General features: G+C 48.4%; 45 protein-coding genes and 3 tRNA genes (2 of these 48 only partly in view). 28 read left to right on the forward strand and 20 right to left on the reverse strand.

Annotated elements, in window-relative coordinates; genetic code table 11:
* The 6 genes from ACKU41_RS16020 to ACKU41_RS16045 form a co-directional block, all read right to left on the reverse strand.
* A protein-coding gene (locus ACKU41_RS16020; protein WP_321402211.1) for a S8 family serine peptidase crosses the window boundary here: on the reverse strand, window positions 1-341 show its start. The gene continues 2,839 nt to the left of window position 1, outside the view; the window shows 341 of its 3,180 coding nt (coding positions 1-341); the start codon lies at window positions 339-341; its stop codon lies off the left edge, out of view.
* A gap of 137 nt (window positions 342-478) precedes the next feature.
* Window positions 479-556 (reverse strand) — tRNA-Glu (locus tag ACKU41_RS16025).
* Window positions 557-652: 96 nt separating this feature from the next.
* Window positions 653-730, reverse strand: a tRNA-Glu gene (locus ACKU41_RS16030).
* A 21-nt stretch (window positions 731-751) separates the two neighbouring features.
* A tRNA-Gln gene (locus ACKU41_RS16035) sits at window positions 752-826 on the reverse strand.
* Between the two features lie 85 nt (window positions 827-911).
* Window positions 912-1,259, reverse strand: a complete 348-nt coding sequence (locus ACKU41_RS16040; protein WP_319778531.1) for a hypothetical protein — start codon at window positions 1,257-1,259, stop codon at window positions 912-914.
* Between the two features lie 36 nt (window positions 1,260-1,295).
* Window positions 1,296-1,799: a DUF721 domain-containing protein gene (locus tag ACKU41_RS16045; RefSeq protein ID WP_319778532.1), complete on the reverse strand. Its 504-nt coding sequence runs from the start codon at window positions 1,797-1,799 to the stop codon at window positions 1,296-1,298.
* Between the two features lie 250 nt (window positions 1,800-2,049).
* Between ACKU41_RS16045 and ACKU41_RS16050 the strand changes: the two genes are divergently transcribed.
* The 6 genes from ACKU41_RS16050 (at window position 2,050) to ACKU41_RS16075 (ending at window position 9,570) form a co-directional block, all read left to right on the forward strand.
* Window positions 2,050-2,961, forward strand: a complete 912-nt coding sequence (locus tag ACKU41_RS16050; RefSeq protein ID WP_321402213.1) for a metalloregulator ArsR/SmtB family transcription factor — start codon at window positions 2,050-2,052, stop codon at window positions 2,959-2,961.
* A 34-nt stretch (window positions 2,962-2,995) separates the two neighbouring features.
* Window positions 2,996-4,414, forward strand: coding sequence for an adenosylhomocysteinase (gene ahcY, locus ACKU41_RS16055; RefSeq protein WP_321402215.1), 1,419 nt, complete (start codon window positions 2,996-2,998; stop codon window positions 4,412-4,414).
* A gap of 165 nt (window positions 4,415-4,579) precedes the next feature.
* Window positions 4,580-6,166, forward strand: a complete 1,587-nt coding sequence (locus ACKU41_RS16060; protein ID WP_321402217.1) for a hypothetical protein — start codon at window positions 4,580-4,582, stop codon at window positions 6,164-6,166.
* Between the two features lie 290 nt (window positions 6,167-6,456).
* Entirely contained in the window at window positions 6,457-7,917 is a 1,461-nt protein-coding gene (locus ACKU41_RS16065; RefSeq protein ID WP_321402219.1) for a DEAD/DEAH box helicase, read from the forward strand.
* A 246-nt stretch (window positions 7,918-8,163) separates the two neighbouring features.
* The gene (locus tag ACKU41_RS16070) at window positions 8,164-8,427 is read left to right on the forward strand and encodes an RNA-binding protein (protein WP_319778537.1); all 264 of its coding nucleotides are present in this window, start codon (window positions 8,164-8,166) and stop codon (window positions 8,425-8,427) included.
* Between the two features lie 147 nt (window positions 8,428-8,574).
* The gene (locus tag ACKU41_RS16075; RefSeq protein ID WP_321402222.1) at window positions 8,575-9,570 is read left to right on the forward strand and encodes an NADase-type glycan-binding domain-containing protein; all 996 of its coding nucleotides are present in this window, start codon (window positions 8,575-8,577) and stop codon (window positions 9,568-9,570) included.
* Window positions 9,571-9,694: 124 nt separating this feature from the next.
* On the opposite strand, the gene ACKU41_RS16080 is transcribed toward ACKU41_RS16075, so the two are convergent.
* From ACKU41_RS16080 to ACKU41_RS16110, 7 genes are all read right to left on the reverse strand, one after another.
* Window positions 9,695-10,918, reverse strand: a complete 1,224-nt coding sequence (locus ACKU41_RS16080) for an aromatic amino acid transport family protein (RefSeq protein ID WP_321402224.1) — start codon at window positions 10,916-10,918, stop codon at window positions 9,695-9,697.
* Window positions 10,919-10,993: 75 nt separating this feature from the next.
* Window positions 10,994-12,412 (reverse strand): aspartate ammonia-lyase, encoded by a 1,419-nt coding sequence (gene aspA / locus ACKU41_RS16085; RefSeq protein WP_319778542.1) that lies wholly within the window; start codon window positions 12,410-12,412, stop codon window positions 10,994-10,996.
* A 185-nt stretch (window positions 12,413-12,597) separates the two neighbouring features.
* Complete coding sequence (locus ACKU41_RS16090; protein ID WP_321402226.1) at window positions 12,598-14,892, reverse strand: GGDEF domain-containing protein; 2,295 nt, start codon at window positions 14,890-14,892, stop codon at window positions 12,598-12,600.
* Between the two features lie 63 nt (window positions 14,893-14,955).
* Complete coding sequence (gene rarD / locus ACKU41_RS16095) at window positions 14,956-15,855, reverse strand: EamA family transporter RarD (RefSeq protein WP_321402228.1); 900 nt, start codon at window positions 15,853-15,855, stop codon at window positions 14,956-14,958.
* A gap of 96 nt (window positions 15,856-15,951) precedes the next feature.
* On the reverse strand, window positions 15,952-17,172 hold the full coding sequence (locus ACKU41_RS16100; RefSeq protein WP_319778546.1) for an EAL domain-containing protein: 1,221 nt from the start codon (window positions 17,170-17,172) through the stop codon (window positions 15,952-15,954).
* A gap of 178 nt (window positions 17,173-17,350) precedes the next feature.
* Window positions 17,351-17,680 carry a P-II family nitrogen regulator gene (locus tag ACKU41_RS16105; RefSeq protein ID WP_319778548.1) on the reverse strand — a complete coding sequence of 110 codons (330 nt, stop codon included), beginning with the start codon at window positions 17,678-17,680 and terminating at the stop codon, window positions 17,351-17,353.
* 30 nt (window positions 17,681-17,710) lie between these two features.
* Window positions 17,711-19,081, reverse strand: coding sequence for an ammonium transporter (locus ACKU41_RS16110; protein ID WP_319778549.1), 1,371 nt, complete (start codon window positions 19,079-19,081; stop codon window positions 17,711-17,713).
* Window positions 19,082-19,633: 552 nt separating this feature from the next.
* On the opposite strand from ACKU41_RS16110, the gene ACKU41_RS16115 reads away from it, so the two are divergent.
* From ACKU41_RS16115 to trpA, 12 genes are all read left to right on the forward strand, one after another.
* Window positions 19,634-20,431, forward strand: coding sequence for a 2-amino-3,7-dideoxy-D-threo-hept-6-ulosonate synthase (locus tag ACKU41_RS16115; RefSeq protein ID WP_321402231.1), 798 nt, complete (start codon window positions 19,634-19,636; stop codon window positions 20,429-20,431).
* 20 nt (window positions 20,432-20,451) lie between these two features.
* Window positions 20,452-21,435: a 3-dehydroquinate synthase II family protein gene (locus ACKU41_RS16120; protein WP_319778551.1), complete on the forward strand. Its 984-nt coding sequence runs from the start codon at window positions 20,452-20,454 to the stop codon at window positions 21,433-21,435.
* Window positions 21,436-21,442: 7 nt separating this feature from the next.
* Window positions 21,443-22,546: a prephenate dehydratase gene (gene pheA, locus ACKU41_RS16125; RefSeq protein WP_321402234.1), complete on the forward strand. Its 1,104-nt coding sequence runs from the start codon at window positions 21,443-21,445 to the stop codon at window positions 22,544-22,546.
* Between the two features lie 143 nt (window positions 22,547-22,689).
* On the forward strand, window positions 22,690-24,024 hold the full coding sequence (gene aroA / locus ACKU41_RS16130; RefSeq protein ID WP_319778553.1) for a 3-phosphoshikimate 1-carboxyvinyltransferase: 1,335 nt from the start codon (window positions 22,690-22,692) through the stop codon (window positions 24,022-24,024).
* 2 nt (window positions 24,025-24,026) lie between these two features.
* Window positions 24,027-24,803, forward strand: coding sequence for a prephenate dehydrogenase/arogenate dehydrogenase family protein (locus ACKU41_RS16135; RefSeq protein WP_319778554.1), 777 nt, complete (start codon window positions 24,027-24,029; stop codon window positions 24,801-24,803).
* Between the two features lie 158 nt (window positions 24,804-24,961).
* Complete coding sequence (locus ACKU41_RS16140; RefSeq protein ID WP_319778555.1) at window positions 24,962-26,377, forward strand: anthranilate synthase component I family protein; 1,416 nt, start codon at window positions 24,962-24,964, stop codon at window positions 26,375-26,377.
* Complete coding sequence (locus ACKU41_RS16145) at window positions 26,358-26,930, forward strand: aminodeoxychorismate/anthranilate synthase component II (protein ID WP_321402239.1); 573 nt, start codon at window positions 26,358-26,360, stop codon at window positions 26,928-26,930. Before ACKU41_RS16140 ends, ACKU41_RS16145 begins: the two co-directional genes overlap by 20 nt.
* 31 nt (window positions 26,931-26,961) lie before the next feature.
* Window positions 26,962-27,951, forward strand: coding sequence for an anthranilate phosphoribosyltransferase (trpD, locus tag ACKU41_RS16150; protein WP_321402241.1), 990 nt, complete (start codon window positions 26,962-26,964; stop codon window positions 27,949-27,951).
* A 3-nt stretch (window positions 27,952-27,954) separates the two neighbouring features.
* Complete coding sequence (locus tag ACKU41_RS16155) at window positions 27,955-28,734, forward strand: indole-3-glycerol-phosphate synthase (RefSeq protein ID WP_321402243.1); 780 nt, start codon at window positions 27,955-27,957, stop codon at window positions 28,732-28,734.
* Window positions 28,731-29,348, forward strand: coding sequence for a phosphoribosylanthranilate isomerase (locus tag ACKU41_RS16160; RefSeq protein ID WP_321402245.1), 618 nt, complete (start codon window positions 28,731-28,733; stop codon window positions 29,346-29,348). The genes ACKU41_RS16155 and ACKU41_RS16160 overlap by 4 nt, the downstream gene beginning before the upstream one ends.
* 164 nt (window positions 29,349-29,512) lie before the next feature.
* Complete coding sequence (gene trpB, locus ACKU41_RS16165) at window positions 29,513-30,691, forward strand: tryptophan synthase subunit beta (protein WP_319778560.1); 1,179 nt, start codon at window positions 29,513-29,515, stop codon at window positions 30,689-30,691.
* 163 nt (window positions 30,692-30,854) lie between these two features.
* On the forward strand, window positions 30,855-31,625 hold the full coding sequence (trpA, locus tag ACKU41_RS16170; protein WP_321402248.1) for a tryptophan synthase subunit alpha: 771 nt from the start codon (window positions 30,855-30,857) through the stop codon (window positions 31,623-31,625).
* A gap of 71 nt (window positions 31,626-31,696) precedes the next feature.
* Here the strand turns inward: trpA and ACKU41_RS16175 are convergent, their stop codons facing one another.
* The 6 genes from ACKU41_RS16175 to ACKU41_RS16200 form a co-directional block, all read right to left on the reverse strand.
* The gene (locus ACKU41_RS16175; RefSeq protein ID WP_319778562.1) at window positions 31,697-32,359 is read right to left on the reverse strand and encodes an RloB domain-containing protein; all 663 of its coding nucleotides are present in this window, start codon (window positions 32,357-32,359) and stop codon (window positions 31,697-31,699) included.
* The gene (locus ACKU41_RS16180; RefSeq protein ID WP_319778564.1) at window positions 32,359-33,645 is read right to left on the reverse strand and encodes an ATP-binding protein; all 1,287 of its coding nucleotides are present in this window, start codon (window positions 33,643-33,645) and stop codon (window positions 32,359-32,361) included. The genes ACKU41_RS16175 and ACKU41_RS16180 overlap by 1 nt, the downstream gene beginning before the upstream one ends.
* A 156-nt stretch (window positions 33,646-33,801) precedes the next feature.
* Window positions 33,802-34,227, reverse strand: a complete 426-nt coding sequence (locus ACKU41_RS16185) for a GNAT family N-acetyltransferase (protein ID WP_321402251.1) — start codon at window positions 34,225-34,227, stop codon at window positions 33,802-33,804.
* Entirely contained in the window at window positions 34,224-35,105 is an 882-nt protein-coding gene (locus ACKU41_RS16190) for a hypothetical protein (RefSeq protein ID WP_321402253.1), read from the reverse strand. Before ACKU41_RS16190 ends, ACKU41_RS16185 begins: the two co-directional genes overlap by 4 nt.
* A gap of 24 nt (window positions 35,106-35,129) precedes the next feature.
* Window positions 35,130-36,512, reverse strand: coding sequence for a HAMP domain-containing sensor histidine kinase (locus ACKU41_RS16195; RefSeq protein WP_321402255.1), 1,383 nt, complete (start codon window positions 36,510-36,512; stop codon window positions 35,130-35,132).
* A complete protein-coding gene (locus ACKU41_RS16200) occupies window positions 36,512-37,213 on the reverse strand; it encodes a response regulator transcription factor (protein ID WP_321402257.1) in 702 nt (233 codons plus the stop codon). The genes ACKU41_RS16195 and ACKU41_RS16200 overlap by 1 nt, the downstream gene beginning before the upstream one ends.
* 277 nt (window positions 37,214-37,490) lie before the next feature.
* Between ACKU41_RS16200 and ACKU41_RS16205 the strand changes: the two genes are divergently transcribed.
* The 3 genes from ACKU41_RS16205 to ACKU41_RS16215 are packed head-to-tail and all read left to right on the forward strand — an operon-like array spanning window position 37,491 to window position 43,400.
* Complete coding sequence (locus tag ACKU41_RS16205) at window positions 37,491-38,987, forward strand: efflux transporter outer membrane subunit (protein WP_321402259.1); 1,497 nt, start codon at window positions 37,491-37,493, stop codon at window positions 38,985-38,987.
* 2 nt (window positions 38,988-38,989) lie between these two features.
* A complete protein-coding gene (locus ACKU41_RS16210; protein WP_321402261.1) occupies window positions 38,990-40,213 on the forward strand; it encodes an efflux RND transporter periplasmic adaptor subunit in 1,224 nt (407 codons plus the stop codon).
* Window positions 40,206-43,400, forward strand: coding sequence for an efflux RND transporter permease subunit (locus tag ACKU41_RS16215; RefSeq protein WP_321402263.1), 3,195 nt, complete (start codon window positions 40,206-40,208; stop codon window positions 43,398-43,400). The genes ACKU41_RS16210 and ACKU41_RS16215 overlap by 8 nt, the downstream gene beginning before the upstream one ends.
* 43 nt (window positions 43,401-43,443) lie before the next feature.
* Here the strand turns inward: ACKU41_RS16215 and ACKU41_RS16220 are convergent, their stop codons facing one another.
* Window positions 43,444-44,436, reverse strand: a complete 993-nt coding sequence (locus ACKU41_RS16220) for an HD domain-containing phosphohydrolase (protein WP_319778572.1) — start codon at window positions 44,434-44,436, stop codon at window positions 43,444-43,446.
* Window positions 44,437-44,881: 445 nt separating this feature from the next.
* Between ACKU41_RS16220 and ACKU41_RS16225 the strand changes: the two genes are divergently transcribed.
* The 7 genes from ACKU41_RS16225 to ACKU41_RS16255 all read left to right on the forward strand — a co-directional run.
* Window positions 44,882-47,008, forward strand: a complete 2,127-nt coding sequence (locus ACKU41_RS16225) for an acetate--CoA ligase family protein (protein WP_321402265.1) — start codon at window positions 44,882-44,884, stop codon at window positions 47,006-47,008.
* Window positions 47,009-47,018: 10 nt separating this feature from the next.
* A complete protein-coding gene (locus ACKU41_RS16230; RefSeq protein WP_319778574.1) occupies window positions 47,019-48,083 on the forward strand; it encodes a DRTGG domain-containing protein in 1,065 nt (354 codons plus the stop codon).
* A gap of 418 nt (window positions 48,084-48,501) precedes the next feature.
* Window positions 48,502-49,755 (forward strand): electron transfer complex subunit TmcD, encoded by a 1,254-nt coding sequence (tmcD, locus tag ACKU41_RS16235; protein WP_321402266.1) that lies wholly within the window; start codon window positions 48,502-48,504, stop codon window positions 49,753-49,755.
* An 18-nt stretch (window positions 49,756-49,773) separates the two neighbouring features.
* Window positions 49,774-50,433, forward strand: coding sequence for a TmcC family electron transfer complex membrane anchor subunit (tmcC, locus tag ACKU41_RS16240; protein ID WP_321402268.1), 660 nt, complete (start codon window positions 49,774-49,776; stop codon window positions 50,431-50,433).
* A 26-nt stretch (window positions 50,434-50,459) separates the two neighbouring features.
* Window positions 50,460-51,773, forward strand: coding sequence for an electron transfer complex ferredoxin TmcB (gene tmcB / locus ACKU41_RS16245; RefSeq protein WP_319778578.1), 1,314 nt, complete (start codon window positions 50,460-50,462; stop codon window positions 51,771-51,773).
* Window positions 51,774-51,786: 13 nt separating this feature from the next.
* The gene (gene tmcA / locus ACKU41_RS16250) at window positions 51,787-52,191 is read left to right on the forward strand and encodes an acidic tetraheme cytochrome c3 TmcA (protein ID WP_321402270.1); all 405 of its coding nucleotides are present in this window, start codon (window positions 51,787-51,789) and stop codon (window positions 52,189-52,191) included.
* A 111-nt stretch (window positions 52,192-52,302) separates the two neighbouring features.
* Window positions 52,303-52,750, forward strand: partial view of an adenosine deaminase gene (locus ACKU41_RS16255; protein WP_321402271.1) — the 5' portion only. Its footprint extends 1,025 nt past the window's final position; only the first 448 of its 1,473 coding nucleotides appear in the window; its start codon is at window positions 52,303-52,305; the stop codon falls past the right edge of the window.

Raw genomic sequence — 52,750 nt, forward strand, 5'->3', positions numbered from 1 at the left:
GGTGATAGTGGTGTGATGCTGGAAACAAAAGGAAAGGAAAGAATAGTGCCGGTATTTTTGTTTTTGGTGCGGCAGATGAACGCAAAGTCCGGTACATAATCTAGAATGTCCACACCTATCCGGGTTAATTCTGATTTCCATTGTTCGTGAACTGGTCCAGTGAATTGAACGATACAGTATTCAATTTGGAGATCATTGTTGGTCGGAAGTATTTGTTCTGTGTCTGGAGTGATGTTCTGATTGTGTAGACGCAGTTTTTTTGCGTCTACATGTGGAGAAATGGTTAAAATTGCCATCGCGGTGAAAAGTATGGCGAATAGTAATGATCCTGCTTTGTGCACTCTCCAGTCTCCACTAAGCTAACGTTGGTTTTGTTCTGCAATTACAAGAAATATATTGATATGATATATGCGCTGGAGGCGTCAATGCTGTGAAAACGAAAAAGCCCGATTCTTGCGAATCGGGCTTTGAAATATCGTGGCGTCCCCAAGGGGATTTGAACCCCTGTCGCCTGCGTGAAAGGCAGGTGTCCTGGGCCAGGCTAGACGATGGGGACGCATCTTGAATATGTACCTGCTTCACTATGGCCTTTTAGCGTGAAGCCGGATTTTCGGGTGACTTGATTCTGGCTGGTCAAGTCGATTTTATTGAGTGGCGTCCCCAAGGGGATTTGAACCCCTGTCGCCTGCGTGAAAGGCAGGTGTCCTGGGCCAGGCTAGACGATGGGGACGCATCTCATAAAATTTGTTGTTGGCTGGGACACAAGGACTCGAACCTTGATTAACGGAACCAGAACCCGTCGTCCTGCCAATTGAACGATGTCCCAGCAACGAGAAGAGTGTTTATTTGGAAAGACTCTTCCTGTCAACAACTATTTTCGGTTTTTTGAATATATTCCGAAAATAAAATTATTACAGAGATCTAGAGAGTGCGCGAGTCTGCTTTTTCATTCTGTTGATTTTGCGACGGAGCTGGCAACGCTCTTTGCGGCCTTCAACAGCTTTTTTCTCAATGCGCATTCCTCTCATCTTTCTTTTGATGGAAAGAATCTGGTCTTTGTAAGGGGAGACAGCACCTTCTTCTTCTTCAATTCCCAGATATTCCTTGATGTTGGAAATCAGGGTTTCCTTGTCCATAGCGGAAGCACCGGCGATCAGGGGCATTTTGTTAATGCAGAGCTGACGCAGGTCTTTAGTTGTCATTTTTTCGAGGGGCTTGGTAAGTTCCAGACTCTCGAGGGTGGGGGTTTCTTCACTCATGTTATCCTCCTTAAGGTGGGCTTGGTGCCCTGAAATTTATGATTTTTCAAAAAGGCGGACGTATTTTAGATAACATCTTCCGACCGCCGATTCAGGATCAAATTTGTCTTTCAACCCGCCTAATTTGCCGGGTTTCTTGATCTTGGCGTCCCTGAACTCGGTACGTTGTAATTCGTACCCGTCCAATGGAACCCTGCCGTTTAACAGCTCAAACAGTACCTTGTCAAAGACTTCTTCACCAAAAAACGAATTTATTCTTTCCAGAATTTCCGGGGCAAAATATGAAAGCTCCTGTGCAGCCACAGAGTCATCCGATGCGAGGATGAGGGTCCGTTTGCGGTGGCCCAAGGGCTTGGCGAATTCTGCCAGCTCCCCCATGAGTTCGGGCCATGCCTTCCAAAGCCTCGGGATCATTAACTTGTAATCTCCGTCCATGGTCGAGACATAGTCGCCCATAGCTTCTCCGAGATGACGCACTTTTCGTTGCCGGGGGTGGAAGACACGTTTGCGCGGGCCGTTATATTTTTTTTTTGCTGCCATTTTATATGATATACCCGTAATGTTCTAGGTGAAGCTTCTTTATACATTAAATTTAACCTTGGCAAAAGTTTTCAGAGAGTTCACCGAGATTCATCTGATTTTTCGTCTTGAATATGGCCTTTTTTATGCCTTGCGGGGGATTTAATCGGTGCACATTATTTAGTGCTTGACGCTTTCTGATACTGCGGGTAGTGCTCATTGAGATTTTGTTATATAAAGATGTCGTTATGTTCTGCCGGTGGGGTATTTGATGGAAATTTTGAAATTCAGCAAGGCGTTGTCTGATGAAATCAGGATCAGGCTTTTGGCCATGTTGCGAGACAACGAACTCAATGTCGGTGAGGTTGTTCAGGTTCTGGGCATGTCCCAGCCGCGTGTTTCCCGTCATTTGAAAATCTTGCACGAGAGCGGTCTTCTTGAATCCAGAAGGGAAGGGCTCTGGAATTTCTATCGTCTGGCCCGTTCCGGCAGCGGAAACCGTTTTGCGGAGTCCATCAGTTGGCTCATTGAAAACGAGCCCGAGGTTGAGGAAGACCGTCTCCGGGTGGCCAAAGTGCTGGCTGAACGGAATATGGAGACGCGCAAATTTTTTGATGAAATCGCCGAGGATTGGGAACGCTTGCAGAGCGACGTTTTCGGAGATTTCAATCTGGACAGCGAATTGCTGACTCTTGTGGACCGCTGCAACGTGGGGGTTGATCTCGGTTGCGGAAACGGATCCCTGCTGGAGAGCCTGCTTTCCAAGTGTAAAACTGTCATTGGTGTAGACAGTTCTCCCAAAATGCTGGAACTGGCCGAAAAACGTCTGGGCAACCATCCTGACGTGAGCCTGCGTATCGGTGAACTGACTCACCTGCCCCTGCGCGACTGGGAGGCGGACCTGACCTTTATTTCTATGGTCCTGCATCACCTGCCGCGTCCTGATAAGGCTGTTGCGGAAGCGGCGCGAACCTTGTCCAGCGGCGGAAAACTGGTTATCGCTGACTTCCTCTCCCACTCCAATGAGCGGATGCGCAGTGAATTCGGCGACCGCAGGTTAGGTTTTACAGAAGAAGAACTCAGCGGCTGGATGAAAGATGCCGGACTCGGCTCTATGGATGCCCGCCGTTATCCCGTAAATGAAGGACTTACCGTCCTTGTATGCATATCCGAAAAAAAATAAAATTTGGGCCAAGTGTCCTTAAATGGAGGTTTCCATGTTTAAAGTAGATCCGAAACTTGATTACAAAGTTGCTGACATTTCCCTCGCCGATTGGGGTAACAAGGAAATGCAGCTTTCCGAGCGTGAAATGCCCGGTCTTATGGCTATCCGTGAAAAATACGGTAAAGAAAAGCCCCTCAAGGGCCTGAAAGTCATGGGTTCCCTGCACATGACCATCCAGACCGCAATGCTCATTGAGACCCTGCACGCTCTGGGTGCTGACATCCGCTGGGCTTCCTGCAACATTTTTTCCACTCAGGATCACGCTGCAGCAGCTATCGCAGCCAACGGCACTGCAAAAGTATTCGCATGGAAGGGTGAAACCCTTGAAGAATACTGGTGGTGCACCGAGCAGGCCCTGACCTGGCCCGACGGTTCCGGCCCTGACCTCATCGTTGATGACGGCGGCGACGCAACCCTCCTCATCCATCACGGTGTAAAGGCTGAAAAGGATGCTTCCGTTGCTGACGAGAAGACTGACAACAAAGAATTTCAGTGCGTTCTGGACCGCATCAAACTTTCTCTCGCAGAAACTCCCGGCAAGTGGACCGCCATTGCAGGAAAAGTACGCGGTGTTTCTGAAGAAACAACCACCGGTGTTCACCGCCTCTACCAGATGCAGGAAGCAGGCGAACTGCTCTTCCCTGCAATCAACGTTAACGACTCTGTTACCAAGTCCAAGTTCGATAACCTTTACGGTTGCCGTGAATCACTTGCTGACGGTATCAAACGCGCTACTGACGTAATGATCGCCGGTAAGGTCGTTGTTGTTGTCGGTTACGGCGATGTTGGTAAGGGCTGCGCGCAGTCCATGCGCGGTTTCGGCGCCCGTGTTCTTGTTACTGAGATCGACCCCATCTGCGCACTTCAGGCTGCAATGGAAGGTTTCGAAGTCTGCACCATGGACAAGGCTGTTGAACGCGGTGATGTTTTTGTTACCTGTACCGGTAACTACCACGTTATCAGGGGCGAGCACATTGCACGCATGAAAGATGAAGCAATTATCTGCAACATCGGTCACTTCGATAACGAAATCGAAATGGGTTACCTCGAAAACGACGCCAAGGCACAGAAAATCGAAATCAAGCCTCAGGTTGATAAATGGGTTATGGAATCCGGTAAGTCCGTCATCGTTCTTGCTGAAGGCCGTCTCGTAAACCTCGGTTGTGCTACCGGACACCCCAGTTTTGTAATGTCCAACAGCTTCACCAACCAGGCTCTTGCTCAGATTGATCTCGCTCAGAACGATTACGAGCCCAAAGTAATGATCCTCTCCAAGAAACTCGACGAAGAAGTTGCAAGACTTCACCTCGAGCGTCTTGGTGTAGAGCTTGATGTTCTTTCCGAAGAACAGGCTGCTTACATCAGCGTTGATGTTGAAGGTCCTTACAAGCCTGCTCACTACCGCTACTAATCAGATTCCTTCACGGGATGTTGATTTGAATATAAGATTCCGCAGTGCTTCGGTGCTGCGGAATTTTTTTATGGTTTGCTGGACTAAGGGGCAATAGTGAATATAAACAGAAGCGAGGTTTGTTTTTGGATATAGTTCTTGTGACCAACACCGAGGAGACTGGGAATGCTAAATGAAGGTGAAGTGTTAAAAGGTAAGCTGTTGGATATGGTGTTGGATTCTGAAATAACTAGGACACAAAATGAAATTGAAAGACATTTAGCGCAGTTTGATCCTGATTATGTTTTTGATTTGTCGCATTCTTTTTTTCGGTCTATGGAAGAGTTTATTAATATTTTCTTAGAAACTGAATTTTCTGAGTGTGTCCCAAATAGTATTTTAAACGTTAGATTGGGTAATAGTTATCTTCATAATGAGAGTAATCAGAGAGATGTCGCTGTTTTTTTGATCAATAAGTATGATAAGAGAATTTGCCGAAGAGTTTTGAATTTTTTGATAATGACTAGTGCGTTCAAAGGGGCGGCTGAAGCTAATCATGGAATGGGGTATTTCAAGTATCGTGGCGGACCATTTTCGGTAGGAGAGGCTGCTAAATATTATCAATCAAGACGGAAAACTATTGTTGATCTGTTGTTTTATTTGCCCGGAGTGTGTGTGGGTAATCGTAAGCCTTGCACGGAAGATTTTTTTTATGAATTGATGCATGTTGCTGAAACTGGACTAAGTTCTTTGCATTTAATGAGGACTAAGCAGGTTCTCGCTTTACTGCATAATGATTATGAGGTTACTGTTGTTGATAATGGTCTCTTGGGCAATATGAATTTAGAGGTGCTTGAGGATGGGTTTTATGAACCGCAGCGTATTTCTTTGGTTGATCAGCAGAAATATCGTGAGTCCGACAGCGTCCAGTCTGAATATGAAGATGTCCCTACTGGTGTTCTTTTTTCCGTGCAAGAATTTAGGAATTCAATGAGAATTATCCTGGATCAGGTGGATGATTTCAGGTCAAGAGATCAAGCGAAGCCAGAGACTTCTGCTTTCACTGCTTCTTATTCTTTGTTTATGAAAGTCTATGAAATATTATTGATTGTTTCATCTCATTGTAGTGATGGTTACAATATTGATATGGGATTTGATAAATTTCTTGAGATTGTGACATCTGTTGTTGGTGATAATGTCGATAGTATTTTCAATGTAATGTGTTGTGAGGGGCGTGGTTGGTTTGATCTTGTTGGTACAGAATATTGTTTTATTATTGCTGGTGGTAAGGTAAGGTCTAATGTAAATCTTATGATGCGTTTTTCGCAGTACTTAAGCAATAAAACTCTAGAAAAAAACAAAAAATTTCAAATCAATTCGGGGTTTCTTTTTGAAAAAAAACTTAGAGATATTTTAATAAATAAGGGCTTTAAGTCTGAAAATATTACACGAATAGAGAATAAAGAGTTTGATGTAATTGTTAGTCGTGACAACGTGGTGTATAATTTTCAGTGTAAAAATAATATCCTAAACGTTAGAGATGTTGATGTTAATGTTAAAAGGTTTGTTAGGCACAATAAAAGATTAGTAAATTCATTTAAAAATGCCTTAGAGAAAGAATGTCAACGAGAAGACCTATTGAAAAAAAAGCTAGGGGTAAACTCTGTTTGTCATTATGTTGTTAGCAGATTTCCTGTTTTTTCTGAAAATGATAGTATTATTTCATATAATAAGTTTGAAGAATTTGTAGATGAAATTTTGCTTCAAAATTAATTTTGCCGCTCGAGGTATTTTGGGGGGAAGCTGGTTTGTCGTAATCTCTATTTTATAGTTTCTCTCCCATTCCGCTTTACATTTACCCCATAATAAGTCACTTACACCCACCTCGGCGTGACTGGACGCATGCAAAGATCATATTCTTATTATCCGGAAATCAGCTTCGCTTTTCGAAGCCCTTATCCCCTACGTCCCAGAGATTATTAAGTATTCGGAAATTAATTCCGCAGCACGGTAGCCGTCACGCGCAGCCGTCAGACATAGTCCTTTCACCACTGGATATATTTGTGAGTTTTAAACAATTTTCTTTTGACCGGCGTATTCTGGCCGGAATCAATGCTTGCGGCTATGAAAAGCCGACCCCCATTCAGGAAAAAGCCATCCCCGAAGTGCTCAAAGGGCGCGATGTAATGGGGTTGGCCCAGACCGGAACCGGTAAAACAGCAGCCTTTGCACTGCCCATAATGCAGCGGTTGCTGGAGAACAAAATTTCCGGTCAGGGACCGATCCGAGTGCTCGTACTCGCACCGACCCGCGAGCTTGCCTTGCAGATTCATGAGAATTTTATGGAGCTTGGCGTAGAGGCTGGAATTAGAAGTTCCGCTGTTTTCGGCGGAGTGGGTGCCATGCCCCAGATTCAGGCGGCACGGCGCTCTTCCATTGTTGTTGCCTGTCCCGGACGTTTGCTGGACTTGATGAATCAGGATGTAATCAAACTTGATATGGTGGACACCCTTGTGCTGGACGAGGCCGACCGCATGCTGGATATGGGCTTCCTGCCGGATATCCGCAGGATCATGTCCAAATTGCCCAAACGTCGCCAGAATTTACTTTTTTCTGCGACCATGCCCAATGATATCCGCGACCTTGCGGATAAAATTCTTTATCGCCCGGCAACGGTGCAGGTGGCGAATACTGCTCCGGCCAAGACTGTGGAGCATGCATTTTATCCGGTCAGTCAGCATTTGAAGAACGGCCTGTTGTTCAAGGTACTTGCTGAAACTGATTATGACAGCCTGCTCATTTTTACCAGAACCAAGCACAAGGCTAAGAATCTTTCCCGCAGATTGGTTGCTCGTGGGCATAAGGCAACATTTCTGCAGGGGAATATGAGCCAGAACCAGCGGCAGCGTTCCTTGGACGGATTTCGGGACGGGACATTCAAAGTTATGGTGGCAACCGATATTGCCGCGCGCGGTATTGATTGCGACCGCATAACCCATGTTATCAACCTCGATATTCCCGATACCGCCGAGACTTATACCCATCGCATAGGCAGGACCGGACGGGCAGGGCGCAGCGGCAGTGCTTTTACTTTCGTTACCCGCGATGATCTGCGTCTGATGCGCGAGATTGAAAAAGCTGTTGGCTATCCCATTGAGCACCGCACTCTGGAAGATTTTGATTACGATAAACCCAACACCCATCCTGATACAGATAAAGGGTACAGCCGCAAACCCGCCGCAGCTCGCAAACCTGAGGGGGGCCGTAAGCCGGGGAGAGGCCGCAAACCTGCTGAAGCCGGCAGTGTTGATGATGCCCGTAATGCAGGGGAAGGCCGCAAGCAAGGCGGTAGACGCAAACCGGGGAGCGGACCTGCAAAACATTCAGATGAAAGGCGTGATTCCCGCCCCGTCAATAAGCGTAAACCCGGCAGCTCCAAGAACAGTGATGATGAAGGTGTAAAACGCAAAACAGGTCGGCCTTCAAGAAAACGCCGCCGTCCATCACGTTTTTCTAAAGTATAATCAGCAGTTTTTTTATCGACGCTGAGATTGTTTATATGGAAATAATTTATTTTTGAAATATTTCCCTTGACTTTTATAGGGAAGTAGTCAAACAGTGTATTCAGTCGCCAGCGGCCTCTGCGAAGGAAGTTGGTTTTAGTTCGAACAGGTATATCAAGGAGCAGTGTACGCATCTTGTGCGCTGCCCTTTTTTTGTACCTGACGCATTTGCGTGAAAGTTTTTTACATTTTTTAGGAGAATTTTTAATGTCCAAGAACATCTATGTCGGTAACCTGCCCTGGTCTGCAACTGAAGACGAAGTCCGCGCTGCTTTCGAAGCTTACGGTGAAGTTGTATCTGTTAAACTCATCGAAGACAGAGAAACCGGTCGTCCCCGTGGTTTCGGTTTTGTTGAAATGGAAGACGCTGGCGCAATGGATGCTATCGACAATCTGGATGGTAAAGACTTCGGCGGCCGTAACCTTAAGGTTAACGAAGCGAAGCCCCGCGCACCTCGCCCCCGCTGGTAGTCAATATATAGTTTGACTGTCTTTTCGGCCCGCTTTCATTTTGAAGGCGGGCCTTTTGTGTTTTCAGTTGGTTCTCATTTCGCTATAAAAGCAACGGTTTCTTAATTAGCTATCCCCAGCCGGCCTTTATTACCGGAGATTTATCTTATGTTGCGCAAGCTTGTTTTTCTTATTTGTTTATTGATTTCCCCTTCCATGGTTATGGCTCAGCCTTTTCATGTGCGGACTTCTTCTTTTGTTCCCATGGAGTCCGAGACTATTTTTGATGGTAAATATCTCACCGACGGTAATGCCACTACCGGTTGGATAGAAAATAGTGGAGGCAGCGGAACAGGAGAGTGGCTGCACTTTTTTTTCCCGGCACAGGTTATCGTGGATTCAGTGCAGATTGTGAACGGCGGGGAGGGCAGCAAAGTGGGTAAGGTCGCCCGTATCAAGGATGTTTCAGTTTCATTTTCCGGCGGGCAGCGGCAGGAGTTTACCCTTGTGGATTCAGACCAGAAACAGCAGCCCAGAATTCGTAAGTTTCCTACCAACAGTCTCGGTTTGAATATTAATTCTGTTTATAAGCAGAAGGATGTGAAACATGCCGGATTTGCCGAGGTATATATCAAGTACCATCGTATAACCCCGGAAGAGGTGGCAGCTGTTACGGCTTCAAAAAAGGCAAATGTAACAGGAGTTGCCAGCGGGGAGGCGGTAATTGTCAAACCTCGTAAAATGAGCGTGGAAGAGAAAAAAGTACTTTATGAGAAGATGAGTGCGCTTGAGAAGAAGCAGGCCGTGCTCGATGAAATGAAGGTCTTTTTCGATAAATTTTATACCAATTTTGTCACCATGAATGAAGAGTATCCGCGCATGTATACTCAGGATAAATTTTTGTTAGAAAGTTCCACCTTTGAAAATTTCCGGGCAATGCTTGAGAAACGAAAGGTGCTCGATAAATACAAGAGTGCGGTGGTATCCACTTCCGGATTGCGTTTCAGTATTCGTACCTTGACTCCTACACAAGTGGAGCTTTGGGTTAAAGGTGATTATACCGTCATTTACGATATGCAGTCGCACCAGATTACGGAAAATGCCCTGTTTCATTTGAAAAAAGAATACGGGGAATGGAAAGTGAACAGTAAGACCGAGTTTTAAAAAACGGGGGATGATCTCAGATCATCCCCCGCTTTTTTGTTGTATTTATAGAAGTCATGCAGGAGCATTCTGCTCTAGTCTTAAGTGTATGGTTGAACTGGATCTGTATAAGTCCCGAAGATATCTATCTGGTTTGATGGGTCCAGTATTCAACATCCGGGCTGATATGCAGCAGGCCGAATTCCTGCCCCAGTTCAATGAGCAGTACTGCGGCGAAACAGACAATGAGCACCATGCCTGAATATTTTCGTATGGAACCCTCTGGGGAATATTTCCAGACAATCAGTCCGGGAAGGATGCCGAAGATAATGCATTCGCCCACTCCGCCGACGAGGTTGATCGCAATAAGGAAAATATCGGGATAGACCAGTCCGACCAGCAGTGGGGGAATGAACGACAGGCTCCAGATAACGATTCTATTCTCAATGCCGAAATTGCTTGATGCAAGATCGCGCATAAAACTCATAAGCGCGGTTCCGTTAGCCATGAATGATGTGGAGATGGCTGCAACGGCGAAAATGAGAGCTGCATATGTAAATGCGGGGGTCTGGAGCAGTTGTTCCAGCGGAATTGTTGCCGGGTCGTTTTTGCCGAAGGCGGTAATCAGGTCGATATGGGTTTCAGGATTGGAAAGCGGCACTGCGCCGAGAACCACCAGAAGCCATGCCAGATTCATGACCAGTCCGATGGTGGTGCCGCCGATTATGGCGGTGCGGATTTTTGTACGGTCATGGCCCAGCGAACGACATATGCTGGGAATGATGTTATGGAAATGAAAGGCCATAAGCAGCACCGGCAGTCCAGCCGGAATATATGTCCAGTCAAATTTTTCGAGGTTGACTGCGCTTACGTCGGGAACGACCATGAAAACCAGAGCCCCGAAAGTAATCCACATTGCAATTACCATATAGAGGGTGCATTTTTCCATCAACTTCATGCCGAAAGAGGTCATTCCGGTCACCATCAAAAAATATAGGAACATGACTACCGGCTTGGAAAGTGTAGTCTGCAGGCTCATGATGATGGCGGAAATGCCGCAGAGATATGCAACGAGGACGCCGTAAAGAATGATCAGGTTGGCGACAATGGTTACCCATTTTCCGGCATTACCCAGTTCGTCATGGAAGAATGTCGGTAAATCGGCATTTTCACTGGTGGTCAGGCTTTTCTGCTCCGAGTAAATCAGGGCGGTGTAGGTCATGAGCACCCACATGAGCAGTGTGGCGGCGATGGAGGGATAAAATCCTGCTGCGCAGAGGTTTACAGGCAGGGCGAGAATGCCGGCACCGAGCATGTTCCCGACAACAACGAACATCATGGACAGGGTGGATGCTTGTTTTTCCTGCATTATTCGTATCTCCTGTTGAATATCAGTTGAAAAAAAAGCCCGCAGAGCAGAAGCTTTGCGGGCTTTATGGTATTTTTACTTGTTGGTTTCAATTAGGCTCAGGGGATGGGTGTGGACCATGGCCTCAGGTGAAAGTGCTTTATCCAGATCTTCTTTGGACATGTAGCCTTTCTCAATGACAATGTCATACACCGAGCGTCCAGACTTGAGGGCCTCGTTTGCGACTTCGGTTGATTTTTCGTAACCGATGTAAGGATTGAGTGCGGTAACCAGTCCGATGCTGTTTTCCACATAACCGCGGCAGACATCTTCATTGGCGGTTATTCCGGAGATGCAGCGGTCGGCCAGAGTGCGAAAACCCCGGCGCATAATTGTCAGGGAATTTAGCAGGCTGGCGGAGATTACCGGTTCCATGACGTTAAGCTCCAGCTGTCCTGCTTCGGCGGCCATGCTGACGGTTACATCGCTGCCGATGACCGTGAAGGCAATCTGGTTGACCACTTCCGGGATGATGGGGTTGACCTTGCCGGGCATGATTGAAGAACCCGGAGCCATGCGCGGCAGGTTGATTTCATTGAGCCCGCACCTCGGTCCTGAAGAGAGCAGACGCAGGTCATTGCATATTTTGGAAATTTTAACGGCCACGCGTTTGAGTACGCCGGAGAGTTGCACATAGGCTCCGGTATCCTGAGTGGCTTCTACAAGATCCGGGGCCAGCTCAAGATCGAATCCGCTGATTTCTTTAAGCTTCTCAGTGACAATCTGGGCATATTTGGGCGGTGCGTTTAATCCGGTGCCGATGGCTGTTCCGCCCATGTTGATTTCACATATCAGGGCCTTTGCTTCACGTACCCGTTCAATATCTTCCCCGACCATGACCCCGTAGGAAGTGAATTCCTGCCCAAGAGTCATGGGCACTGCATCCTGCAGCTGGGTGCGGCCCATTTTCAGGATATGGGAAAATTCCTTGCCCTTTGCTGCAAAACTTTCCTGCAGGTACTCCATGGATTCAATGAGCTGGTCCATCTTGGCAAGCAGGCTCAGCCTTAGGCAGGTGGGGTACACGTCATTGGTGGACTGGGCCATGTTGACGTGGATGTTGGGGTGCAGATTGTCGTATTCACCGCGTTTGAAGCCTAAATGTTCAAGCCCGATGTTGGCGATGACCTCGTTGGCGTTCATGTTGGTAGATGTTCCGGCTCCGCCCTGAATGATGTCTACAACAAATTGATCATGGTACTTGTCGGCCAGCAGCTCTTCGCAGGCAAAGACAATAGCTTTTGTCTTTTCATCATCAAGTTTACCCAGCTCATTGTTGGTCAGTGCTGCGGCTTTTTTGATCTGGGCCAGTGAATAAATGATATGCGGGTAATGGGAAATGGGTATCCCGGTGATGCGGAAATTTTCGGATGCCCGCATGGTTTGGGCTCCGTAGAGGGCGTCTTCCGGAACTTCCTTTGGGCCAATACAATCGTGCTCATTACGGAATTTCATTTCTTTCTCCAAAGAATTCTAATTTGTTTCTACGGGGGAGAAAGTACCGGATAAAAGGCGGCACAGTATCACCCCGTGTGTATGTTTTAACATATCGTCATAGGGGGTCAATATAACTATATGAAATCTTTGTTTACCCAGTCAGTAACAGGAAATATCCCTTTTTTGTGAAATCTGTATTCAGCTTAAAACGAGAATCCGTTTTTGCCCCGGCTTTTGGCCTTGTACATGGCTTCATCGGCAATGCGGATCAGTCGGTCCTTATCCTCACTGTGGTCCGGGAAGACACTGATGCCGATGCTGACTCCTATTCTGTAGACTTTTTCACCTAAATAAAAGGGCGCACGCATGGAATCGATGATGCGTTGGGCAACCACTTCGATTTCATTGTGTGTTCCCACGTCCTGCAGGATAAAGATGAATTCATCGCCGCCGATGCGCGAGAGGGTGTCGCTGGTACGCAGGCAGTCGCTGAATCTTCCGGAAATTTCTTTGAGTACGGAGTCTCCGGCCATGTGCCCCAATTCATCATTGACCTGTTTGAAATTATCAAGGTCGGCGTAGAGTATTGCAACTTTCAGACGGTTGCGGTTTGCGTGTGAAAGAGCCTGTCTGAGGCGGTCGTCAAAGAGAACCCGGTTCGGTAATCCGGTCAGGTTGTCGAACATAGCCAGACGGCGCATAGTTTCCTCATGCTCCTTGCGTTCGGAGATATCCATGAGAAATCCATCTATACGCATAATATTGCCGTCTTGATCCTTGATGGCCATGATGGATTCGCTGGCCCAGAAAGTGGTTCCGTCCCTGCGTTTGTGTCTGGACTCGAAGTTGTCTGTGTGACCGAATTTGTCAAGGATGGTTAAAAGCCGGTTCCTTTCTCCTGAGACAACGTAACAGTCTTTTGAAATGTTCGAGATGTCTTTAATGAATTTTTCAGGGGAATCGTATCCGTAATATGAAGCCATCTGGCTGTTGACACTGATAAATTTCCCCTGCGGGGTGCTTTGGAAGATTCCCAGCGGTGCAGCGGTTATCAGTGCGCTGTAGTCTTCTTCCGCCTGACGCAGAGCTTTCTCTTCGTTTTTGCGGTCCGTAATATCAAGTATGAATCCGACCAGACCTCCTTCTTCCGGAAGTTGGGTTCCTTTTTCATAAACCCAGCGTTCATTACCGTCACTGCAGATTATACGGTATTCGTATTCAAAAGAGCGGTTGCTGCCCAGAGCCGTGCTGATCTCATTTATCAGTCCTGTACGGTCATCCGGGTGGACGAGATCATAATACATGCTTTTGCCGCCTTTCATGAAGTCTGCTGCATCGTATCCAGTAACCTTGGAAACTTTGGAACTGATATAATGCATTTCATAGGGGTAGCTTACGTCGCATTTATAGATAATCCCCGGTGCATTACCGGCAATTGCTTCAAACAAATTATCCTTGTTTCGCAGTTCTCTGTTCCGGTGAATAAGGATTTGCTGGGCTCTGTGGTGGTAATAAAAGAAAACTATTGCGAAAAAAAGCAGTAGTATAAAGACCAGCATTGCGGCACGTATCGCCCGTGCTGATGCCATGGAACTCGTGGCATCTGTTTCCGGAGCTGAAATAGCAACAATAAGCCTCATTTCACCAAGTTTGGCTGTGTGCCAGGCAACCAGTTTGCGTTCAACATATTTGTCGCGGGTTACAGTAAACGAGTATTCCCCTGTCCCGTATAATTCGTGCAACATACGGGAGTCTATTTTGACCAGCTCCTGATAGCCTTTGTGAAGATCAAAGATGTTTTTGCCCAGTATCTGTGTTTCCTGGTCGAAAACAACAGTCCCGGAACCGTCAACAATGTACCCGGAGCCGAATTTACCAAGCTGCAGCGGTGCTATGTATTTATCGGTGAGCTTGTCCAGATCAATAACAACAGTTAACATTCCGGCAAATTGGTCGTTACTCAAGACCGGCATGACCAGCCCGGCCAGACGCACTTTCTCATTAATAACCGGTTTTGGGGTAATGAAACCGGTGCGCATGCCGGAAACAGCGGAGAAATATTTTTCAGCCCAGGCCTTTGCTAAGTACTGGGCCTGCATCAGTTTCGGTGAATTGATTTCAGAAGTCAGCGGCTCTTTGTGGGGAGAGGTATGAAAGCTCAGCAGAAAGAGTGAGGAGAGATTATTTTGTTTAATTTTGAACAGACGTTTAATGGATTCAGCTGAACGTTTTCCGGTAATGAAATCAACCAGAGAATATTTTGCCAGTGTAGCAGATTTGTCAATCAGACTGTCCAGCTTGTCTTCCAGAGCGGTAGCAACAAGTCTTGCCTGCATGGCTTGTTGCTCATTGAAGATCCTCTCCTGATCGTGGATGGACATGGTGTCCAGCCTGATGCAGAGGTAGCTGGCAACTCCCAGAATTGTGATCAGGGGAATAATCAGCTTGAGAGGAATCCATCTGCTGAAGAAGAATTTTGTCTTGTCTGAGAGATTCAAATTATGCTCCGGGCTGAATTTTCCAGCATATTATTTCTGTTTTTTCAGCTTAAATCATTACGGTTAATTGCTGAGGTTCGACACTGCTTTGAGATTTTTACTCAGCCCATCGGCAATATAGATTGCAATTCCGCTCCATATGAAGGCGAAGGTTACCAGTCTCGCGAAATTAAACGGTTCGCCGAATACGAAAACTCCGAGCATCAGAGCGAGGGTGGGGGCGATATACTGCATCATTCCCAGTGTAACCAGCCTCAGCCTGCGCGCTCCATGGGCGAAAAAGATGAGAGGCAGCGAAGTCGCTGCTCCTGCTCCAAGCAACAGGATGTTATCCAATAATCCTATTTTATGTATACTTATTTCGCCTGAAAAAGCCAGCCAGATAAGGTATCCTGCGGAGGCAGGTGCAAGTACAGCTGTCTCTACAAAAAGGCCCGGCAGGGATTCCACCTTCATAACTTTGCGGACCAGTCCGTAAAAAGCGAAAGATACAGCCAGAGTCAATGCTATATAAGGAACGTGTCCGTAATCAATTATAGAATAGATGACGCCGCATGTTGCAAGCGTGATGGCAGCAGCCTGCATCCTGCTCAGCCTTTCTTTCATGAAAATGAAGCCCAGCAGGGCATTCATAAGTGGAGTCATGTAGTATCCCATGCTGGTGTCCACCACATGGCTATGGTTGACTGCCCATATATAAACGAACCAGTTGATGCCGATGAGAATGCTGCTTGTGCTGAGCAGGATCTTGCCCTTTTTGTCTGCAAGTGCAGACCTGACTTCCGCCCAGCGTTTTTTGCAGGAAAGTAAAATCCCTACGAAAAAAAGCGACCAGACAATTCTGTTGCAGAGAAGCTCCAGAGCCGGAACCTCTTCAAGGGCTTTCCAATAGACGGGCAGGAGTCCCCACATAATGAAGGCGGCTGCAGCATATATTATTCCATCGTGAGTATCTTTATTCATTTTTCCTGTCCTTTTAATCTAATAAGGCAGGAAAGATATGCCAAACACCGCATGGTTGCAACTGACTTTACAGTTACAACCATGCGGTCCTTTTGATTATGTGCTGATATCAATGCAGAGGATAGGGGATTTGGGGGTGTCATACATTTTGTTGGAAACTGTGACACAGTTGTTGCCGGAAGCAAGTGATATGTATGGGGCGGTCGTGTGCCATTTGTTGCCGGTCTTGATGGTCAGGTAGTATTCCTTCAGGGAATGGTCTGCACCGATCGGGGCCGGCTGGTAGATGAGGCGTCTGCTTTCCTTGAGCTTGAATGGATTACAGATGGTTCCGGAAATCTGAATCCCGTTGGTGTCAAGGATATAGGCACATTCGATGTTGGTATTTTCCGTTATGAATGCCGAAAGCGCTGAGTCCGCATTAGCGGGGATTCCGTCCATGAGGGCTTCACGAAGTTTGTCAGCCATTCGCCTGTAGCTCTTTTCCATTATTTTCTTGTGGTTCAGTTTTTCAAGAACATGGGTTTTGAAACGTGAGGCTAAAAAGCTGACAGGGGTCATGTCCGGATTAACGGCCAAAGTTGCCGGAGCCGGTCTGCTGAAGAAAAAGCCCTGAAAAACATCGATGCCCATGCTCATCAGGGTCAGGGCTTCTTCTACTGTTTCAACTCCTTCCGCCAGCGGAAGGCAGCCGGTCCTTTCGGCAAGGTTGATCAGTGAACGGGTTACTTCCATATTATGAAATTTTTTATTTATATCGGTGATGAGGGAACGGTCGATTTTGATTATATCCGGCTTGAGTGAGGGAATCCGGTCTAGATTTGAATGTCCTGTCCCCACGTCATCAAGGGCAATAAGAAAACCGTGTTTACGGGATTTTTTTACAAATGCGGTAAGGGCGATTTCGCATCCTGCCTTGGATTCTATTATTTCAAGGATGATGTTTCCGGTGGGGATGGAGCATTCCTTAGCCATTTTCAGTGTCAGACCGTAGTTGAAAGTTTCTTCATTGATGATGGCAGCGTCAATATTTACGGACAAAAGCAGTGAACGGTCATTTTTCGAAATGGGAGCGAATGTTTCAAAGGCTTTTTTGCGGCAGGCCCGGTCCAGCTTGGCCAGAGTGCTTATGTCTTTACACATGCTGAACAGGGTTACCGGAGAAATATTCTCGCCAGTACGGGGATTGGTTGCACGGATCAGCGCTTCAAAACCAATCAATCCTTTACGGTTCATGGAAATGAGCGGCTGCAGAACTGTTGTCAGACAATCGTTATCGATAAGTTCGTGGATGGTAAAATCAAATGTAGTATTCATAACTGCAGTCGCTTTGTTCTGTTTTGCCAAATAAAAGCGGCCGAAAGGGTGGGAAGTCCCTTCCGGCCGTTGGGGTTCGATGGAGGTGGGCATCGAACCGGGACCGGGCTTAACTGCCGATGAAAAACCCGGCCTGCTGTACACTAATTGGGGTTAGAGTTGCTATGTGAGTGTTTCTTTAGAGTGATTCTTCGCCTGTTCTGATCCTGATGGTCTGGTTCAGGTCCTGAACAAAGATGACACCGTCACCTTCTTTGCCTGTCTGGGCGCCGGTTTTAATGGCTTCCAGCGCTCCTTCCAGTTTGGCTTCGTCCAGTCCGATTTCGATGCGGACTTTTTTGAGCAGGTTAACTTCCATTACAACACCGCGGTATGTTTCAGTGAATCCGGCTCCTCGGCCTGATCCGAGGATGTTAGTTACCGACATGGAGTAGATGCCTTTGGCGTAGAGGGCCTGCTTTACCGGAGTAAGGCATTCGGGCCTGATATATGTGATGATGAGTTTCATTATATTATTCCTCTCTTTGTGATAGTTGGATTATTCGTTGGAGAAGATCTGGAAACCGTTGTAGGACTCCATGCCGTGTTCGCTGATGTCGAGGCCTTTCATTTCTTCTTCCGCGGTAACCCTGACGCCCATTACAGCCTTGGCGATGCTGAAAGCAAGGTAGCCCATGCCGAATGCCCAGACAAAGCAGACTGCGATACCGATGATCTGAGGGATAAGCAGTGCGAACCCGCCGCCGTAGAAGAGGCCGCCTGCGCCATCGTTAAGTGCGGGAGAGGTGAACAGTCCGCAAGCCAGAGTTCCCCAGGCACCGCATACACCGTGTACGGAGACAGCACCGACCGGGTCGTCGATTTTGAGTATTTTATCAATGAATTCGATAGAGAGAACTACCAGTATACCTGCAATGAGACCGATGATGATGGAAGCTGCAGGGGTTACAGTTGCACAGGGAGCGGTGATACCTACCAGGCCTGCCAGCGCGCCGTTACAGGTCATGGAGATATCAGGCTTGCCGTATTTGAACCATGAGGTGAACATTGCGCCGAGGGTACCTGCACATGCAGAGAGGCTTGTGGTCACAGCGATGAGACCGATGGAGCCGTCAGCAGTGGTGGTGGAGCCGGGGTTAAAACCGAACCAGCCGAACCAGAGGATGAAAACACCGAGGGATGCCAGCGGAATGTTGTGACCGGGGATAGCTTTTGCTTTGCCGTCAGCAGTGTATTTGCCGATACGGGGGCCGAGGATCATGGCACCGGCCAGTGCAATCCAGCCACCTACGGAGTGAACAACAGTGGAGCCTGCGAAGTCCATGAAACCGAGGCCTTCAAGCCAGCCGGCGCCGGAGTCGCCGAGCCAGAGGGAGCCCCATGCCCAGTGACCGGAGACAGGATAGATAAGCCCGGTAACAAGACAGGTTACGAGAATATAGCTGCTGAATTTAGTACGCTCGGCAATACCGCCGGATACGATTGTGGCTGCGGTGGCTGCGAATACAGACTGGAAGAACCAGAAAGTAATAGTCCACTGAGCGTCGGGATCGGTAAGTCCGGTTCCGGCAAGTGAGAACCCGGTGGTTCCAACGAACCCGCCGGCGTCTATGCCGAACATAAGGCCGAATCCTAAAAGGAAAAAGATGATTGACCCGGCTGCAAAGTCGAGAAAGTTTTTCATCAGGATGTTACCTGCACTCTTGGCACGGGTGAATCCTGCTTCAACGCATGCAAATCCTGCCTGCATAAAAAATACGAGGATAGCCGCGAGAAGGGTCCAGAGAATGTTGGCGTGAGTCTGGGACATGGCTTCTTCAGCTGCGAAAGCTGCGGAAGGTGCCGCCAGGAGCATGAGAGTTGCGAGGGCCGGAATTTTGCGGCCTACCATTGAACGTTTAATAGTCATACAGTCCTCCTTAGGGGTGTTGATTGCTTCAAGGATGTTTTTCCTAAAGCATGGACCGTGCCAAAAGTTTAACATACTGAAATAGCTGTGTTTTTTTTAATTAACTCAAAAATGTGGATTACAAAAATGTATTTTTGAACTTTTTTGTCGTATTGAGGTGTGGTGTAAATTACAAAAAGGTAAAGTTTGATTTTTCAAGAATCGTATGGCGTGGGGTGAAATTACAAATGGTTCATATTATATTAATGATGATAAAAAAATAAATAAAGTTGTTGACATTTTTTTCGGGACGCGGTTAGTAAATAGTCATGCAAACTTTCAACACCCTTGGCGCTAGCCGTTCATACTTTTTTTACTTTTTTTATTTTTGGTGCTCCCACGCTTGTGGTCGGGTGGAGGTTTGCTTGTACAAAAAGTAAAAAGAGAACATAGCAAACGACCTCTACGAAAGGGCCGCAGGCGAAGAATCGCCGGCGGCCCTTTTTTTTTACGGGTCGCCAAAAAGGGAAGCGGATCTTGGAGAACTAGAGGCAAACTTCAGGAGAAATTAAAATGCAGATCGGAAAAAGCGTAAGAATGGAGCGGATCATTAACCGCAATACAGGCCGGACTATTGTTGTTCCCATGGACCACGGTGTCAGCGTCGGCCCGTTGAAAGGACTTCGTTCAATGCGGCGGGCTGTTAACGATATGGTCAAAGGCGGAGCCAATGCCGTGCTCATGCATAAAGGCCTTGTCCGCTGCTCCCATCGTGAAGAAGGCGGCGATATCGGTCTCATCGTTCATCTCTCCGCCTCAACCTGTCTTTCCCCCCTCCCTAATAAAAAAACTCTAGTCGGTACTGTTGAAGATGCACTTCGTCTCGGTGCAGATGCTGTTTCCGTTCATGTCAATCTTGGCGACGAAGCCGAATCCCAGATGCTTTCCGATCTCGGTGAAGTTGCATCCTCTGCTACCAACTGGGGTGTTCCGGTGCTGGCTATGGTTTACGCCCGCGGCCCGAAAGTCAAAGACGAATTTGATCCCGAAGTCGTGGCCCTCTGCGCCCGCGCAGGCGAAGAACTGGGTGCTGATATTGTAAAAGTCCCTTACACCGGCGACATTGAATCTTTCAAAACCGTAGTCGAAGGCTGCTGTATTCCGGTTGTTATTGCCGGAGGACCCAAGCTCGATTCCACCCGCGATTTTCTGCAGATGGTTTCCGATTCCATTGAAGCTGGCGGTGCCGGTCTTTCTGTCGGCCGTAATGTTTTTCAGCATGAAAACCGCGTTAAGTTGATGGAAGCCCTGCACATGATTGTTCACAATGATGAAACTGTAGATACCGCTCTCGCGCATATCGGCGAATAGTTGAATTCAGGAATACGAAAATGAAAAAAATTATTTTTAAAGCGATCCCTTTCGATAAAAAACTGGTCAGTCTTGCTCTGGAGTCCGGTGTGGATGCAATCCTCACCTCACCTGAAGATAAGGAAACCATCGAATCCCTTGGGCGCGTAACAGTAATCACTCCCGATGACATGCCGTGCGTAGCCATTAACGAAAAGGCTGATGAAGCTGTCGCTGTTGATCTTGACAAAAAAGGCAAAGATGTCTGCCTTGCCGCCGGCTGGGAAATTATCCCGGTCGAAAACCTGCTGGCCCAGATTGATGCCCTTGCTCTCGAAGCCGAGTCGCTTGAACGGGCTCGGTTGGCTGCCAGTGTAATGGAACGCGGTGCCGATTCAATCGTGGTTACTCCCGAAGGTGCCGCAGATCTTAAACAAATCGTAGCTGAACTGAAACTCTCGCAGGGCAAGATGGATTTACAAAAAGCAACAGTCACCAAGATTGAATCCGCAGGGCTGGCCCACCGGGTCTGCGTGGATACCACTTCCAAGCTCAAGAAGGGGCAGGGCATTCTGACCGGAAATTCTTCAGCCTTTACCTTTCTCGTGCATGCTGAAACTGAATCCAACCCGTACGTTGCTGCGCGTCCGTTTCGAGTGAATGCCGGAGCTGTCCATGCTTACGCTATCCAGCCCGGTGATAAGACCATTTATCTCGAAGAGCTGCGTTCCGGTTCCGAGGTGCTGGTCGTGGATAAAAGCGGAGAGACTTCTGTGGCTGTGGTCGGACGCAGCAAGCTTGAAGTGCGACCCATGCTGCTGATTACCGCCGAGGTCCAGACTCCCGAGGGACCGATTTCCGGCAAGGTTTTCCTCCAGAATGCGGAAACCATCAGAGTTGTCAGCGGTGCCGGTGAGCCTGTCAGTGTGGTAACACTGAAAGAAGGCGATGAAGTTCTTTGCCGTATTGATGAAGCGGGACGCCATTTCGGAATGCGAATCAAAGAAGAAATTTCAGAGGATTAATAATAAAATGTCACAGTCCAGCACAAAAAATCTTGGCGATCTGCGGGTGGAAATCGATTCCCTCGACAGTGAGATTCTTGAGCTTCTCAACAAGCGTGCCGCTGCATCTCTGGCAGTCGGAGCAATCAAGGCCGGATCATCTGATCAGATTTTCAAGCCTTTCCGGGAACAGGAAGTACTGCGCGGCCTTATCAAGCGCAATCCCGGAACTCTCCCGCCTGAGCACCTTGAAGCAATTTATCGCGAAATTATTTCTTCTTCCCGCAGGCTGCAAAGGCCTGAGCGTGTGGTCTATCTAGGCCCCGAAGGGACATTTTCATATTTTGCCGGACTGCAGCATATGGGGCGTCAGGCCGACCTGATTCCCAAGAATAATTTTGAGAATATTTTTGTGGCCGTTTCCAAGGGCGAAGCCGATCTCGGCATTATCCCCCTTGAAAATTCGCTCAAGGGAACGGTCGGGCAGAACGTTGATCTCTTCATGCGTTACCCGGTTTTCATTCAGGCCGAGCTGTATCATCGCATCAGCCACGGACTGATGACCAAGGGTACCGACATCAGCGAGATCAAAACGGTCTACTCACACTCCAAGGCACTTGAGCAATGCACAGGGTGGTTGCGTGCCAACATGCCCGGTGCAGAGCTCGTGTCTGTGGAATCAACTGCCAAGGCCGCTCAGATGGTTGCTGAAAACGATGGTCCTATAGCCGCAGTTGGTCACGTAAAGCTCGCAAATCTCTTCGGCCTGCATGTTGCTGCCGAAGCCATTGAGGATCTGCCCGATAACTGGACCAGATTCTTGATCATCGGCCCCAGACCCGGACAGGAAGATAAGCGCGACAAGACTTCGCTGCTGTTCACCACCCCGGACAGACCCGGTGCGCTGGTGGAAGTTCTCAACGAGCTTTCCGGTCATGATATCAACATGACCAAGCTGGAGTCTCGGCCCGCTCTCGGCGAGAAGTGGAAGTACATGTTTTTTGTCGACCTGCAGGGCGATCTTGGAGCCGATGAACATGCATCATTAATTGAAGACCTCAAGGGTCGCTGCCTTACTTTTAAAATACTTGGCTGCTATCCGGCTGGCGCACAGGACGGCAGCAAGTTTTAAGGCTTAATGCCGCAGTCGGCTAAGGAGGGTAACTTTTGGAAAGAGTTTCTCTCCTCAGCCACCACTCCTTCAAAATTTTTTATTAGGCTTAGCCGCTTTGAATAAAGATTATCATCAGGCCTTATAAGCCGGGAATATATAAAATGACTTCTGAGAATGTAATTGTAATTAAAGCTCCATCTTCTAAATCCCTGTCTCACAGGGCTTTGATCGCCGGGGCTTTGTCCGAAGGGAATACTGTTGTTCTCGATCCTCTGGACAGTAATGACATCAACCGGACTATGGATTGCCTTGCCACCATGGGAGCCAAGTTCAATATTGACGGCACAGCAACCACTGTTACCGGAATGGACGGAGGACCCAAGGGCGGCGAGAAGGAACCTGCTATTCTGGAAATGCGTGATTCCGGCACTACCTGTCGTTTAATCACTGCTCTTGCCGGAGCCGGCAAAGGCCTTTTCCGGGTGCAGGGAACCCCGCGCATGCATGACCGTCCCATCGGGGCTTTGACCAGCGCGCTGGAATCACAGGGAACCAAGGTTACTTTTTCCGACAAAGAGGGTTATCCGCCGGTGACTCTTGAAGCGGGCGGCTTCAAAGGTAAGGAAATGGATATCTCTCTTGAGGAATCCAGTCAGTATATTTCCGGTCTGCTTCTCGGAGCCCCGCTGGCTGACGAGACTACTATAATTAATGTAGTGGGAAAAAAAGCAGTATCATGGCCTTACGTTGCCCTGACTTTGAACGTCATGGAAGATTTCAGAATCAAGTTTCAAGTCCAGATCAGAAAAAACGGTATGTGGAAAAAGACCGATTGGAGAAAAGTCGAAAAGGTCGTTCCTGGTGAAATCCGTTTTGTGGTCGAACCTTCAAAGTTCGAGCGTGACGAATACAGGGTGGAAGGAGATTGGTCCAACGCTTCCTATTTCCTTGCTGCCGGAGCTGTAGGTAACAATCCTGTTAAGATTGACGGAATGAACGTAAATTCCCTTCAGGGTGACAAGGCAATCATGTACATCCTTGAATCAATGGGGGCAAAAATTGAGAGTGACGAACACAGCGTAACAGTGTACCCTTCCAATCTTCACGGTGTGGAAGTGGATATGAGTAAATGTCCTGATCTCGTCCCCACTGTGGCAATGGTCGCCGCTTTTGCGGACAGCCCTACCACGATCACCAATGTGGCCCACCTGCGTATCAAGGAATGTGACCGCTTGGAAGCCAGTGCTGCCGAGGTCATGCGTGCGGGCGGTAAGGCTGAGATCACAGATGATTCCATCACCATATTCCCGGCACCGCTCAAGAAAGGTGAACGTATTGTCTTCACTACCTATGATGATCACCGCCTTGCCATGTGTACTGCTATTTTTGCTCTGGCAGGCATTGAATCAATCCCCGAAGAGCCGGGCTGTGTAGCCAAATCCTTCCCCGGTTTCTGGGATGAATGGGAAAAAGTTAAAAAAGGAAATGGTTGTTAGTCATGGAGTGCGAGTTTAATAAAATTCATAGCGTAGCCATCGTCGGGTCCCGTGGACAGATGGGGGGCTTCCTCGCGCTCACTGCCGAACGGGCAGGTATGATGGTCTACCGTTTTGACACGCCTCTTGATCAGGAAAAGATGGCCCGGCGTCTGCCGGATACCGATCTGGTGATCCTGTGCATCCCGGTAACAGTTATGGATGATGTTCTGCCCGTTGTTATTCCGCATATGAAAAAGGGCGCGATCCTTTCAGACGTGGGCTCGGTTAAAGGGCGTCCGGTTCAGCAGATGATCCGTGCCTACAATGGCCCTGTTGTGGGGACTCATCCTCTGTTCGGACCGGTGATTCCTACTGATTTCAACCCAACCGTGGCTCTTGTCGCTGAACGAGAAGAAGACCGTTCTGCTCTGCTGGCGGTAAAGGACTTTTTTGAGCGTCTGAATTTCGGTGCTTTCGAGTCTTCCGTTGAGGAACACGACAAGGCTATGGCCATGATTCAGGCCCTGAATTTCAGTTCCACAATTGCTTTTCTGGCCTGTTCACGGGAAATTCCCAATATCAAGAAATTTGTAACCCCGTCTTTCAAGCGCAGGCTTGAGTCCGCGCGCAAGATGGTCACTCAGGACAGCGATCTTTTCGGAACTATTACCGATGCAAATCAGTATAGTCAGGAAGCAACTCGCCTATTCCGTTCTTTTCTCTCCCTCGCAGCAGCAGGTGACATGGATCTGCTTGCAGACCGTGCTTCTTGGTGGTGGCGTGAAAGTAATACCTAGGGAGAAGTGCATCTAAAAAAGATAAGACCGCGTTCTCCCGGAACGCGGTCTTTTTTTTTGATATATAAAATTGGTATGAGTACTTGCTATAAATGTTCTTTGGCTCCCGGAAGGCCGCCGGAGGCATTAAGCACATAATTAAAACGGAGAATTTTACGATGAAGATTGAACTTACCCAGTATGGCAAATGGTTGCCTGCTGATACGCAGACCCCGATCAGCCTGTATCTCGGGCTTGTGGGCGATGCTCCGGGTATTCTATTGGAAAGTGCTGAAGTTGATGGCAGGCTGGGGCGTTACAGTCTGATTGCCTGGGATTTCAGGCTCAAGCTATCGCCTGTGCGCGGCAAGCTGTCCGTGGAGTGTGCTGACTCAAGGTTGGCCGGACTGGCGAGCTATTCGGGAATGGATTTTCTGGATGGTATGCGTGCAGTCATGAAAGCCCTGCATTTGAAGGCCCAGCCAGAAGTTGGCGATCTGCCTGCCCTTACCCGTGGGCTTTACGGCACATTGGGATACGGAATAGCCGGCATGCTGGAGCCTAAGTTGAAAGACAAGCTGCCCGCTGATGACGCAGAGGTCCGTTTGGCCCTGCCCGGTAGGGTGGTTCTGTTTGATCATCTCAAGCACAGTTGTTGCTTTCTGTCTCTGGATAAAGATGATGCCCCTGAGTTTACTCCTCCTGTTTTCGGTGCAACCTGTGAACCAACCAAGGTTGGTGATCCTGTTGCCGTGCCGGGTAAGGAAAAATATATGGAAGGGGTTAAAAAGGTGAAGGAACTCATTGCCGAGGGTGAGTGCATTCAGGTGGTTCTTTCCACCCGTTTTTCCGCTCCTTTCAGTGGAGATTCCTTTGATCTGTACCGTCGCTTGCGGCAGGCCAACCCCTCTCCATTCATGTTTTACATGAAGTTCAGCCGGGAGGAAATCCTGCTCGGTTCTTCCCCGGAATTGATGGCCCGCTGCGATAAGGGAAGGCTGGAAGTACGGCCCATCGCCGGAACCCGTCCACGCGGCAAGGATGCTGCCGGAGACCGCAAGTTTGCTGAAGAGTTGCTTGCAGACCCCAAGGAAATTGCCGAACACGTAATGCTTGTTGATCTCGGTAGGAACGACCTTGGACGTATTGCCAAGGCAGGTTCCGTGAGCGTGGAAAAGTTCAAGCAGATCGAATACTTCAGCCATGTCATGCACATCACTTCCTATGTGGAGGCGGATCTGCGTGATGATCATGATGCCATCGACGTGCTGCAGTCCACTTTCCCGGCCGGGACTCTTTCCGGTGCCCCGAAGATCAGGGCCATGGAAATCATCGCCGAAATTGAAGAAGTCCCGCGCGGGCCATACGGCGGCTGCATAGGGTTTATCGGTCTGGACAAGGATTCCGTTAATCTTGATACCGGAATCACCATCCGCTCCATGTGGATTCGTGACGGAAAGTGCCATTGGCAGGCCGGGGCCGGAATCGTGTATGATTCTGATCCTGAAATGGAATGGAAAGAATGTAACAACAAGGCAAGGGTGCTTAAGGAAATCCTGCAGTCGGAGGGCGGTGATGTTTTTACTCGTGGATAATTTTGATTCGTTTACTTTCAATCTGGTGCAGGCGTTCCAGCAGTTGGGAGCCGACCCGCTGGTGCTGCGTAATGACCGTGAGGAAATCCTCGAGTTGGCCGAATCCGGCAAGCTGGAGCGGGTCTGCCTCTCTCCCGGACCGAGCAACCCGGAGAATGCAGGTTATTCCCTTGAGTTCCTTTCTCGGCTTCCCAAAGAAATCCCGGTACTGGGGGTCTGCCTCGGACACCAGACCTTAGGTCATTTTGCAGGGGCTTCCGTGGTCCGGGCCGGACGGATAATGCACGGCAAGACTTCGGATGTTTACCATAACGGTGATGGCCTTTTTACTGGATTGGACAATCCGTTCAATGTCTGCCGTTACCACTCTCTGGTGGTAAACGTAGATGAAGCTCCTGATAAGCTGGAGCTGACTGCATGGACCGATCAGGATGAGGTCATGGGCTTGCGTTACAAAGACCGCCCATGGACAGGGGTGCAGTTTCATCCCGAGTCTATTCTGACTCCTGATGGACCGAAATTGCTTGAGAATTTTTTGGACGGTAATATTTAACTCTATCATCAATATATAGAAGGAAATACACATGTCACAGATAATAAGCGAAGCCCTGACTGCTCTGTGTGCAGGTCAGGACCTTACAACAGAACTGGCAGATGCTGTTTTTGAGGAACTTTTTTCCGGAGAAATGACTCATGCTCAGGCGGGCGCATTGCTCATGGGGTTGCGCAGTAAGGGCGAAAAGGCTGTGGAAGTAGCAGCGGGAGTTCGTGCGGCTTTGCGTGAAGCCAAGCTTATCAAGGGTATCAACAGTCCATGTATTGATACCTGCGGCACCGGCGGTGACGGGACCAACAGCTTTAACTGCTCAACAGCAGTGGCTCTTTATCTTGCGGATATGGGCTATCTGGTTACCAAGCACGGCAACCGGGCTGTATCTTCTTCCTGCGGTTCAGCTGATGTTCTTGAAGATCTGGGCGTTTCGCTGGGCACGACTGTAAACGAAGCACGTGATGTGTTGATTGAGAATAAATTTGTGTTCCTGTTTGCCCCCAATTACCATCCGGCCTTTGGAAAAATTGCTCCAATCCGTAAGGAATTGGGAATTCCTACCCTGTTTAACCTCATGGGCCCCCTGTTGAACCCCGCCCGTCCCACCCATCAGATATTAGGCGTGGGCAGGCCGGAGATTATGCGCCTTATGGCAGAAGTACTGGCTTTGACCAATGTGGAGAAGGCTTACGTTGTGCATGGGGCTGGCAATTTTGACGAATTGACCCCGTTCGGTGTGAACGATGCCATTTTGGTGGAGAACGGTGAACTGACTGAAGTTAAGATTGATCCTGCTGATTATGGATTTGCAACAGCCAAGCCTGAAGATGTGGCGGTGCAGAACCGAGCAGAGGCTCTGGCAGCTATCCGTAAGGTTCTGGCCGGGCAGGCTCCGCAAGCCATGCTTGATATGGTGGCACTTAACCTCGGCGCGTCCATATCCATCATGGATGGTATCTCTTTAGAAGAAGGCATGGAAAAAGCGAAGAGCAAGGTCGCCATGGGCGTGGACAAGGAATACTAGGCCATGCTGGATAAATTCAGAAAAGCAAAACAGGCCGAGCTGGATATGCTCCAGCAGATGCAGGAAGAGGGAAAAAAGTTTACTCCTTACGCCGGTAAACGTCTTTCTTTTGCCGATGCAATCCGCCGTGACGATTCCGGGCTGAAGGTCATTGCCGAGTATAAGCGTGCTTCTCCTTCAAAGGGTGACATCAATCTGGGTTTAAGTGCTGCGGATGTTGCCGGAATGTATGCTGCCGGAGGAGCTTCGGCTATTTCCGTGCTCACCGAAGAGGAGTACTTCAAAGGAAATCTGGGTTATCTTGATGAGATCAAACCCAGCGGACTTCCTATGCTGCGCAAGGATTTCCTGACCGATCTGATGCAGGTTGAGCAGACCTTGGCAACTCCGGCTTCAGCTTTGCTGATCATCGTCCGTATGTTCGAGGATGACGGTTACCTTAAAGAAATGATCGAGAGCACTCATGCCGCAGGGCTGGATGCAGTAGTTGAAGCTTTTGATGAAGCTGATCTTATCCGGGCAAAGAAAGCCGGTGCGAAGATTATCCAGATCAACAACCGCGATCTCGATACCCTTGGCATCGACATGAACCGTTCAATTGAATTCATCAAGCAGAAGGACGAAGGTGAGATTTGGATCTGCGCCAGCGGAATCAGCGAACCGGAAGACTGCTCACAGATGAATGGCCTTGGGTATGATACTGTGCTCATCGGAACCTCCATCATGTCCAGTCCGGACCCGCAGGCCAAACTTGCAGCTCTGGTTGCTGGAGGTAAATCATGAGCCTGCTGGTCAAGGTTTGCGGGATGACATCTGCAGAAGATGCAGCCATGTGTGAAGAGCAGGACGTTGATTTTCTGGGGTTCATCTTTCACCCTTCCAGTCCGCGCAATGTGGATACGGATTTTGCCCGATCAATTAAGCCTGCTTCAGCAAAGAAAGTCGGCGTATTTGTCAAGCAGAGTGCGGCGCAAGTGATTGAGACCTTGAAAAACGGCGATCTTGATTTTGCCCAATTGCACGGCGGGCAGAATGAAGAATTCTGCAAGGCCGTGGGCAGGGAACGGGTTATCAAAGTCTTCTGGCCCCAGAAATACGATTCGGTAAAAGAGTTGCAGGCGGAGATTGACCGCTTCGCTCCACACTGTACCTACATGCTTTTTGATGCTGGAAAGTCCGGCGGAGGACATGGTGTTTCCATGGAATTCGATGTCTTTAAAGATGTTACTATTCCGGTTCCATGGCTTTTGGCGGGAGGCCTTTCCGCCGATAATTTAAAAGAGGCACTGGACACAGCCAAACCGTACGGGGTTGATCTTAATTCCGGCGTTGAGTCTGAACCGGGTAGAAAAGATAAAGATAAATTGAGGGAGGCCCTTGCGGTCATAACTCAATAAAATAGTTAACCTCAGCTTCGACCGTCCAGCCCAATGATGCCCTGTCATAGAATCGGCGAAGCCCCAATAAAAGTTTTTGGGATTCTTAAACCCATTTTTACAAAAAGGGTTTAAAGCCCCCGGCAGGGCCGCCGGAGGCATCCCATATAAAAAAGGAAAAGATCATGAAAAGAGGATACTTTGGAGATTATGGCGGACAGTTTGTACCTGAACTGCTCATGCCGCCGCTGCTCGAGCTTGAAGAGGCCATGGAAAAGATTATGAAGTCAGACGAATTCCAGCAGGAATTCACCCGTCTGCTCAAAGATTTCGTAGGCCGCCCCACCGCGCTGACCCATTGCGCTAATATCTCCCGCGAACTGGGTTTCAACCTTTGGCTCAAGCGTGAAGACCTCGCCCATACCGGAGCGCATAAGGTCAATAACACTGTCGGTCAGGCTCTGTTGACCAAGATGATGGGTAAACCCATGCTGCTGGCTGAAACAGGTGCCGGACAGCACGGAGTTGCCACCGCAACCGCTGCGGCCCTGCTCGATCTTGACTGTGAAATCTATATGGGCGCACTGGATGTGAAACGTCAGTCTCACAACGTTCGGCGTATGGAGCTTCTTGGTGCCAAGTGCGTACCTGTAGAATCAGGTACTCAGACCTTGAAGGACGCAATCAATGCCGCCCTGCGTAAATGGATTGCCGACCAACGGACCACGCATTACTGCTTCGGTACTGCTGCCGGCCCGCATCCTTTTCCGCTGCTGGTGCGTGAATTTCAGGCAATTATAGGCCGTGAAGCCAAGGCCCAGTTCAAGGAAAAAACCGGAGAGCTGCCTTACATGGTAGTAGCCTGTGTTGGTGGTGGTTCCAATGCCATCGGCATGTTCCACGAATTTGTACAGGAAGAGTCGGTCAAAATTGTAGGTGTCGAGGCTGCTGGAACCGGTGAACCGGGCTGCACCAACTCTGCACCTATCAATCTCGGGACTCCCGGTGTGCTGCACGGGATGAACACCTTGCTGCTCCAGACCGATGAAGGCCAGATCATGCCATCCCATTCCATCGCTCCCGGTCTTGATTATCCCGGTGTAGGTCCCGAACACGTGCATCTGCACGCAACCGGCCGCGCCCAGTACGGAACCGTAAATGACCATCAGGCCTTGAAGGCATTCCAGATGCTTTGCCGTAAGGAAGGCATTCTGCCCGCGCTGGAAAGTTCCCACGCTGTGGCTTGGGTGCTTGAGAACCGGGATTCCATACCCAAAGACGCCAACGTCATAGTCAACCTGTCCGGTCGCGGCGACAAGGACATGGGCATTCTCGAAGATTATCTCGCCGAGCACGGAAAATAGCAGGCTGTTGAAAAACGGCGATCTGCGTCGTTGTTTCAAAAAGTTCAAATCCTCACGTACGGGGAGTACGCTTCGGTCTTGAACTTTTTTCGCGCCTAGCATCTCACCATTTTTGAACAGCCTGTGTGTTGGTTTTTTAACAGGCTAATGAAGGAAATCTAAAATGAGTATTACCAAACTTGCAGATAAAATTAATGAGGCTAAGTCACAGGGACGTATCGGACTGATTCCGTTTCTTCCCGGCGGATATCCCAACCGTGAGCAGTTCTGGAAGGAAATTCTTGAGCTTGATGAAAACGGTGCCGACGTTATTGAGATCGGTATGCCTTTTTCCGATCCCGTAGCAGACGGCCCTGTAGTTGAGGCTGCATCGCTCAAATGCCTTGAAGACGGCATCAATCTGAAATGGATTCTTGCAGGACTTTCTGAACACCGGGCAAAAATCAGCGCCGGGGTGCTGCTTATGGGATACTATAATCCGGTACTGCAGTATGGATTGGAAAACTTTGCCAAGGATGCCTGTGCGGCCGGGGTTAACGGGTTGATCATTGCCGACCTGCCGTATGAGGAAGGAGTGGAATTTCGCGATCTGCTCGCCAAGTATGACATAGCGCTCATCCCGCTGGTAGGGCTGAATACCGAACCGGAACGCATGGGACTTTATGCCAAGGGCGGCAACGGTTTCTGCTACTACGTCTCAGTTCTCGGCACCACAGGGGACCGTGATTCCCTGCCCGAAGAAGTAAAAGATGGTCTCGCCAAGGCGCAGGATGTTTTTAATATTCCTGTTGCTCTCGGTTTCGGTCTCAAGGAACCTTCCCAGCTCAAGGAACTGGAAGGGCTGGTCGATGCAGCTGTCTTTGGGTCCGCGCTGATCCGGCATATTGATTCCGGGAAAAGTTCTGCGGAATTTATGAAGGTCTGGAAGAAATAGGGTTGATTGGAATTGGTAAAAAATCAAAATCCCGCTGGCTTTGGCTGGCGGGATTTTGTTGATGAAATTTTTTATGAAATCGGTTTGAGCTTTTTGATAAACTCTATGAGTTCGGGAAGTTCTGTCATGGGGTTGGTAAGTGGTTTGTGGGATTTAATTTGGGTTGCGTAGGGAAGTTTGGCTGAAATGTTTAACTTTTTGTCATGCTCAATAGCCTTGTCCATGTTTAGACAGAATATTTCAGCTTCTTTTTTACTTCGGGGCATTGGTTTTTCATACTCAGGAAATATTGCTTTTAGCTGCCGTTCGGAGTCACTAGCGTTTTTGCATGCATATATTTTGTCGCAAAAATGTAAGGTGTACCAGATTTCTATTGCCGGGTAGTTATAGAAAACAGCCCATTTACTTTTTTCTCTTTTCATTTTTCCGAGCTTCGTTACCTGATCCAGTTCAGCTTTAAGGTTGTTTATTTGAGTTTGTGAAAGCTGAGTATTTTCCAAGTCGCGTAAGAAAAGGACCGCATCGAAAGTTTTCGGGTCGCGGTCCATATAACGTAGAGCCTGATCTACACGTGTAAAAGTTTTAGGGGTGATTACTACCGGATTCTCTTTGGATGAAAGACACTCGTTGAGAACAAACTTGGCGTAGTTTTGTTCAGTCTGTCCGTCACATGCTAGTAGAACGTTAATTTTCTTCCTGCGTAGAGAGCTGCCTGATTTTTTGGGGCGGGCCATTAAATTCCGCCCTCCCAGTCAACGTCCGGTACTGCTCCGAATCTGCCATTCAGATAATCCTTATAAAGCTTTTCTCCACGGTCATTTTTGCTGACACTTCCCATGCCTTTGAATTCAGCAAGACTATAAAGTCTTGTCTCAAATGTTTCTTTGTCTTTTTCCGTGAAGTAGATTTCATCGGGACGGAGCAGGGTTTTATCCATGACTGTTACATCATGGGTGGTGAAAATTAATTGTGCGCCATGTGGATTTGTTTTTTTGTTCGTAAAAAGTTGAATAATCCTTCGGATTAGGTAGGGATGTAGAGATATATCTAATTCGTCAATTAGCATTGTAGCACCAATTCGAAGCGCTGAAAGTATGAGGCTTGCCAAGGCAAAGTATGTTCTCGTCCCGTTTGATTCATCTTCTTCAAGACTTAGAAATACATTATTCCCCTCTGTATCTGTATGGGCAAATTGTGTTTTAAGATTAGGCTTAATTCTCCCATTGGTTGCGTGCAATTGTTCTCGTTGTGTCTCTGTTAATAAATTTTTATCAATATTTTCTTGTGTTATTTTTATATCACAAATATTGAAATCAGCACTCTGAAGGTATTTAAGTATTGGCTCTTTTTTTTCATGTTGCCGTAAGATAGTGTTTGATGTGACAATATGTGCCCTAGCCTCTGGATATATTAGTCCTGTTATAGAAAACCAGTCTACAACTGACTCAAGAATGTCTACTTCTCCTTTATTAGATAAATATGCTAATGCTGTCTGCTGCTTGTTTAAGTCTGCTGACCACAAGTCTAAAAATGCTTTTTTATGATATATTGATTTATGGAATTTCGTTTTCTGACCTTCTCTTGCAATTAGTGTCTTAACTCTTGATCCCTTAGCAGGGCTAATAACTGTTAAAATTTCTTTAGTAATTGCTTCAGGGGTAATTTCTATATGGTAGTTGTATATTTTCCCAAAAGATAAGAATTTAATTTTGAAAATAGTCGGTTTTTGAGAATAGGTAGGGTTGAGTTTAAATGAGTAATCTAGATAGTGATCATTTTTAGTTCTGTTTGCAGAAATATAAATTATTTCTCTTAATATTTCTATGCCTTTTAGTATATTAGACTTCCCCGAAGCATTAGCCCCCAAAATAGCCACCACTGGCAAAGCCTGCGGTTCTCTCTTGATACCCGTCTCTAAGATATTGTGATCTTCGTCCTTATTTTTAAAGGCTGGCTGCATATATAAAGTCTGCTCTTCTCCGATTGACCGGAAATTTGCGACGCTGAATTCTAAAAGCATATTTAATCCCATGGTGTATTTTTTGGGTGAAAATCTCACATTGGCAAATTCAATATATGGAAAAAAAACAAAAAATGGAACGAGAAATCTCTTCTCATTCCATTTTTTGGATAATTTTAGGTTTTAATGGGAAAAAAAAGGGTGTTTGTTGTGACCCTATCTCTCCAAATATCCCCGCTCAACCATCCCGTCTTCATCCTGAAAGCTGCCCATGGCGGTCAGCATGGGTGCGAAGCCCAGCTTTTTGTAGAATCCTTCCTTGCCCGGTACGGCGAAGAGGATGATGTTTACAGGACCAAGCCTTTCTTTCATGGCAGTCATTATTTTTTTACCGAGTCCGTGGGACTGGTATTCCGGCAGGATGCACATGTCGTAGATTGCCGCCTGATATTCGCCATCGCTAATGGCACGGGCAAAGCCGATAAATCTATCCCTGTCCTTGGCAAAGCAGACCAATGCGCTGTTTGCAGCAGCGCGGGACAGTTTCGCAGGTTCACGGGTTCCCAGAGGTGCTTTTTCGAAAATTTCAGCTATTTTAGGCCAGTCAATATTATTCAGTTCGAAGTGCAGTGTGATATTCATTGCGCGCTTATATCTTTTATATCTTGCTTAGGCCATAGAATTTTCCAGTTTTTAACCTGTTCGTTTATGATTCTTGTCTGATGTAATGCACGATCAATATCTCCGTTTTTACGCATTATTTTCAGGCCTTTTTGCAGGGCTTTGAACACCTTGGCCCCTTCAGGATGCTTTTTGGAAACCATGAAGTGTCTGCTATAGGGAAATACTACCTTGACTCCTTCAACCAGGCGAAGATTGTTATTATCAATAAATTGATGGCTGATGTCCTGCGGGAATTCAAGAAGGGTATAATCGGCTCTTTTTCGGGTCAGCATTTTAAAAAGTAGAGGATAGGTTGGGGCGATTTCTATGTTTTTGTACCCCATTTGGTGGAAAACATGCTGGTCTATTGTCCATGAAAGTCCGGTGATGGGCCGGAGTTTAAGCAGGGAATTTAGAGTCGGGCGTGACTTCAGCAGTTTTGGGCTGCAATATGTGTAAATACCTTTAACAAATTCGCCTTTGCGGATGAAAGGGATCGTTTTATAAACAGTTTCGTCAAATTGTTCCTCCCATATATCACTGTCAAGGATAGTTGCTTTGCCTTTTTTTAATTCAGTAATGCATCTGGAATAGTTGGGATAGGTAGCAAAAATCATTTGTGCATCCATCCCGCCCAGCTTCAAGGCCTGTTGCATTATGAGCAGTGCGAGTGCCGGGCGGCTGGCATAGGGAGAATTATATGTCTTGATTTCAAAAAGATTCCCACCCTTTTCTGCTACCATCTTTTCATATTGTTCAATATTGGAAGCCAGCCCTGCAACATAAACTGTCTCTCGGGCCTGTAAAGAAGATGGCCAGAGCATGGCTGCAAAAAATATGGCAAGAAAAAACCTCATCTACACTCCTCTCAGGGTGTGTGCTTACATTCTTTTGGTGGGTATTGTCACTATAATTCTGAATCCGGTGTCACTATTTTCAGCTCGTATTTCACCATGGTGGATGCGAATTATTTTACGTGCGGAAGCAAGGCCGAGTCCTGAACCGGGTATTTCCTGTCCCTTGAGGCGATGGAAAGGATTGAAAATTTCTTCCAAATCGTTTTCGGGTAATGGAGTATGGGTGTTGTCCACTGATATAAGCACCTCACCTTTGTCTCTGCGCAAGCTGACTTCAACGACCCCTTCCGGTTCAGTGTACTTGAAGGCATTGCCAAGAATATTGTCCATTACAACACGAATGCTGTTGCGGTTGCAATTAGGGAGTTTGATTTTGGCAAGATCAGCCTTAATGTTTAAATTGTTGCGCTCGGCTATGCATTGATACTGTTCCAGAAGATCGGATATAAGAACTTGCAGATTGGCTGTCTCTGTCATCGTTGGCGGTTCATGCATGTCCAGTTTGGAAAATTTGATTATTTTTCCGATGAGTTCATCCATGTGGGTGATTTCCGCCTGCATCCCGTTCATAAATGTGCCGCAGCCGGAAGTATTCCCTCCTTCAATGCGCTCCTTGAGCATTTCAAGGGATATACGCATTCGTGCCAACGGGCTGCGCAGTTCATGGGAAACATTGGCGGTCAGCTCGCGGCTTGATTTGACCATTTTTTCCAGACCTTCGGCCATGTGGTTGAAGGCTTTACCAAGTTCGGCAAGTTCGTCCTTCCCTTTTATTTCAACTCGTTGATTCAGATCTCCCTTGCCCATTTTTGCTGCTGAATTTGTCAGTTCCCTCAGTGGGCGGATTACCCTTCTTGCTACCGGGATAAGAAATATTGCGGCGATAACAGTTAAAACTGCCTGTCCGCGCAAAAACCAGCTTTCTTCATCGAACTTGGGAAGGGAGTGGTAGAGATGGTAAGTGAAAGGGTAACCTTGCGGTTGTTTGCCTGTATAAACTCCGTAAACACTTTTTATTCCGTCATTGCGTTTTTTATAAATGTAGATACCGTCTTTTGATTTTGCCGCGTCCTCTTCCCGGAAGCCGCTCATATCCGGTATTTTTGTGGATGATGAAGCTACAATCTCTCCATAAGGCCCGGTGATCCAGATATCGGCCTCAATTGAATTGCCTAGGTTTTTCAGCAGGGGGGTTAGAACTCTTCGCTCTTCTTCAGCAGAAGTGCGGAGTCCGCCCAATTCCATTTCCACAAGGTTTTTTATCGTGAAAACCTGACGCTCCATGTGGTGAACAAGGGGACTTTTGTCCCATGACATACGCAGCAGGCCAAAGATGATCAATTCGGAGACCACCAGCACCAGCATGAAGGAAATAAATATTTTTAGGTAGGTGCGGCTGATTTTCATTATTCGCTCACAAACATGTATCCGGTACCCCAGACAGTTTTGATTCGTGATTCGTGATCCGGGTAGGGTTTCAAGAGGGCGCGAAGTTTGCTGATATGAACATCAATACTGCGGTCAAAGGCATTGAAATCCTTGCCCCAGACCGAGGTCATCAGATCGTCACGGGTCATGGGCTGGCCCGGATTTTCCATCAATGCCTTGAACAACTTGAATTCAGTGGATGACAGTTCCACCGATTCATCTCCGATCTCCAGCTTCTGGTGGGAGAGATGCAGAACTAATCCTGCAACCTTTATTTGTCCGGAGATCTTGACGGCCCGCCTGCCCGGATCCTGTGCCCGGCGCAACACAGCCTTAATGCGGGCCAGCAGTTCACGGGGATTGAAAGGTTTGGAGATATAGTCATCCGCACCGAGTTCAAGTCCCACAATACGGTCGGTGTCCTCGCCTTTGGCTGTGAGCATGATTACCGGGACGTTGGAGTGCGGGCGCAGTTCCCGCAATACTTCAAGTCCGTCTTTACCGGGCATCATGATATCCAGAATGACAATTTCCGGCGAAGTCTCCTTCTCTTTTTCAATCAGACCCTCCCCTGATGGAAGGGTGACAACTTTGTAGCCGTATCCTTCAAGGTACTGGGTCAGCAGGTCCCTGAGTTTTGCGTCATCATCCACTATGAGTACGGTAAATTGTTGTTCCATTTTTCCAGATTACCTCTGTCCCCCTGTGGGTGGAAGGGGGAAGGATCTATTTTTTACATTTGTTTACAATTTTTAGCATCATAACAATATTCTTTTATTCCTTTGCAGGTATTAGAATTAAAAATGGAAAGCAACCGGACTGTTGATAAAGCTCCATCTGCGGCGGAACGTTGGTAGTTAAAAGCTTTTCCGAGCTTACATGACTTCGGCGGGAAGCTGTGAAAAAGAGGTCCATTTTTCGGCAGTCGGGAAGATCTAAATAATGGGAAGTATAAATATGTCTTCATTCAAGTTGAAATTGACCGTGATTTTTTTGCTGACAGTATTCGGCCTTTCAGCATGTTCCCCATTCCGGCCTGATCCGCGTGATAATATGACACTGGGTGTCCCCCCGCAATACGAGCTGTATTCCAGCGAACCGCGTGTACTGGGTAAATGGTGGGAAGGTTTTCATAACGAAGAGCTCAACAAGTTGGTTGAAGAAGCTCTGCAGGCCAACTTTGACGTGCGTATAGCCTGGGCTAAACTCCGTCAGTTGCGGGCCAAGGCAGTTAAGTCGCGAGCCGACATTTACCCCCATCTGGACGGCAAGGGTACTTATACAAATTCCCGCAGCGGCAATGACGGAACCGAAGGTTCAAAGGGGTCCTCCTCCACGGATACCCACAAACTGGGGTTGGCCGCATCATATGAAATAGATCTTTGGGGGAAAATAGAGGCTAATGCCGCCTCCGGGGAACTTGATTATCTTTCCTCCCGTGAAGATGTGGATTCCGCAGCTATGACAGTGGCTGCCGAGGTGGTCAAACGTTGGCTGGAAATTCAGTTGCAGCGCAAGAAAAAGGCAATTTACCGTAAACAACTGGAAACTAACGAGACTTATCTTGAGCTGATTGAACTACGTTTCCGTAATTCTTTGGCTACCGCCCTTGATGTCTTCCAGCAGCGGGAAACAACGGCCCGCACAAGAGCTCTGATTCCACCGGTGGAGTCTCAGGAGCAGCTTAAGCTGCATGAGCTTGCCTACCTGCTGGGGCGTCCGGCCGGATCCATTAATGTGGCAACGGCTGATTTTCCGGAACTGCCAGCTCTTCCGGGGCTGGGAATTCCCTTTGATCTTCTGGCTATGCGTCCTGATGTACGTGCAGCAGGTTTGGAACTGCAATCTGCAGATTGGGCTGTCTCTGCCGCCCGGGCCGACCGTTTGCCTTCCATGAATCTTTCTGCTGAGGCAATGCTTTCCAGCGCCCAGCTTGCCAATATTTTTTCCGGGTGGCTGACAACACTCACTTCGTCCATAGCCGGGCCGATTTTTGACGGCTATCAGCGTAAGGCCGAGGTCGAGCGTACCCGGGCTGTGGTTGATGAACGCATGCTCAATTATAAGGATACTGTTTATACCGCATTCAAGGAAGTACAGGATGCCCTTGTTGAGGAGAAGTGGCAGCATGAGTACATATCAGCCCGCAAGAATCAGCTGGAAGCGGCAAAGTTGAATCTTGATGAAGCCGGTTCCCGCTATTTGCAGGGGCTTGAAGATTACCTGCCTGTTCTCAGTGCATTGGTCAGCGTGCATGATCTTGAAATTAATATTGCCCAGGATGAGGCAGACCTGCTCAGCTACCGGGTTTCCCTGTACCGCGCCCTTGGCGGAACATGGACTGATTCTTTGGAAGACGGGGCAGAGCTGAAGCCTGAATCTGATGATGAAGTTGCAGCTATAGCAGCTGAAAAAACTGAAAATGAAATTGCTCCCGCAAAAGAGGGGATTTAGATATGGCTAAGAGAGTATGGTATTATATCAAGCAGATAGGCCTCAAAGGTGTTTTGCCTTTGTTGATTGTTGTGGCTGCGGTTCTCGGGGCCAAAGCCCTGCTTGCCACCAAACCGGTAGCAAAGAAAAAAGCTCCGGTGGTTTCCGCGCCTCTGGTCAATGTCAGCGTACTCGAAGTGAAGGATGTACATGTCTGGACCCCGGTTATGGGGACAGTTGAGGCGGCCCGTGAAATCAATCTTGAGCCGCAGGTCTCCGGCAGGGTTATTTCTGTAAGTGATTCCTTTATTCCCGGTGGTTACTTTGACAAGGGTGACGAAGTTCTGCGCATAGACCCGATTGATTATGAACTTGCCGTTCAGCAGCAGCAGGCCGTGGTTACAGATGCTGAATACAATCTCAAACTTGAAAGCGGTCAGCAGAGGGTTGCCGGGCGTGAATGGAAACTGCTCAAAAAATCTTCCGGTGGGACTGCGCAGGAAGCGGAACTTGCTCTGCGTAAACCCCATCTGCAAAAGGCGCAGGCCGATCTTTCTTCTTCTCTGGCGAAGCTTAAGCAGGCCCGTATCGATTTAGCCCGGACCCGTGTGCGGGCTCCTTTTGCCTGTATGGTGGTCAGCAAAAACGCCGATCTCGGTGCGCATTTGAGCCTTAATGAAACCATAGCCTCACTGGTGGGGACAGAAGAATTCTGGGTGGTTGTGTCCGTTCCAGTGGACCGCCTGTCCAGCATTGTGATTCCTAAGGCGGAAAACGGTTACAAAGGTGCCAAAGCCCGAGTTGTAATGGACAGCGGTAAAACATCCACTGAGCGCGAAGGGGAAGTGCTCCGCCTGCTACCTTCACTTGAGGAAAAGGGACGCATGGCCAGAGTTATAGTCTCAGTTAAAGATCCCCTCAATCTAAAAGGCGGGGAAGTACGTCCCCTGCTGCTGGGCAGTTACGTTAACGTCTATATTGATTCCGGTAAATTGGAGAAAGTGATTGCAATTCCGCGTACCGCTTTCCGTGATAATAATACCATCTGGGTGCTGAAAGAAGGCGGTCTGCTGGATATCCGTACTGTTTATCCCGTCTGGCGCGATCAGGACTATGTTTATCTTGATTCCGGTGTGAGCGATGGTGAAAAGTTGGTTGTGACCGATATCTCCGCTCCCTTGCAGAATATGAAACTGCGTGAAAACGGTTCCGGTTCCATGAAAAGAAAGGTGAACGGTAATGGCTGAACAAAATAAATCAAAGGGGCCTATTGCATGGATGGCCGGGAATCCGGTGGCCTCCAATCTCTTGATGATTATCCTGCTGGTCGGCGGACTGGTCATGGGGCTGAACATCAAGCAGGAGATTTTTCCTGAATTCACCACTGATACGGTTACAGTCAATGTGATCTACAGCGGAGCCAGTCCTGAAGAGGTTGAGCAGGGAATCGTGCTGGCTGCTGAAGAGGCAATCATCGGCCTCGACGGGGTAAAGGAAGTTTCCTCTACCGCAGCGGAGGGCGGTGCTTCTATTATTGCTGAGGCTATTGAAGGTTATGACCTGCAAAAGTTGAGTCAGGACATCAAGAGTGAAATTGATAGAATCACTTCTTTTCCTGAGGAAGCCGAGGACCCGGTTATCAGTGTTGCCTCGCACAAACGCGGGGTCCTTTCACTTATGGTTTACGGGGATACTGACCAGCTTGCTTTGCGTAAAGTTGCCGAGCAGTTGCGTGAGGAATTGATCGGCAATCCGGGCATAACCCAGGTGGAGCTGGCCGAGGCCAGCGGTTTGCAGATTACTATTGAGATTCCGCAGGACAAGCTGCGCGCTTACGGGCTGACGCTTTCCGATGTGGCGGATACCCTTGCCAAAACTTCCGTGGAGCTTCCCGGCGGCGGCATCAAGACCGAGGGCGGAGAAATTCTGGTCCGGTTCAAGGAACGCCGGGACTATGCCCGTGAGTTTGCGCGTGTTCCAATTGTTACCGGTGACGACGGCACTCAGGTGTTGCTGGAGGATATTGCCGAGGTTAAGGAAGATTTTCAGAATGACGACATCGTAACGACTTTTGACGGCAAGCCTGCGGTGCGTATTGAGGTATACCGTATCGGCGACCAGACTCCAATCGATGTTTCCGATGCCGTACATGAAGAGCTGGAGGCCTTTAACAAGAGCCTGCCTGCGGGAGTTCATGTCGGAATTCGTAATGACAGTTCCGATATCTTCCGCCAGCGTATGGACCTGCTGCTGCGCAACGCCTATATGGGGCTTGGCCTTGTCTTCGTTTTTCTGGCCCTGTTTCTGGAACCCCGTCTGGCTTTCTGGGTTTCCATGGGAATCCCCATCTCATTCTTGGGCGGTATGCTCATCCTTGCTCCCGCGGGTGCCAGTATAAACATGGTTTCCATGTTCGCTTTCATTATCTCGTTGGGGATCGTGGTGGATGATGCAATTGTTGTCGGTGAAAATGTCTATACCATGCGTCAGCAGGGCATGAGCTGGATAGAATCAGCCTGTGAAGGTGCCAAGCGTATCGCCATGCCGGTTACATTCAGTGTGTTGACCAACATTGTGGCTTTCATGCCCATGTTTTTTGTACCCGGTGTGATGGGGAAGATTTTCAAGGTCATTCCGCTGGTTGTATGTAGTGTTTTCTTTGTCTCATTGCTGGAATCCCTTTTTGTGCTTCCCGCCCACCTTGGGCACGGTAGTGAACGTAAGCCCGGCAAGATAATGGGGGCTGTGCTTCATTATCAGCGGATGGTTTCCAATGGGTTGCTCCGTTTTGTTAATAAAGTCTACAGGCCTTTTCTCGACCGGGCGGTGAACTGGCGTTATCTTACTGTGGCTCTCGGGGCAGCATGCCTGATTGTTTCTTTTGCTTATATCAAGAGTGGACGTCTCGGTTTTACCATGTTCCCAAAAATTGAGTCCGATTATGCCTATCTCACTGTGGACCTGCCGTACGGAACAGCCAAGGAAGTTACCCAGAAGGTTCTGGACAAGGCTGTTGCCGCAGCGGAAAAGGTTGCCGCAGAAAATGGCGGCGATAAGCTTGTTGAAGGGATTTATGCCAAGATCGGCGGTTCGGGAAGGCGCAGTACCAGCGGCAGTCATGTCCTCAAGGTGCAGGTTTTTCTAACGGATGGTGATACAAGACCGATTCATACCGATGAATTTGTAAGTATGTGGCGGCGCAACCTTGGGCCCATTCCAGGTGCAGAGTCTGTGCTCTTTGAGTCTGACCGGGGCGGTCCCGGTTCAGGAAGTTCTCTTGAAATAGAACTCAGCCACAGTGATATTGAAGTACTGAAAAAGGCTTCCGCCGATCTTGCTGAGGCTTTGAGTTCTTACCCCAAGGTCAAGGATATTGATTCCGGGTATTCGCCGGGTAAAAGGCAGTTGGATTTTGAACTTCTGCCGGCCGGGCGCAGTCTCGGGTTGACTTCGCGCAATGTTGCCAACCAGATTCGAGCTTCATATTACGGGGCGCAGGTCCTTCGTCAGCAACGCGGACGAAACGAAATTAAAGTTATGGTCCGTCTTCCGGAAACGGAGCGGTCTTCCAAGTATGATTTTGAAGAGTTGATGATCCGCACTCCGGACGGAATAGATGTTCCCCTGCGTGAGGTAGTGAAAATCAAGGATGGCCGGGCATACACATCCATTGACCGTCGTAACGGACGCCGTGTTGTCTCTGTAGAGGCGGATGTTAACCCGCGTAAGGAGACAGCACAGATTATTGCTGATGTTGTGGCTAATGTTATTCCCCGTCTTAAAGCGGACTATCCCGGCCTCGGTTACTCCCTTGAGGGCAAGCAGGCTGATATGCAGGAAAGTACCGAGAGCCTGATTTCCGGTCTGCTTATGGCTATGATGGTTATCTACGCACTGCTGGCGATTCCGTTCCGCAGTTATTTTCAGCCGCTTATCGTAATGCTTTGCATCCCTTTTGGTATTGTCGGGGCGGTCATCGGGCATGCTCTGCTGGGCTACAGCCTCAGTTTGATGAGTCTGTTCGGTATTGTTGCCCTGTCCGGGGTTGTGGTCAACGATTCGCTGGTTTTCATTGATTACGTGAATATCCAGCGGCGCAAGGGGCATTGTGCCTATGATGCTGTCCTTGAGGCTGGCACAGCCCGTTTCAGGCCGATTATGCTGACCACCCTGACCACGTTCGGTGGGTTGGCTCCTATGATTCTTGAAACTTCAAGACAGGCCAAATTCCTGATTCCCATGGCTGTTTCTCTGGGATTCGGCATCCTCTTCGCAACCGGGATTACCCTTTTACTGGTGCCGGCATTTTATATGATCTTTGAGGACGTGAGGCTGATGCTGCGCAGGTTTTTCCGTCTTTCAGACAAGAATATGCATGCTGACGGGGTCACAGAGCACTTCCCGGTTACTGAATGCAAACATAAGCCGGAATAAGCAATGCGGAATAAATTCCTGTCCGGTTTTTCCGGGCGGGAGTTTATTCGCGGTAAGTTACTTTTTCCAGAGCGTAGATTATATTCGGATCGTATTGTGTGGATTCGCTGTACAGGATTTTCAGGGCTTTGACTGTGGGCATGCTTTTTTTACCCGGACGTCCCATGGTCATAGCGACATAGGAATCCACCGCTCCGCATAGTTTTCCCAGCCATGAAAGATTATTATTGGTGACCCCTCGCGGGTAACCGGAACCGTCCAATCTTTCATGGTGTTCCAGTATGGCCCGCAGGGCGTTTTTGCTTAAACTGTTGGTTAAGCTCAGAACTTCTACAGAACTGATCGGATGGTAGCGGATGCGTTTCTGTTCATCAAGGGAAAGGCAGAACTCCTTGCCCAGTACAAATTCAGGTAGATTGGATAACCCAATATCACACAGGAACAGGGCGAAAAGCGCATCAACGAAAATATTGACATCAGGTTTTATTTCGCGGGCATGCAGGAGAACAGCGGCACCGATTACGCCGTTGGAAAGAGCTTTGTTGACCAGTGAATGCTGTGAATCCAGCATTGGAATCATCATCCAGAGCAGATCCGAATTCTCATGAAGCAACTCCCCCACGGCTGTAAGGGTCTTTTGGAAATTTTTAAAATGCAGTTTAATGGAATCCGTATAGATTTTGTCGACGTTTTCCCGCAGTCCTTCAATTAATAGTGCTGCCAGTTCCTTCTCGGGGATGGAATGCGAAATATCGCTTATGACTACGGGAAGATGGGGCAGGAAATAAGGTCGGCATTGAGTTATATCAGTGAATTTGATGAAGATCAGCCCTTGTTCGCAATCTTCTGCAATGGCCTGTTTCTCTGCGGAAATAATGGTTTTTCCCGGAATCGTTATAGGGGTGAACCGTCCATTGGACGAGTTCATCCTGTACAGGCTGAATGGAAGACTGCTTTTAGGAAGTATCTTGAATATGGCTTCCGTAATGGAACAGAAGCTTTCTTCAATTAATTTAGAGTCATCAATAGCACTCATAGCCGACCCACCTCAAAATGACAGCATTAAATAAAATTATAATGCATTACGTTAATTTATATTCCCGACCTTATGGTACGCTTATCACTAAATGCTGTAAAAACGCAATATCTCGGGTTGTTAAGTGCATATCCATGGGCCTAATGATTGCTTGAGAAAAATTATCATATAAATAAAATGGTTATACGTAGAATAGTTTGACCGCACGTGCTTTTTGGGGATAATCATAATCAAAAATAATTTTACCGTGATCTGTAGTAACTTGCCATTCCGGTTCTACTAGGACTATGTTGAACAATTGTGAGGCTGATATAATATCTGCTGATAATTTTGACTTTGTTGACGAGCACGGTATCATATACTTAATTACGTTCATCTTACGATATTCTTTTTTTTGAAATACTGAGTCCTCCATATCCGTTTCGGGGGAAAATCGGGAGATAGCTTGGATAGTCTGTTTAGTCCGTCATCAATCGCCGTTGTAGGCGCTTCATCTGTTTCCGGGAAAATAGGAAACACCATTCTGTCCAACCTGCAGAGCGCAGGGTATGCCGGCAGCTTGTATCCGGTCAATCCCCGTGGCGGAAATGTCTGCGGTCTTGAGGCCTGCAGGAAAATTTCTGAAATAGGCCATTCAGTTGATTTGGCCGTCATAGCCGTTCCCCGTGATGCCGTCCTTGGTGTTTTCAGGGAGTTGCTGGATCTGGGGGTGGGGTCTGTTGTTATCGTCAGCGCCGGATTTAAAGAGGTTGACCATGAAGGCTGGCTGATGGAAGCGGAACTTGCGGAGCTGGCAAAGGAGAATAATGTCAATCTGCTCGGCCCAAACTGTCTTGGTCTGATCAACTCGCGGGGCGGAGTTAATGCTTCCTTTGCCACCGGAAATCCTCATCCCGGAAGTATGGGATTTTTTTCGCAGTCAGGTGCTCTTTGCGTTGCTGTTCTTGACTGGGCTTTGGGCACTAAAATCGGTTTTTCAAAATTCGTGAGTCTTGGTAACAAGGCCGTGATCAATGAAGCTTCCATGCTGGAGTATCTGGGCAATGATTCTGATACCAGAGTCATTCTCGGCTATGTGGAAAATATTGAAGACGGCCGTGAATTTATGAAGCAGGCCGCAAAGGTCTCCATGAAGAAGCCCGTGCTGATGATGAAGGCCGGTACCACTCCAGCCGGGGCAAGGGCTGCCTCTTCGCACACCGGAGCCATGGCGGGTTCCGACCGGGCCTGTGATGCTGCTTTCCGCCAGTCCGGTGTAATCCGTGTGGATAAGCTGGATGAACTTTTCAACCTTGCCAAGGCTTTTTCCATGCAGGAATTGCCGCAGGGACCCAACCTCGGCATTGTGACCAATGCGGGAGGACCCGGTATCCTCGCCGCTGATGCCTGCGGGGAGTCTGTCATGCGTATGCCTACATTCTCCCCCTCCACCATTGGTGAGCTTCAGCGTATGCTGCCCGGTTATGCTTCCCTTTATAACCCGGTGGATCTGCTCGGTGATGCCGATGCTGAAAGTTATGGGCGGGCTGTACGTATTGTGGGGCATGATCCCGCGATTAACAGCCTGCTGATAATTATTGCGCCAAGTGTCAATCTTGATCTTACCTCGGTTGCAAAGGCCGTGACTGAAGGGATGTCCGAGGTCAATAAGCCGGTTTTCTGCTGCCTGATGGGGCGCAAGAACAGCGACGCCGCGCGGGATATCTTTGCAGAAGCCGGGATTCCGGTATATGACTTTCCCAAGCAGGCGGTCAGGGCAATGGACTGCATGTACAAATACGCAGTCTGGAAAGGGCGCCCTCCGCGTACCTTCATCACCCCTGAACACGATGTTGAAGCCGCACGTAAGGTAGTGGATAATGTCCTGCGTTCAGGACGTGCCGAGCTCGTTGAGTTTCAGGCCCGGGACATTGTTACTGCTTACGGCCTGCCCACTCCTGAAGCTGATCTTGCCCGTTCCGGTGATGAAGCGGTAAGCATAGCCGAACAACTTGGTTATCCGGTGGTGCTCAAGATTGCTTCTCCCGAAATTTCGCATAAATCCGATGTAAACGGAGTTCGTGTGGGATTAAGTTCCGCTGAAGAAGTGCGGGCTGCTTTCTGGGACATTACTGCCCGTACCCAGCGCTTACGTCCCGATGCTTATATTGCGGGTTGCCTGGTGCAGCAGATGGCATCCCCTGAATCGCGTGAAGTCATAGTCGGATTTCGCAGGGACAAACAGTTCGGTCCGCTGCTGATGTTCGGTCTTGGCGGGGTTTACGTAGAGATCTTAAAGGATATTTCATTCCGTTTGGCTCCTCTTTCGGTGGAGGATGCCGGAGATATGGTCCGGGAAATCCGGTCCTACATGCTTTTGAAGGGAGTCAAGGGGGGCGAGCCCGTTGACTTTGAGGCTATTACCGATGTTTTGATCAGGATGTCTTGTCTTGCAAGTGATTTCCCTGAGATTTATGAAGCAGAATTCAATCCTGTGCTTGTCAGCTCGGACGAGGCTCTGGTTGCCGATGCCCGGATGACTGTTGTCGACATTTCCGCAGAGGGGTCCATCCAGCCGGATGAGCTTGAATAAGGAGGCATAGATGGTAGGTATATATATAGGTTCCACAACCGGGTATTCCGGCAAGAACCTTCTGGCCATGTCCTTGGGCCTTAAATTCCGCAACAGCGGATTTAATGTAGGCTATATGAAGCCTGTAGGGGCTGTTCCGCATATGGACAGCGGAAAACCCGGTGACGCAGACGCGGCTTTTATCCAGCAGGTGCTGGGTCTTGAGCAGGATCCGGTCAAGGTTACCCCGGTGCTGGTCACCCGCGATTTCACCATTAAGGCTTTTTCCGAAGATATGGGCGACCTCATGCCTTCTGTTGTTGAGTCCTATGAGGAGCTGAGTGCTGATAAGGATGTTATGATTATCGGCGGTTCCGGCAGCTACCTGAGTTCCGGCACTTACTGCGGGGTCAGCGGGCCTGACGTGGCCCGTGCGCTCGGAGCCAAGACTGTTCTCGTGGACCGCTACAGCAGCGAACTTCATTACGATTACGTGCTGCGGGTCCATAAAGAGCTTGGCGATGATTTTTTAGGTGTCGTTTTCAATGATGTTCCGGAACACTACATGGATGAGTTGACTTCTCTGATTATTCCCTTCCTTGAAAAGAGGGGAGTCAAAGTTCTTGGAATCATTCCCCGTGACCCGCTTATGGGAGCTATCAAGGTCAGCGATCTTGCAGAACGGCTTTTCGGAAAAATTATTTCCGCCCATGCCAAGGCAGACCGGGTGGTGGAAAATTTTCTCATCGGGACCATGCAGGTGGAAAACTTCATCACCCATTTTCGGCGGCATAAGAATTCTGCGGTTATTGTCGGGGGGGACCGGGCGGATGTTCAATTGGTGGCTCTTGAAGGGAATTGTCCCTGCCTAATTCTGACCGGAAATCTTTATCCGAACGACATTATTCTGACCCGCTCTGAAGTATTGGAAATTCCTGTTATTGTCGTGCGTGATGATACATATGCAGTGGCCAAGAAGATGGAAGCGATTCAGGAAAGCTATAAGCTCAGGGATATGATCAAGATTAATCACGGAGCCGGGCTGGTCAATTCCGAATTGGATTATGACTATCTTTATGATGAACTGGATCTATGATAACCTGTCGTGTTGGTAGGTAATATGTCCTACTGTTAGAGTAGGAATAAAAAAATCGTTAACTTTTGAAAAGTAGTCAAATGGAGCTGCTTTTTATAAGGTGAATACGATTTATCGTGTTGATATATAATTGTTTTTTTGAAGGGTGGTGGCTTGTTTATCAGGCTGCCACCCTTTTTGTTATCGAAAAAATACTCGCCCAAACCCCTCGGATGCTATTGTCCTACTTTGTAAAATGTGCCAATTAACTTGCAGATATAAGGCCGGATGGGTCTCCGGCCTTAGGTGTGACGAGGTTTGTTTCGACCAAAGACGGGACTATTGTTGGTTAGAAAACTAGGGTGCACTGCACCCTGAAAACCGAGTTGATTCGGAATATTGGCGGATAGGCCGGATCTTCGGAATGAGGAGGCGTGAGATGCCTGATGCGTCCACGTGGGATTGGAATCCCGGTAGGCGAGAGGTCCAGGACACTGGATCCTGGTCTGATAAATTTGAGTGGGTGGAAGAATTCCATGCCAGCCCCGACGGTGAAAAGGTCGGTGCTGTTGTTAATAAAGGCGAATTGGAATTCACTGCTTGCGTCAACGGTGAGATTTGGGAAGAAGCATACGACAGGATTTTCTATCCCAAATTCGCACCTGACGGCAGGTTCACAGGTATTGCCCAGCAGATGGGTGAATGGACTCTGTCTGTTGACGGCGAGCACTGGCCGGAAAATTACGGCTATATCTGGAAGACTACCTTCGGCCCTGAAGGCTCCATTATCTGTGCTGTGCAGCAGGATATGGAATACGGCATGGGCGTGGACGGTGTCCTCTGGGAAAACTTCTTTGAGAGCGCAAACAACTTTACTGCTGGTGGAGACGGTAAGTCCACCGCTGCTGTAGTTCAAGTTACCTCAATGCCGCAGGCTGATATTGAAACTTTCCAGAAAGGTATTTTTACCGTTGCGGTAAACGGCACCGCTTGGGATAGTGTTTTCATGAACTGCTACACTCCGGTATTTGATGCCAAGTGTGAAAAGGTTGCCTGTCAGGTAAGAAAGACTCTTTATGATTATACCATCGCAGTTGATGGAAAAATCTGGCAGCGCGAATACCAGTGCGTCTGGGCTCCCTGCTTTAACCCTGCAACCGGTGCTCTCGTAGCTCCTGTTCGTCTGGGCGGAAAGTGGGGTATGGCTCAGGATGGCGAGCTGATCTGGAAGAACAACATGGCCAACTGCTGGCATCAGCAGTTCAGTGCTGACGGTTCCAAGCTTTGGGCTATTGTGGCTCCTTCCTTCGGTAACTTCACTGTAGCTGTTGACGGTAAGCCTTGGTCCATTACTGCACCCGTTGTTATCGATCTGGCTGTGAGCCCCGATGGCAACCGTGCTGCAGCACTGGCCAAAGACGGTTACGACTATACCGTTCTCTGTGACGGTAAGGTGTGGCCCGGCGTGTTCCAGATGGCCTGGAAGCCTGTATTCAGTCCTGATAGCACCAAGGTAGCATCCAAGGTTGAAAAGAATGGCCGTTTTACCGTTGTCCTCGATGGCAAGCCTTACGGTCAGGATTTTGATCAATGCTGGGAACCTGCTTTCAGTCCGGACAGTTCCAAAGTCCTCATTCGTGCAATTGACGGCGGCAAATATGTACGCATCGTTGCCGATGTAAGCGAATTCTAAAAACCGGAGGAATTACACATGAATAGTGTTTATGCATTCGTTGTTGGTCCTCTGGCATGGTTCGCCTGGGGCGTGTTTGTTCTCGGTTCCCTGTACAGGCTGTTCTCCATGTATCAGCTTGCCAAAGCCAAAGACGGTTCTTCCCTGTATTTCATGAGTTTTAAATGGAGCTTCCGCTCCATCATGGCATGGATGAATCCTACCGGAACTCTCGGTTGGCAGCGCAATCCCTGGACTGCGATGGTAACCTTTGTTTTTCATATCTGCCTTGTCATTGTCCCCCTCTTCCTGCTGGGACACGTAGTTCTCTGGGATCAGTTTTTCGGCATCAGCTGGCCGACCCTCCCGGATAACATCGCTGACATCATGTCTATTCTGGTAGTTGTCTGCTGTATTTACTTCGGTGCACGTCGGTTTCTGCAGAGAGACGTTGCCTACCTGACCACCGCCAAGGACTGGATTGCACTTGCCGTGCCTTCCCTCGTGTTCCTGACCGGCGTTCTGGCTTACCATGAAATCGGTGATGCCAAGGTTATGCTCATTCTGCATATCATCTGCGGTGAACTCATGCTCGTCAGCATTCCTTTCACCCGTTTGAGCCACATGCTGTTCGGCCTGTTCACCAGAGCCTATATGGGTTCCGAGTTCGGCGGTGTCCGTAACTGCAAAGACTGGTAACCACTTCCCGCAAGGAGTACTGAAAAATGACATTCGACAGGAAAATCGAAGACGCAGGACTCGAGCGGGGTGTTTCCCGCCTGACTCCAGAACGTATCGAAAATACTCTTAAGCAGGTTATTGAAGGAGAAGCCGGCGCAAAGCTCAAGGTCTATGCTGAGACCTGTATGCGTTGCGGCATGTGCTCCGAAGCCTGCCATTACTATATGTCCCATGAAGGTGATCCCAGCTATTCCCCAGCCGGTAAAGTTCACCAGACTCTGGGCAAGATTTTGCGTAAGAACTACAAAATCACTGCAGATGAAATCTATGAGATGGCTCAGATAGCTTACACCGAGTGTAACCTCTGCCGCCGTTGCGTACATTTTTGCCCCCTTGGTATTGATACCGGTTACATCATGAGCATGGTGCGCCGCATGTGCCACAAGCTCGGTGTCACTCCGCAGTACATTCAGGATACAGCACATTCCCATTCCGCAACCATGAACCAGATGTGGCTCAAGGATGATGAATGGCCGGATACCCTGCAGTGGCAGGAAGATGAAGCCCGTGATGAAATGCCCAACCTGCGCATTCCGCTGGATAAAGAGGGTGCGGAAATCTACTATTCCGTTATCGCGCCGGAACCCAAGTTCCGTACCCAGCTGATTTATCAGGCAGCATACATCTTCAACGAAGCCGGAGTTGACTTCACCATGCCCATCGAGCCGGGCTGGGATAACTCCGATATGTGTATGTTCACAGGTGATTTCGAAATGATGGGTCGTCTCAAGAAACGTCATTTTGAATCTGCTCTTGATCTTAAATGTAAGCGTATTGTCATGGGTGAGTGCGGTCACGCATTCCGTTCTATTTACGATCAGGGTAACCGCTGGGATGCATGGGATATGTATCCAATTGAAGTCGTTCACTCTATTGAGTTTTTCTGGGAGCTTTTTGAAGCCGGAAAAATCAAGCTGCGTGAAAAATTCAAAGAGCCCATCACCATTCATGACCCATGTAACGTCATCCGTGGCCGTGGTCTGATGGAACAGTCCCGTAAACTGGCTCACGCAATCTGCGAAAACGTTGTTGAAATGACCCCCAACCTTGAGCACAACTACTGCTGTGCTGCAGGCGGAGGTGTCATCAACTGCGGTCCTCCGTTCAAGAATGTCCGTATGAAAGGGAATAAGATCAAGGCTGAGCAGTTGAAAGCAACAGGCGTGAATACCATTCTCGCTCCTTGTCATAACTGCCATGGCGGACTTGAAGACCTCGTTCATTACTATGAACTTGGTATGGACATTAAGTTCTTCGGTGACCTTATCTATGATCTTATGGAAAAGCCTGAGGAATAGGAGGAAGATTACAATGTATAAAAGAGTATTCTCTATCGCGGTCATTGCCGCATGTGTCTTTCTCTATATGATTCCCGCATTCTGCCAGGAGGACATAACCTCTTTGCTGGATCCGGCTTTCCCCAAACACGAAAGACCTGCTGCAGTGTTCGCGCATGACGCACACAATGAAAAGGCCGGTATCGAAGACTGCGCTGTATGTCACCACGTCTGGGAAGACGGAAAGATCGTCGAAGGCGAGTCTTCCGAAGACCAGAAATGCTCCGACTGCCACGCAGTTAAACCTGAAGCCGGAAAAACAGGTCTGCGCAATGCTTATCACAAGCTTTGCACCGACTGCCATGTAAAAGAAGAGAACGGTCCCGTATCCTGCGCCGGTTGCCACCCCAAAGGCGGCGCTGCCCCTGCAGAACATTAAGATCAAGTCTCAAATCATCAAGAAGGCCGCCCCAAGGGGTGGCCTTCTTTTTTGTCTACGCAATCTAATCAAATATTGACATTGTTGAGTTGTTGAGTTTTAAAAGTGATTATGAAAAAAATAATATTGTTATGTGCGTTGTTGGCAGTGGTTTCCTGTGCGCCTCGCACGGGCTTGAAAAATCAAAATCTACAAACGTTAAATCCGGTTGAGTTGCGAATGGTAATCGCGGAAATGCCTAAGGGGGCGGACCTGCATACTCATTTGTCCGGCATTCCATATGCGGAAGATTATCTAAAGTGGGCGGCTGATGATAACGCCTGTATCGTCAAAAGTAGCGGAAAGATTGTAGCAGGTCCTTGCGGTGACGGAACTCTTGCAGCCAAGGACGCATACTCTAATGCTAAGATATGGAACATGGCCGTAAGCGGGTTATCAGTCAGAGAAAACAGGCGTGATAACCAACTTTGGGGGCATGATCAGTTCTTTGGGGCTTTCGGAAAAATGGGTGTTGCCAAGTACAACACGGGAAGGTTGTTAGCCCACGCTGCCAAGCAGG

Source organism: Maridesulfovibrio sp., assembly GCF_963678865.1.
In the GTDB taxonomy this organism is placed as follows: domain Bacteria; phylum Desulfobacterota; class Desulfovibrionia; order Desulfovibrionales; family Desulfovibrionaceae; genus Maridesulfovibrio.

Coding starts and splice junctions, on each gene's coding strand:
- ACKU41_RS16040 (WP_319778531.1), bottom strand. CDS start 1,259: ATGAGTGAAGAAACCCCCACCCTCGAGAGTCTGGAACTTACCAAGCCC.
- ACKU41_RS16045 (WP_319778532.1), bottom strand. CDS start 1,799: ATGGCAGCAAAAAAAAAATATAACGGCCCGCGCAAACGTGTCTTCCAC.
- ACKU41_RS16050 (WP_321402213.1), top strand. CDS start 2,050: ATGGAAATTTTGAAATTCAGCAAGGCGTTGTCTGATGAAATCAGGATC.
- ahcY (WP_321402215.1), top strand. CDS start 2,996: ATGTTTAAAGTAGATCCGAAACTTGATTACAAAGTTGCTGACATTTCC.
- ACKU41_RS16060 (WP_321402217.1), top strand. CDS start 4,580: ATGCTAAATGAAGGTGAAGTGTTAAAAGGTAAGCTGTTGGATATGGTG.
- ACKU41_RS16070 (WP_319778537.1), top strand. CDS start 8,164: ATGTCCAAGAACATCTATGTCGGTAACCTGCCCTGGTCTGCAACTGAA.
- ACKU41_RS16075 (WP_321402222.1), top strand. CDS start 8,575: ATGTTGCGCAAGCTTGTTTTTCTTATTTGTTTATTGATTTCCCCTTCC.
- ACKU41_RS16080 (WP_321402224.1), bottom strand. CDS start 10,918: ATGCAGGAAAAACAAGCATCCACCCTGTCCATGATGTTCGTTGTTGTC.
- aspA (WP_319778542.1), bottom strand. CDS start 12,412: ATGAAATTCCGTAATGAGCACGATTGTATTGGCCCAAAGGAAGTTCCG.
- rarD (WP_321402228.1), bottom strand. CDS start 15,855: ATGAATAAAGATACTCACGATGGAATAATATATGCTGCAGCCGCCTTC.
- ACKU41_RS16100 (WP_319778546.1), bottom strand. CDS start 17,172: ATGAATACTACATTTGATTTTACCATCCACGAACTTATCGATAACGAT.
- ACKU41_RS16105 (WP_319778548.1), bottom strand. CDS start 17,680: ATGAAACTCATCATCACATATATCAGGCCCGAATGCCTTACTCCGGTA.
- ACKU41_RS16110 (WP_319778549.1), bottom strand. CDS start 19,081: ATGACTATTAAACGTTCAATGGTAGGCCGCAAAATTCCGGCCCTCGCA.
- ACKU41_RS16115 (WP_321402231.1), top strand. CDS start 19,634: ATGCAGATCGGAAAAAGCGTAAGAATGGAGCGGATCATTAACCGCAAT.
- ACKU41_RS16120 (WP_319778551.1), top strand. CDS start 20,452: ATGAAAAAAATTATTTTTAAAGCGATCCCTTTCGATAAAAAACTGGTC.
- pheA (WP_321402234.1), top strand. CDS start 21,443: ATGTCACAGTCCAGCACAAAAAATCTTGGCGATCTGCGGGTGGAAATC.
- aroA (WP_319778553.1), top strand. CDS start 22,690: ATGACTTCTGAGAATGTAATTGTAATTAAAGCTCCATCTTCTAAATCC.
- ACKU41_RS16135 (WP_319778554.1), top strand. CDS start 24,027: ATGGAGTGCGAGTTTAATAAAATTCATAGCGTAGCCATCGTCGGGTCC.
- ACKU41_RS16140 (WP_319778555.1), top strand. CDS start 24,962: ATGAAGATTGAACTTACCCAGTATGGCAAATGGTTGCCTGCTGATACG.
- ACKU41_RS16145 (WP_321402239.1), top strand. CDS start 26,358: ATGTTTTTACTCGTGGATAATTTTGATTCGTTTACTTTCAATCTGGTG.
- trpD (WP_321402241.1), top strand. CDS start 26,962: ATGTCACAGATAATAAGCGAAGCCCTGACTGCTCTGTGTGCAGGTCAG.
- ACKU41_RS16155 (WP_321402243.1), top strand. CDS start 27,955: ATGCTGGATAAATTCAGAAAAGCAAAACAGGCCGAGCTGGATATGCTC.
- ACKU41_RS16160 (WP_321402245.1), top strand. CDS start 28,731: ATGAGCCTGCTGGTCAAGGTTTGCGGGATGACATCTGCAGAAGATGCA.
- trpB (WP_319778560.1), top strand. CDS start 29,513: ATGAAAAGAGGATACTTTGGAGATTATGGCGGACAGTTTGTACCTGAA.
- trpA (WP_321402248.1), top strand. CDS start 30,855: ATGAGTATTACCAAACTTGCAGATAAAATTAATGAGGCTAAGTCACAG.
- ACKU41_RS16175 (WP_319778562.1), bottom strand. CDS start 32,359: ATGGCCCGCCCCAAAAAATCAGGCAGCTCTCTACGCAGGAAGAAAATT.
- ACKU41_RS16180 (WP_319778564.1), bottom strand. CDS start 33,645: ATGCTTTTAGAATTCAGCGTCGCAAATTTCCGGTCAATCGGAGAAGAG.
- ACKU41_RS16185 (WP_321402251.1), bottom strand. CDS start 34,227: ATGAATATCACACTGCACTTCGAACTGAATAATATTGACTGGCCTAAA.
- ACKU41_RS16190 (WP_321402253.1), bottom strand. CDS start 35,105: ATGAGGTTTTTTCTTGCCATATTTTTTGCAGCCATGCTCTGGCCATCT.
- ACKU41_RS16195 (WP_321402255.1), bottom strand. CDS start 36,512: ATGAAAATCAGCCGCACCTACCTAAAAATATTTATTTCCTTCATGCTG.
- ACKU41_RS16200 (WP_321402257.1), bottom strand. CDS start 37,213: ATGGAACAACAATTTACCGTACTCATAGTGGATGATGACGCAAAACTC.
- ACKU41_RS16205 (WP_321402259.1), top strand. CDS start 37,491: ATGTCTTCATTCAAGTTGAAATTGACCGTGATTTTTTTGCTGACAGTA.
- ACKU41_RS16210 (WP_321402261.1), top strand. CDS start 38,990: ATGGCTAAGAGAGTATGGTATTATATCAAGCAGATAGGCCTCAAAGGT.
- ACKU41_RS16215 (WP_321402263.1), top strand. CDS start 40,206: ATGGCTGAACAAAATAAATCAAAGGGGCCTATTGCATGGATGGCCGGG.
- ACKU41_RS16220 (WP_319778572.1), bottom strand. CDS start 44,436: ATGAGTGCTATTGATGACTCTAAATTAATTGAAGAAAGCTTCTGTTCC.
- ACKU41_RS16230 (WP_319778574.1), top strand. CDS start 47,019: ATGGTAGGTATATATATAGGTTCCACAACCGGGTATTCCGGCAAGAAC.
- tmcD (WP_321402266.1), top strand. CDS start 48,502: ATGCCTGATGCGTCCACGTGGGATTGGAATCCCGGTAGGCGAGAGGTC.
- tmcC (WP_321402268.1), top strand. CDS start 49,774: ATGAATAGTGTTTATGCATTCGTTGTTGGTCCTCTGGCATGGTTCGCC.
- tmcB (WP_319778578.1), top strand. CDS start 50,460: ATGACATTCGACAGGAAAATCGAAGACGCAGGACTCGAGCGGGGTGTT.
- tmcA (WP_321402270.1), top strand. CDS start 51,787: ATGTATAAAAGAGTATTCTCTATCGCGGTCATTGCCGCATGTGTCTTT.